The 56,255-nt window shown below is 68.2% G+C and carries 53 protein-coding genes (1 of these 53 running past the window's edge); 32 read left to right on the forward strand and 21 right to left on the reverse strand.

Translation table 11 applies throughout. The features are described 5' to 3' along the window. Nucleotides 1–51 precede the first annotated feature (51 nt). Nucleotides 52–492 carry a PACE efflux transporter gene (locus KY49_RS12260; protein ID WP_029226946.1) on the forward strand — a complete coding sequence of 147 codons (441 nt, stop codon included), beginning with the start codon at nt 52–54 and terminating at the stop codon, nt 490–492. A 138-nt stretch (nt 493–630) separates the two neighbouring features. Here the strand turns inward: KY49_RS12260 and KY49_RS12265 are convergent, their stop codons facing one another. The 5 genes from KY49_RS12265 to KY49_RS12285 all read right to left on the reverse strand — a co-directional run bounded on the left by KY49_RS12265 (nt 631) and on the right by KY49_RS12285 (nt 6,811). Then, on the reverse strand, nt 631–1,482 hold the full coding sequence (locus KY49_RS12265; protein WP_042584918.1) for an alpha/beta fold hydrolase: 852 nt from the start codon (nt 1,480–1,482) through the stop codon (nt 631–633). Between the two features lie 267 nt (nt 1,483–1,749). Next, a complete protein-coding gene (locus KY49_RS12270) occupies nt 1,750–2,079 on the reverse strand; it encodes a DUF3579 domain-containing protein (protein WP_042584919.1) in 330 nt (109 codons plus the stop codon). Nucleotides 2,080–2,126: 47 nt separating this feature from the next. Then, nucleotides 2,127–3,482, reverse strand: coding sequence for a sigma-54-dependent transcriptional regulator (locus KY49_RS12275; protein WP_042584920.1), 1,356 nt, complete (start codon nt 3,480–3,482; stop codon nt 2,127–2,129). Next, nucleotides 3,472–5,364, reverse strand: coding sequence for a sensor histidine kinase (locus KY49_RS12280; RefSeq protein WP_042584921.1), 1,893 nt, complete (start codon nt 5,362–5,364; stop codon nt 3,472–3,474). Before KY49_RS12280 ends, KY49_RS12275 begins: the two co-directional genes overlap by 11 nt. 106 nt (nt 5,365–5,470) lie before the next feature. Continuing rightward, nucleotides 5,471–6,811, reverse strand: coding sequence for a 2-hydroxycarboxylate transporter family protein (locus KY49_RS12285; protein WP_088502068.1), 1,341 nt, complete (start codon nt 6,809–6,811; stop codon nt 5,471–5,473). Nucleotides 6,812–7,230: 419 nt separating this feature from the next. Between KY49_RS12285 and KY49_RS12290 the strand changes: the two genes are divergently transcribed. The 6 genes from KY49_RS12290 to KY49_RS12315 are packed head-to-tail and all read left to right on the forward strand — an operon-like array spanning nt 7,231 to nt 13,411. Continuing rightward, a complete protein-coding gene (locus KY49_RS12290; RefSeq protein ID WP_042584923.1) occupies nt 7,231–8,058 on the forward strand; it encodes a MetQ/NlpA family ABC transporter substrate-binding protein in 828 nt (275 codons plus the stop codon). Between the two features lie 11 nt (nt 8,059–8,069). Continuing rightward, on the forward strand, nt 8,070–9,467 hold the full coding sequence (locus tag KY49_RS12295; RefSeq protein ID WP_042585005.1) for an LLM class flavin-dependent oxidoreductase: 1,398 nt from the start codon (nt 8,070–8,072) through the stop codon (nt 9,465–9,467). Between the two features lie 18 nt (nt 9,468–9,485). Continuing rightward, entirely contained in the window at nt 9,486–10,652 is a 1,167-nt protein-coding gene (locus tag KY49_RS12300; RefSeq protein ID WP_042584924.1) for a methionine ABC transporter ATP-binding protein, read from the forward strand. Next, nucleotides 10,645–11,301: a methionine ABC transporter permease gene (locus KY49_RS12305; protein WP_042584925.1), complete on the forward strand. Its 657-nt coding sequence runs from the start codon at nt 10,645–10,647 to the stop codon at nt 11,299–11,301. The genes KY49_RS12300 and KY49_RS12305 overlap by 8 nt, the downstream gene beginning before the upstream one ends. A 56-nt stretch (nt 11,302–11,357) precedes the next feature. Further along, a complete protein-coding gene (locus tag KY49_RS12310) occupies nt 11,358–12,203 on the forward strand; it encodes a hypothetical protein (RefSeq protein WP_042584926.1) in 846 nt (281 codons plus the stop codon). Beyond that, complete coding sequence (locus KY49_RS12315) at nt 12,200–13,411, forward strand: acyl-CoA dehydrogenase family protein (RefSeq protein ID WP_042584927.1); 1,212 nt, start codon at nt 12,200–12,202, stop codon at nt 13,409–13,411. Before KY49_RS12310 ends, KY49_RS12315 begins: the two co-directional genes overlap by 4 nt. 51 nt (nt 13,412–13,462) lie before the next feature. On the opposite strand, the gene KY49_RS12320 is transcribed toward KY49_RS12315, so the two are convergent. Then, nucleotides 13,463–13,927 carry an Lrp/AsnC family transcriptional regulator gene (locus tag KY49_RS12320; RefSeq protein WP_042584928.1) on the reverse strand — a complete coding sequence of 155 codons (465 nt, stop codon included), beginning with the start codon at nt 13,925–13,927 and terminating at the stop codon, nt 13,463–13,465. A gap of 132 nt (nt 13,928–14,059) precedes the next feature. Between KY49_RS12320 and KY49_RS12325 the strand changes: the two genes are divergently transcribed. The 3 genes from KY49_RS12325 (at nt 14,060) to KY49_RS12335 (ending at nt 16,484) form a co-directional block, all read left to right on the forward strand. Then, the gene (locus KY49_RS12325; RefSeq protein WP_042584929.1) at nt 14,060–14,686 is read left to right on the forward strand and encodes a LysE family translocator; all 627 of its coding nucleotides are present in this window, start codon (nt 14,060–14,062) and stop codon (nt 14,684–14,686) included. Nucleotides 14,687–14,817: 131 nt separating this feature from the next. Beyond that, entirely contained in the window at nt 14,818–15,762 is a 945-nt protein-coding gene (locus KY49_RS12330; RefSeq protein WP_042584930.1) for a DUF2167 domain-containing protein, read from the forward strand. After that, complete coding sequence (locus KY49_RS12335; protein WP_042584931.1) at nt 15,759–16,484, forward strand: site-2 protease family protein; 726 nt, start codon at nt 15,759–15,761, stop codon at nt 16,482–16,484. The genes KY49_RS12330 and KY49_RS12335 overlap by 4 nt, the downstream gene beginning before the upstream one ends. A gap of 36 nt (nt 16,485–16,520) precedes the next feature. Here KY49_RS12335 and KY49_RS12340 read toward each other — a convergent pair whose 3' ends face one another. Then, on the reverse strand, nt 16,521–17,897 hold the full coding sequence (locus KY49_RS12340) for an MFS transporter (RefSeq protein WP_042584932.1): 1,377 nt from the start codon (nt 17,895–17,897) through the stop codon (nt 16,521–16,523). Between the two features lie 228 nt (nt 17,898–18,125). Here KY49_RS12340 and KY49_RS12345 point away from each other — a divergent pair, with 228 nt between their 5' ends. Next, a complete protein-coding gene (locus KY49_RS12345) occupies nt 18,126–19,703 on the forward strand; it encodes an aldehyde dehydrogenase (NADP(+)) (protein WP_042584933.1) in 1,578 nt (525 codons plus the stop codon). Between the two features lie 74 nt (nt 19,704–19,777). Here KY49_RS12345 and KY49_RS12350 read toward each other — a convergent pair whose 3' ends face one another. The 4 genes from KY49_RS12350 to KY49_RS12365 all read right to left on the reverse strand — a co-directional run bounded on the left by KY49_RS12350 (nt 19,778) and on the right by KY49_RS12365 (nt 23,000). Next, nucleotides 19,778–20,500, reverse strand: a complete 723-nt coding sequence (locus tag KY49_RS12350) for an HAD family hydrolase (protein WP_042584934.1) — start codon at nt 20,498–20,500, stop codon at nt 19,778–19,780. After that, nucleotides 20,491–20,967: a YbaK/prolyl-tRNA synthetase associated domain-containing protein gene (locus KY49_RS12355; RefSeq protein WP_197083565.1), complete on the reverse strand. Its 477-nt coding sequence runs from the start codon at nt 20,965–20,967 to the stop codon at nt 20,491–20,493. Before KY49_RS12355 ends, KY49_RS12350 begins: the two co-directional genes overlap by 10 nt. A 65-nt stretch (nt 20,968–21,032) precedes the next feature. Continuing rightward, on the reverse strand, nt 21,033–22,004 hold the full coding sequence (locus KY49_RS12360) for a threo-3-hydroxy-L-aspartate ammonia-lyase (RefSeq protein ID WP_042584935.1): 972 nt from the start codon (nt 22,002–22,004) through the stop codon (nt 21,033–21,035). A gap of 24 nt (nt 22,005–22,028) precedes the next feature. Beyond that, on the reverse strand, nt 22,029–23,000 hold the full coding sequence (locus tag KY49_RS12365; RefSeq protein WP_042584936.1) for an ornithine cyclodeaminase family protein: 972 nt from the start codon (nt 22,998–23,000) through the stop codon (nt 22,029–22,031). A 133-nt stretch (nt 23,001–23,133) separates the two neighbouring features. On the opposite strand from KY49_RS12365, the gene KY49_RS12370 reads away from it, so the two are divergent. Beyond that, the gene (locus KY49_RS12370) at nt 23,134–23,766 is read left to right on the forward strand and encodes a helix-turn-helix transcriptional regulator (RefSeq protein ID WP_042584937.1); all 633 of its coding nucleotides are present in this window, start codon (nt 23,134–23,136) and stop codon (nt 23,764–23,766) included. A gap of 46 nt (nt 23,767–23,812) precedes the next feature. Here KY49_RS12370 and KY49_RS12375 read toward each other — a convergent pair whose 3' ends face one another. Together KY49_RS12375 and KY49_RS12380 are read right to left on the reverse strand one after the other, a co-directional pair. Continuing rightward, on the reverse strand, nt 23,813–24,943 hold the full coding sequence (locus tag KY49_RS12375) for a DSD1 family PLP-dependent enzyme (RefSeq protein WP_042584938.1): 1,131 nt from the start codon (nt 24,941–24,943) through the stop codon (nt 23,813–23,815). Between the two features lie 103 nt (nt 24,944–25,046). Further along, entirely contained in the window at nt 25,047–25,961 is a 915-nt protein-coding gene (locus tag KY49_RS12380; RefSeq protein ID WP_042584939.1) for a LysR family transcriptional regulator, read from the reverse strand. 152 nt (nt 25,962–26,113) lie between these two features. On the opposite strand from KY49_RS12380, the gene KY49_RS12385 reads away from it, so the two are divergent. Then, nucleotides 26,114–26,653 carry a hypothetical protein gene (locus KY49_RS12385; protein ID WP_042584940.1) on the forward strand — a complete coding sequence of 180 codons (540 nt, stop codon included), beginning with the start codon at nt 26,114–26,116 and terminating at the stop codon, nt 26,651–26,653. A 42-nt stretch (nt 26,654–26,695) separates the two neighbouring features. Here KY49_RS12385 and kdgD read toward each other — a convergent pair whose 3' ends face one another. After that, on the reverse strand, nt 26,696–27,610 hold the full coding sequence (gene kdgD, locus KY49_RS12390; RefSeq protein WP_042584941.1) for a 5-dehydro-4-deoxyglucarate dehydratase: 915 nt from the start codon (nt 27,608–27,610) through the stop codon (nt 26,696–26,698). Nucleotides 27,611–27,841: 231 nt separating this feature from the next. Between kdgD and garD the strand changes: the two genes are divergently transcribed. The 3 genes from garD (at nt 27,842) to KY49_RS12405 (ending at nt 30,661) form a co-directional block, all read left to right on the forward strand. Then, nucleotides 27,842–29,398, forward strand: a complete 1,557-nt coding sequence (gene garD / locus KY49_RS12395; protein ID WP_042584942.1) for a galactarate dehydratase — start codon at nt 27,842–27,844, stop codon at nt 29,396–29,398. Nucleotides 29,399–29,609: 211 nt separating this feature from the next. Further along, nucleotides 29,610–30,065: an RbsD/FucU family protein gene (locus KY49_RS12400; RefSeq protein WP_042584943.1), complete on the forward strand. Its 456-nt coding sequence runs from the start codon at nt 29,610–29,612 to the stop codon at nt 30,063–30,065. Nucleotides 30,066–30,220: 155 nt separating this feature from the next. Continuing rightward, nucleotides 30,221–30,661: a DoxX family protein gene (locus tag KY49_RS12405; protein ID WP_042585007.1), complete on the forward strand. Its 441-nt coding sequence runs from the start codon at nt 30,221–30,223 to the stop codon at nt 30,659–30,661. 16 nt (nt 30,662–30,677) lie between these two features. On the opposite strand, the gene KY49_RS12410 is transcribed toward KY49_RS12405, so the two are convergent. Beyond that, complete coding sequence (locus KY49_RS12410) at nt 30,678–31,526, reverse strand: alpha/beta fold hydrolase (protein WP_042584944.1); 849 nt, start codon at nt 31,524–31,526, stop codon at nt 30,678–30,680. 104 nt (nt 31,527–31,630) lie between these two features. Here KY49_RS12410 and KY49_RS12415 point away from each other — a divergent pair, with 104 nt between their 5' ends. The 10 genes from KY49_RS12415 to KY49_RS12460 all read left to right on the forward strand — a co-directional run bounded on the left by KY49_RS12415 (nt 31,631) and on the right by KY49_RS12460 (nt 44,117). Continuing rightward, entirely contained in the window at nt 31,631–32,173 is a 543-nt protein-coding gene (locus KY49_RS12415; RefSeq protein ID WP_042584945.1) for a MarR family winged helix-turn-helix transcriptional regulator, read from the forward strand. A gap of 102 nt (nt 32,174–32,275) precedes the next feature. Continuing rightward, a complete protein-coding gene (locus KY49_RS12420) occupies nt 32,276–33,232 on the forward strand; it encodes a LysR family transcriptional regulator (protein ID WP_042584946.1) in 957 nt (318 codons plus the stop codon). A 218-nt stretch (nt 33,233–33,450) separates the two neighbouring features. Further along, entirely contained in the window at nt 33,451–34,377 is a 927-nt protein-coding gene (locus KY49_RS12425) for a TauD/TfdA family dioxygenase (RefSeq protein WP_042584947.1), read from the forward strand. Then, nucleotides 34,374–35,849 (forward strand): AMP-binding protein, encoded by a 1,476-nt coding sequence (locus KY49_RS12430; protein ID WP_042584948.1) that lies wholly within the window; start codon nt 34,374–34,376, stop codon nt 35,847–35,849. The genes KY49_RS12425 and KY49_RS12430 overlap by 4 nt, the downstream gene beginning before the upstream one ends. Before the next feature lie 13 nt (nt 35,850–35,862). Further along, entirely contained in the window at nt 35,863–36,489 is a 627-nt protein-coding gene (locus KY49_RS12435) for a thermostable hemolysin (protein WP_042584949.1), read from the forward strand. Between the two features lie 57 nt (nt 36,490–36,546). Beyond that, nucleotides 36,547–37,737, forward strand: a complete 1,191-nt coding sequence (locus KY49_RS12440) for a multidrug effflux MFS transporter (RefSeq protein WP_042584950.1) — start codon at nt 36,547–36,549, stop codon at nt 37,735–37,737. Continuing rightward, a complete protein-coding gene (locus KY49_RS12445) occupies nt 37,734–38,168 on the forward strand; it encodes a hypothetical protein (protein ID WP_042584951.1) in 435 nt (144 codons plus the stop codon). The genes KY49_RS12440 and KY49_RS12445 overlap by 4 nt, the downstream gene beginning before the upstream one ends. Nucleotides 38,169–38,338: 170 nt before the next feature. Further along, entirely contained in the window at nt 38,339–39,436 is a 1,098-nt protein-coding gene (locus tag KY49_RS12450; protein ID WP_042584952.1) for an efflux RND transporter periplasmic adaptor subunit, read from the forward strand. Further along, on the forward strand, nt 39,433–42,543 hold the full coding sequence (locus KY49_RS12455) for an efflux RND transporter permease subunit (RefSeq protein ID WP_042584953.1): 3,111 nt from the start codon (nt 39,433–39,435) through the stop codon (nt 42,541–42,543). Before KY49_RS12450 ends, KY49_RS12455 begins: the two co-directional genes overlap by 4 nt. Nucleotides 42,544–42,590: 47 nt before the next feature. Continuing rightward, nucleotides 42,591–44,117: an efflux transporter outer membrane subunit gene (locus KY49_RS12460; protein WP_042585008.1), complete on the forward strand. Its 1,527-nt coding sequence runs from the start codon at nt 42,591–42,593 to the stop codon at nt 44,115–44,117. Nucleotides 44,118–44,218: 101 nt separating this feature from the next. On the opposite strand, the gene KY49_RS12465 is transcribed toward KY49_RS12460, so the two are convergent. The 3 genes from KY49_RS12465 to KY49_RS37115 form a co-directional block, all read right to left on the reverse strand. Next, nucleotides 44,219–45,511: an MFS transporter gene (locus KY49_RS12465; protein WP_042584954.1), complete on the reverse strand. Its 1,293-nt coding sequence runs from the start codon at nt 45,509–45,511 to the stop codon at nt 44,219–44,221. 283 nt (nt 45,512–45,794) lie between these two features. Next, on the reverse strand, nt 45,795–46,931 hold the full coding sequence (locus KY49_RS12470) for a branched-chain amino acid ABC transporter substrate-binding protein (protein WP_059674479.1): 1,137 nt from the start codon (nt 46,929–46,931) through the stop codon (nt 45,795–45,797). A gap of 2 nt (nt 46,932–46,933) precedes the next feature. Continuing rightward, a complete protein-coding gene (locus KY49_RS37115) occupies nt 46,934–47,200 on the reverse strand; it encodes a hypothetical protein (protein ID WP_059980256.1) in 267 nt (88 codons plus the stop codon). A gap of 162 nt (nt 47,201–47,362) precedes the next feature. Here KY49_RS37115 and KY49_RS12475 point away from each other — a divergent pair, with 162 nt between their 5' ends. Both KY49_RS12475 and KY49_RS12480 read left to right on the forward strand, forming a co-directional pair. Then, nucleotides 47,363–48,157 carry an AraC family transcriptional regulator gene (locus KY49_RS12475; RefSeq protein ID WP_042584955.1) on the forward strand — a complete coding sequence of 265 codons (795 nt, stop codon included), beginning with the start codon at nt 47,363–47,365 and terminating at the stop codon, nt 48,155–48,157. A 116-nt stretch (nt 48,158–48,273) separates the two neighbouring features. Next, the gene (locus tag KY49_RS12480) at nt 48,274–49,062 is read left to right on the forward strand and encodes a DUF899 domain-containing protein (RefSeq protein WP_042584956.1); all 789 of its coding nucleotides are present in this window, start codon (nt 48,274–48,276) and stop codon (nt 49,060–49,062) included. A gap of 54 nt (nt 49,063–49,116) precedes the next feature. Here KY49_RS12480 and KY49_RS12485 read toward each other — a convergent pair whose 3' ends face one another. After that, the gene (locus KY49_RS12485; RefSeq protein WP_042584957.1) at nt 49,117–49,383 is read right to left on the reverse strand and encodes a hypothetical protein; all 267 of its coding nucleotides are present in this window, start codon (nt 49,381–49,383) and stop codon (nt 49,117–49,119) included. 283 nt (nt 49,384–49,666) lie between these two features. Beyond that, entirely contained in the window at nt 49,667–51,559 is a 1,893-nt protein-coding gene (locus KY49_RS12490) for a bifunctional sugar phosphate isomerase/epimerase/4-hydroxyphenylpyruvate dioxygenase family protein (protein WP_042584958.1), read from the reverse strand. 255 nt (nt 51,560–51,814) lie between these two features. Between KY49_RS12490 and aroQ the strand changes: the two genes are divergently transcribed. The 3 genes from aroQ to KY49_RS12505 are packed head-to-tail and all read left to right on the forward strand — an operon-like array spanning nt 51,815 to nt 54,503. Continuing rightward, the gene (aroQ, locus tag KY49_RS12495) at nt 51,815–52,270 is read left to right on the forward strand and encodes a type II 3-dehydroquinate dehydratase (protein WP_042584959.1); all 456 of its coding nucleotides are present in this window, start codon (nt 51,815–51,817) and stop codon (nt 52,268–52,270) included. Next, nucleotides 52,267–53,121 (forward strand): shikimate dehydrogenase, encoded by an 855-nt coding sequence (locus KY49_RS12500; RefSeq protein ID WP_042584960.1) that lies wholly within the window; start codon nt 52,267–52,269, stop codon nt 53,119–53,121. Before aroQ ends, KY49_RS12500 begins: the two co-directional genes overlap by 4 nt. Nucleotides 53,122–53,162: 41 nt before the next feature. Then, nucleotides 53,163–54,503 (forward strand): MFS transporter, encoded by a 1,341-nt coding sequence (locus KY49_RS12505; RefSeq protein ID WP_042584961.1) that lies wholly within the window; start codon nt 53,163–53,165, stop codon nt 54,501–54,503. Nucleotides 54,504–54,564: 61 nt separating this feature from the next. Here the strand turns inward: KY49_RS12505 and KY49_RS12510 are convergent, their stop codons facing one another. Then, the gene (locus tag KY49_RS12510) at nt 54,565–55,683 is read right to left on the reverse strand and encodes a 2-aminoethylphosphonate--pyruvate transaminase (RefSeq protein WP_042584962.1); all 1,119 of its coding nucleotides are present in this window, start codon (nt 55,681–55,683) and stop codon (nt 54,565–54,567) included. 317 nt (nt 55,684–56,000) lie between these two features. Between KY49_RS12510 and phnS the strand changes: the two genes are divergently transcribed. Beyond that, nucleotides 56,001–56,255, forward strand: partial view of a 2-aminoethylphosphonate ABC transporter substrate-binding protein gene (phnS, locus tag KY49_RS12515; protein WP_042584963.1) — the beginning only. 837 nt of this gene lie beyond the right edge of the window; the window shows 255 of its 1,092 coding nt (coding positions 1–255); it begins with the start codon at nt 56,001–56,003; the stop codon falls past the right edge of the window.

A 56,255-nucleotide genomic window follows, 5' to 3' on the forward strand; every position in this document is an offset into this window, starting at 1 on the left:
GCGGGGCCGCTGCTAGTCTCGACGCCTTGTCAGATTCGAAGGTGGATGTTCATGCAAGGTTGGAAGAGACGCATAGTCTATGTCGTGCTGTTCGAAGTGCTCGGCATCCTGATCGCGTCCGCGACGCTGGGCGCGCTGAGCGGCGCGGGCGCCGCGAAAAGCGGCATGCTGGGCGTGATGATCTCGACGACGGGCGTCGTCGTCAATTTCCTGTACAACCTCGCGTTCGAGGCGTGGGAGCGTCGCCGCGCGGCGACGACCCGCTCCGTGGGGCGCCGCGTGCTGCACGCGATCGGGTTCCAGGTCGCGCTCGTGACGTTCCTGATCCCGCTGATCGCGTGGTGGCTCGATGTGTCGCTGCTGCAGGCGTTTCTGTACGACGCCGTGCTGATCGTGTTCTTCCCGATCTTCACGTTCGTCTACAACTGGTCGTTCGATGGCGTGTTCGGGCTGCCGGATGCGGTGACGCGGAAGGTCGAGCCGCAGGTCTAGGCGGCGTATCGCCGACGGGCCGCATGCCAGCCGGCCGGCCGAACTGCGCAAGCAGATCTACAGGACCGCGGCACCGGCACCGGCGCCGCATGGCGGGAGAGAGAGCAGGCGCGCCGTTCGAACGCGCCGCCCGAACGGTTACGCCGCGATGAACTCGTGAACGTAGCGATTGAACACGCCGGGCGCCGCGGCGTTCATCCCGTGCGACGCACCGGCGACGGTTTGCCGCTGCGCGTCGCCGATCCACTGCGCGAGCGTGTCGACGTTGTGGCGGAACATCTTCGGGCTGCGCTGACCGTCGATCAGCAGCGTGCGGCATGCGACATCCGCGGCCGCATCGCGCGAATACGCGGGCAGCGGGTCGCGCAATTGTTTCGGCAGCGTGCTCGCGTTGTCGATCGCCATCGTGCGGAAGCTCGCGGTGCTCTTCTTCCACGCGCCGGGGAGGCTGACCGAGTCGACGAACGTTTCGAGCCCCGCTTCGACGTCGCCGTTCTCGATCAGGCTCACGGCCTTCGTGCGCAGCGCGATCGCGGCCGGCGGCAGCGTCGCCTCGCGCACGCCTTCCTGCTGCAGCGGGCCGCCCGGGTCGGCGAGCGTCAGCGTCTCGACGAGGTGGGGATGGTGGCGCGCGACGTTGAACGCGACGCTGCCGCCGCGCGAGTGGCCGACGAGATGCACCGGGCCGAGATCGAGCGCGTCGATGAATTCGGCGAGCTCGTCGACGTGGTTCTGCCAGCTGAACTCGTTCTGGATGCCGGCTTCAACTGCCGGCCAGTAGTGGCTGAGGCTCGGCGCGATGCAGCGATAGTGCGCCGACAGCGCAGCGAGCTGCGGGTCCCAGTAGCGATAGTCGCAAAGCGACCCATGAACGAACACCATCGGCGCGCCCGTGCCCTGCTCGACATACGGCAGGCTGATGCCTGACGACAGCGTCGCAAATTGCAGGTCGGGGTTCGCGAGCACCGAAGGCTCGATTCGCATGTTCATGACTGAAAAAACTCACAGGTGCGTCATCACGTCGCAACTATGCCCGACCGCGGCGTGTAAGCAAAACGCATAATTTTCATCGCATCGATCAATTTTATTGATGGCGAGCCCGCAAAGCCCGATCAGGGCAAGCGCGCTCGATCGGGCAGGGCATTTGTCCGATGGTTGTATGCGAAACGAAAGCCGGGATGCCGCGCGCCGGCGCGGCGTGAAGGAGGGGCGGGAGAGGGGCCCGGCGGGCGTAGGGGCGAGCGTTTCCGCGCGCCGTCAGCGCACCGCGAAGCCGGGTGCCGAGCGTGCGTCGACCGGCAGGTCGTTGTCGTCGGCGAACCGCATCGCGAACTCGAATGCGTCGGGGCACACGGCCCGCAATTCGTGCGACACGAGCAGGCACTTGACGCCGCCGTCGACGACGGGCGCCGCGAGCCGCGTCAGCGCGCTCGGGAAGCCCGGCCGCTTTTCGCCGACGAACAGCGTGATCACGCCCGCGAGACGCTCGGGCCAGTCGCCCGGCCGGAACGTCTTCTGCGCGCGGGTGACGCCCCGGATCAGATAGCCGTCGGTCACGCCCTGCTCGGTGAGGTTGAAGCGATCCATGCCTGTACGATCCTCGTTCGCCTGCCGTATGCCGCCGTCCGTACGCATTAAGCGTCGCCGCCTTCAGCCGGCGCATCGCCGCGCAGGTGGCGCAGCTTGTGATAAAGCGTCTTCTTCGGCATCCCGAGCGCGTCGCTGGCGTCCGCGACGTTGCCGTGGTGCCGGCGCAGCATGTCCTCGATCAGCATGCGCTCGAAATACGCGAGCTGCTCCGCGAGCGTGCCGCCCTTCGCGGGCGCGCCGCCGGACGCCGACAGCAGGCTGTCGCCGGTCAGCCCGAGCACGAAGCGGTCGGCGACGTTCTGCAGCTCGCGCACGTTGCCGGGCCACTGGTGCGTCATCAGTTCGGACACCTGCGCGGCGCTCACGACGGGCGCGGGCTGCCCGAAGCGGCGCGCGGCCGCGAGCACGAAGTGCTCGAACAAGAGCGGCACGTCTTCGCGCCGCTCGCGCAGCGGCGGCAGCTCGATCTGCGCGACGTTCAATCGGTACAGCAGGTCCGCGCGAAAGCGCCCGTCGGCCGCGAGCTCGGCGAGGTCGGCCTTCGACGCGGCGACCACGCGGCAATCGACCGGAATCAGCTCGTTCGCGCCGAGCCGTTCGACCACGCGTTCCTGCAGCACGCGCAGCATCTTGACCTGCAGCGGAATCGGCATCGTCTCGATCTCGTCGAGGAACAGCGTGCCGCCGTGCGCCCACTCGATCTTGCCGATGCGCTTCTTGATCGCGCCCGTGAACGCGCCGGCCTCGTGGCCGAACAGCTCGCTCTCGAACACCTGTTCCGGCAGGCCGCCGCAGTTCAGCGCAACGAAATGCGCGTCGCGCCGCCCGCCGAAATCGTGCAGGCTGCGCGCGATCAGCTCCTTGCCGGTGCCGGTCTCGCCGGTGATCAGCACCGACACCGACGTATCGGCGAGCCGCAGGATCTTCTTGCGGACGTCCGCCATCGCCGGCGACTTGCCGAGCACGAGCGCCTCGATGCCCTGCCAGTTGTGCAGCGCCGCGCGCAGGCCCTGCACCTCGAGCGTGAGGCGCCGCTTCTCGACCGCGCGCGCGACGCGCCCGGCGATCACGTCGGACGAGAACGGCTTCTCGATGAAGTCGTACGCGCCGACCTGCATCGCGCCGACGGCCGTCGAGATGTCCGCGTGGCCGCTGATCAGCACGACCGGGATCTGCGCATCGATCGCCATCACGCGGTCGAGCAGCTGCAAGCCGTCGATGCCCGGCATCCGCACGTCCGACACGATCACGACCGGCGCGCCGGGCGCGACGTGCGCGAGCGCGTCGGCCGCCGACGCGAACGCGTCGACCGGAAACCCGGCGAGCGCGACCGCCTGCTCGACACCGATCCGGACGTTCTCATCGTCCTCGACGACCAGCACCCGAATCTCATCTTCCATGCTCTGTCCTTTGCAGCGTGGCCGCTGCGAAATCGATACTGAACTGCGCGCCGCCCTCGTCGCCGTCGTGACGGTTGGCGGCCGTGATCTTCGCGCCGAACCCTTCGACGATGCGCGACGTGATCGCGAGGCCGAGCCCGAGGCCCTGCCCGCGCGGCTTGGTCGTGACGAACGGCTCGAACAGGTGCGGGAGCACCTCCGGCGCGATGCCCGCGCCGCTGTCGGAGATCGTGAAGCGCACGCGGCCTTGCGGATCGGGCTCGCCGGCTTCGATGACGATCGTGCGCGCGGCGGCGTCGCGCACCGCGTCGAGCGCGTTGCCGAGCAGGTTCACGATCACCTGCTGAAGCTGGCTCGATTCCGCGTACACGGTCGTGCCGGGCGGAATCCGCACGTCGAGCGTCACGCCCTCGTCGCGAATCCGCGCATCGTAGATGAGCCGCGCATGCGCGACCGCTTCGCCGAGCGACACCGCGACGCGCTCGATGTCCGGCTTGCGCGCGAATGTCTTCAGCTCGCCGGTCAGCACCGCCATGCTGTCGACGAGGCGGCCGATGCGTTCGAGATTGGCGAGCGCCTGCGCCGGCTGGTTGCGTTCGAAGAAGGTGCGCGCGTTGTCGCACAGCGTGCGGATCGCGACGAGCGGCTGGTTCAGCTCGTGCGTGAGGCCCGCGGCCATCTGCCCGAGCACCGCGAGCTTGCCCGCATGCACGACCTCCTGCTGCGAATCGCGCAGGCGCTGCTCGGTGCGCTCGCGCTCGACGATCTCCTGCTGCATCCGTTCGTTCGCGGCCGTCAGCGCGGCCGTGCGCTGCGCGACGGTCAATTCGAGCCGGTCGTTCGCGCGACGCAGCGCGTCCTGCGCATTGAGCCGCGCGGCGATCGTGCGGCGGCGCTGGATCGCATACGCGGCATAGAGCGCGGCGATCAGGAACGCGCCCGTCACGAACGCGAACGCCATCTGCTGCTGGCGCCGCGCGCCGGCGACGTCGAGCAGCACCATCAGCGAATCGCCGGCCTGCGGCGCGGGCCGCGACATCACCAGATAGCGCGCGGTGCGTCCCGGGCGATGCAGGTCGGGAAACTCGCCGAGCCACGCGGCGGCGTTCCAGCCGCCGACTCGCCGGTACGGCAGCGCCTCGACCGTGCGGCCCGCGTATTGGCGCGACGCCTGGATGTCGCGCTGCTGCTGCGCGGTGACCGGCCGCAGCGCGGCGAACTTCCATTCGGGTTCGGTCGAGATGACGATCACGCCGTTGCCGTCGACCACCATCGCCGCGACGCCGGGCGCGCGCCACGCGAATTCGAGCGCGTCGACGCTGACCTTGACGGCTGCAGCTCCAAGCGTGCGGCCGTCGTCGCGGACCGCGCTCGCGAAATACAGCCCGGGAATGCCGGTGTTGGTGCCGATGCCGAAGAAGCGGCCGCTGCCGTGCGCGAGCGCATCCTTGAAGTAAGGCCGGTACGACACGTTGGTGCCGATGAAGCTGACCGGCTGGTTCCAGTTGCTCGCGGCGATCACCGAGCCTTGCAGGTCGATCACGTCGACCGCGCCGCTGCCCGCGTCGCGATTCACCGCTTCGAGGTAGGTGTTGACCGTGTGCAGCAGGTCGGGAGATTCATCCGGCGGCGCTTTCAGCAGCGCGCGCACGCCGTCCTGACGCGCGACGAGCGCGGGCAGCAGCTCGAAGCGGCCGAGTTCGCTCTTCAGGCTCGCCGCGTACAGGTCGAGCCGGTGCGCGCCGACCTCCTCGAGCCCGTCGATCGCGCGATCCCACGCGAACTCGACCGTGGCGGCCGTCACGCCGACATACAGCGCGACCGCCGCCGCCCAACCCCACCACGCGATTCCCTTGAAACTCGTCTGCACGTTCGCCCTCATCGATGCCCGTCGCCGGCCTGCCGGATGCGCATGCGCCGCGCGCCGGGCGAACCGGCGGCGGCGCTGCGCATCACGTGGCCGTCGCGAGCGGACGCGCGGCGACGCGTCATCCGAGATGCGCCAGCAGGATCAGCGTCACCGTGACGACGATTGCGCCGCCGATGCGCGTCGCGATCTGCGCGAACGGCATCAGCTGCATCCGGTTCGCGGCGGTCAGGATCGCGACGTCGCCGGTGCCGCCTTGCCCGCTGTGGCATGCGTTCACGATGGCCGTGTCGATAGGGTACATCTTCATCAGGCGGCCGACCACGAAGCCCGTGCCCATCAGCGTCGCGACCGTCGCGACGATCGTGATCACGTTGACCAGCGTGAACGCGGCGGTCAGCTTGTCCCACGGCGTCATCGCGACGCCGATCGCGAACAGCAGCGGATAGGTGACGGCGGTCGAGAAGAACTTGTAGACGACGAACGCGCCTTCCTGCAGCGGCGGCGACACCGCGCGCGCGAGCTTCACGAGCACCGCGAGGAACAGCATCGCGACCGGCGCGGGCAGGCCGAACAGCTTGTGCGCCATCAGGCCGACCAGGTACAGCGTGATCGCGGTGATGCCGGCGCCCGCGATGTGCGTGACGTCGACGTGGCCGCGGATCTCTTCGTTTTCCGGCGTCATGTCGCCGCTTTCGCCGACCTGCAGGCGGCCGTTGCCGGTCAGGTGCGGCAGGCGCTTGCCGAGCATGTCGAGCGCGCCGGACAGGATGATCGCGGTCAGGCTGCCGAGCATCACCGGCGGCAGCACGGCCGCGAACATCTCGCCTTGCGGCAGGTGCAGGATTTCCGAATAGCCGATCGACAGCGGGATCGCGCCTTCGCCGACGCCGCCCGCCATGATCGGCACGACGATGTACAGCAGCGTGTGCCGCGCGCCGAGGCCGAGCGCGGTGCCGACGGCCGTGCCGACGATCGCCGCGGCGATCGAGCCGACCGCGAGCGGGATGAAGATCTTCAGGAAGCCCTGGATCAGCACGCGCCGGTCCATGCTCAGGATGCTGCCGACGATGATCGACGCGATGAACAGGTACAGGAAGTTCGTCGACTTCGTGAACTCGGTCGTGAGGGTCAGCACGGGCTTCGGCAGCACGTGATAGTAGGTCAGCGCGGACGGCACGAAGGTCGCGAAGATCGCCGCGGCGCCGATGTTGCGCAGGAGCGGCAGGCGCTTGCCGAGTTCCGCGCAGGTGAAGCCGAAGAACGCGAGCACGGCGATCGCCATCGAGATCTCGCCGGGCACCTTGCCGGTGACCGAGAAGCCGACGATCAGCGCGAGCAGGATGAAGTAGATCGGCAGCGGGATGATGCCGATGCGGATTTCCATCAGCTTCCACCAGCCTTCCGGCCAGAAACGGGTGCGCGTGTCGGAACGGGGCGCGGCGCTCGGCTCCGCGTGGATCGGGGTGGACGTAGAGGTCTGCAAGACGTGTCTCCTTGGATTTGGAATGCCGGCGCTGCTTCGTTGCTGCGCGGCATCGTGTGCCGACAATTACGCAACGTCCGTGCCAGCGGCGATCCTGCGGAGGAATCTGCAACGCGTTGATTTGACGGGGGTTTCCGTTGTCTGATGTTTGGGTGGCGCGGGCGGCGTTCCGAAACTTCGGAATCCGCCCCGCGCGCAGGCCGAGATTTCGGCCAGTCGCCATATCGCTGGCGGCGATTTTCTTCCCAGAATCGCTTCGTAGACCGCCATCCTGCCGCTCACTATCATCGGCTGATCATTTCCTCACGCATGAACCCTTGTCCGGAGAGCGCCCGCGCGCTTGCCGCGGCATCGCTCATGCCTCGATACCGTCTTTGGACTGGAGAATGGCTTCCATGCAGCATCCCGTTATTTCCGCCCGCGGCGCCGCGCGCTTCGTCAGGCTGCTGGCCGCCGCGCTGCTCGGCGCGGCCCTGCTGGCCGGCGCGCAGGCCGAACCCGCGCCGCTGAAGGTCGGCGTGTCGACCACCCCGCAGATCGACGCGCTGAAGATCGCCGCGAAGGAAGCGAAGGCGCAGGGGCTCGACGTGAAGATCATCGAGTTCACCGACTGGAATACGCCGAACGCGGCGCTCGCGAACAAGGACATCGACGTCAACTACTTCCAGCACGTCCCGTTCCTCGAGAACGCGAAGCAGCAGCGCGGCTACAACTTCGTGTCGATCGCGCCGGGCACGATCATGAAGATCGGCCTCTATTCGAAGAAGGTGAAAAGCTTCAGCGAGCTGAAGGACGGCGCGACGGTCGCGATCGCGAACGATCCCGTCAACGGCGGGCGCGGCCTGCTGCTGCTGCAGCGCGCGGGGCTCGTCGCGCTGAAGCCGGGCGTCGACTACCGCGCGACCACGCACGACATCGTGTCGAACCCGAAGCACCTGAAGATCATCGCGCTCGAGGCGTCGCAGCTCGCGCGCTCGCTCGACGACGTCGATCTCGCGCAGGGCTACCCGAGCTTCATCAAGCTCGCGGGCACGACCGACCCGAACAGCGCGCTGCTGTTCGACGGCACCGAGAACAAGAACTACGCGCTGCAGTGGGTCGTGCGGCCGGAGAGCGTGAACGACGCGCGCATCCGCAAGTTCATCGCGATCTACCAGCAATCGCCGGCGGTGCGCAAGGCGCTCGACAACGCGTTCGGCTCGCTGTACGCGATCGCGTGGTGACGGAGGCGCGCATGGCGAACCAGAAGAAGATCCTGCTCAACGCGTTCAACATGAACTGCGTCGGGCACATCAACCACGGCCTGTGGACGCACCCGCGCGACCGCTCCGCGCACTACACCGATCTCGACTACTGGGCGGATCTCGCGAAGACGCTCGAGCGCGGCAAGTTCGACGGCATCTTCCTCGCGGACATCGTCGGCGTGTACGACGTGTTCGGCGGCGGCCCGGACGCCGCGCTGCGCGAATCGGTGCAGGTGCCCGTCAACGATCCGCTGCTGATCGTGCCCGCGATGGCGCAGGTCACGCGGCATCTCGGCTTCGGCGTGACCGCGAACCTCACCTACGAGCCGCCGTACCTGTTCGCGCGGCGCATGTCGACGCTCGATCACCTGACGAAGGGGCGCGTCGGCTGGAACATCGTCACCGGCTATCTGGACAGCGCCGCGCGCGGGATGGGCCTCGCGCAGCAGATCGGCCACGACGACCGCTACGAGCGCGCGGACGACTACATGGAGGTCGTCTACAAGCTGTGGGAGCAGAGCTGGGACGACGACGCGGTGATCCGCGACGCGCACGCGCGCGTGTTCGCGCAGCCGGGCAAGGTGCGGCGCGTGAAGCACGACGGGCCGTTCTATTCGATCGATGCGATCCACCTGTGCGAGCCGTCGCCGCAGCGCACGCCGGTGCTGTACCAGGCGGGCGCGTCGGCGCGCGGCGTCGAGTTCGCGGGCCGGCACGCGGAGTGCGTGTTCGTGAACGGCCAGAGCAAGGCGGCCGCGCGCGCGGCGGTGCTCGACATTCGCGCGGCGGCGGCGCGGCAAGGGCGCGATCCGGCGTCGATCAGGATCTTTGCCGGCGTGACCGTCGTCACCGCCGAGAACGAACGGCTCGCGCGCGAGAAGTTCGACGAATACCGGCGCTACGCGAGCCCCGAAGCCGGCCTCGCGCATTTCGCGAGCTCGACCGGCATCGACTTCGCGAAGTACGGGCTCGACGAGCCGATCTCGTACGTGAAGACCGATTCGATCCAGTCCGCGGTCGACGCGATCTCGAAGAAGAGCACGAGCGGCGCGTGGACCGTGCGGCGCATGCTCGACCAGATGTCGCTCGGCGGCCGCTATCACCCGATCGTCGGCTCGCCGTCGCAGGTCGCGGACGAGCTGCAGGCGTGGATCGACGAGACCGGCATCGACGGCTTCAACCTGACGCGCACGGTGATGCCCGAGTCGTTCGAGGATTTCGTCGACTGGGTCGTGCCGGAGCTGCAGAACCGCGGCGTCTACAAGGAAGACTACGATCCCGCGCCGACGCTGCGCGAGAAGCTGTTCGGCGCCGGCGCGCGCCTGCCCGCGTGGCATGCGGGCGCGCGGCACCGGCCGGCGGCCGCGCACGAGCCGGCGCATGCGTGAACGCGACGGAGCAATGCGATGACGCAATTTTTCGATACGCTGGGTTTCGTCGACACGTCGGCCGCGCCCGCCGGGCGTGACGCGCAAGCGCGCGCGGCCGATCGGGCCGACGCCGCGGTTGCGGACGGCGTTGCCGTCGCGCTGGAGCAGGTCGGCAAGGTGTTCGCGTCGCCGCGCGGGCAGGCCGCCGCGTTGCGCGACGTGACGCTGGACGTGCGGCGCGGCGAGGTGTTCGGCATCATCGGCCGCAGCGGCGCGGGCAAGTCGACGCTGCTGCGGCTCGTCAACGGGCTCGAACGGCCGACGTCGGGCCGCGTGCGCGTGCAGGGCGTCGACGTCGGCGCGCTCGACGAGGACGGCCTCGTCGCGCTGCGCCGCCGCACCGGGATGGTGTTCCAGCATTTCAACCTGCTGTCCGCGAAGACGGTCGCCGAGAACGTCGCGCTGCCGCTGAAGATCGCCGGCGTGCCGAAGGCCGAGCGCGCACGCAAGGTCGCGGCGCTGCTCGAGCTGGTTGGCCTCGCGGCGAAGCGGGATGCGTATCCGGCGAGCCTGTCCGGCGGCCAGAAGCAGCGCGTCGGCATTGCACGCGCGCTCGTGCACGATCCTGAAGTATTGCTCTGCGACGAGGCGACGTCGGCGCTCGATCCGGAGACGACGCAGTCGATCCTCGCGCTGCTCGCCGACATCAATCGCCGCCTCGGCCTGACGATCGTGCTGATCACGCACGAGATGGAAGTGATCCGCGCGGTGTGCGACACCGTCGCGGTGATCGAGCAGGGCGAGGTCGTCGAGACGGGCCCAGTGTGGCGCGTGTTCGGCGCGCCGCGGCACGGCGCGACGCGCGCGCTGCTCAGCACGCTGGTGCACGACCTCCCGGCCGAACTCGCGGCGCGCGTGCAGCCGCTGCCCGCGCACGCGGCGCTGCCCGACGGCGCGCAGGTCGTGCTCGACCTGCGCTATACGGGCGAGAGCGGCGGCGAGCCGGACGTCGGCGCGCTCGCGGCGGCGCTCGGCGGCTCGGTGCGGTTCCTGCACGGCGGCGTCGAGCGCATCCAGGGGCGCGCGCAGGGCCGCCTCGTGATCGCGTCGGCGGCCGACGCGCGCGCGCCCGGCGCGCTCGCCGCGCTGCTCGAACGCGTGCGCCGCCATGCGAACCATGCGGAGGTGCTCGGCTATGTTTGAGCTCTGGTGGCCCGAACTGCTCGACGCGATGCGCGACACGCTGTCGATGGTCGCTGCGTCGGCGGCGCTCGCGGCGCTTCTCGGCACCCCGCTCGCGGTGATCCTCGTGACGACCGCGCCGGGCGGCATCTACGCGCGGCGCGGCCTGAACGCGGCGCTCGGCGCGATCGTCAACGTGTTCCGCTCGACGCCGTTCATCATCCTGCTCGTCGCGCTGCTGCCGTTCACGCGCGTGCTGATCGGCACGACGATCGGCGTGTGGGCGGCCGTCGTGCCGCTGTCGATCGCGGCGATTCCGTTCTTTGCGCGCGTGGCCGAGGTGAGCCTGCGCGAAGTGGATCGCGGGCTGATCGAGGCCGCGCTCGCGATGGGCGCGAAGCGCCGCCACATCGTATGGCACGTGCTGCTGCCGGAGGCGCTGCCCGGCATGCTCGGCGGCTTCACGATCACCGTGGTCGCGCTGATCGGCTCGACCGCGATGGCGGGCGCGGTCGGCGCGGGCGGGCTCGGCGACCTCGCGATCCGCTACGGCTACCAGCGTTTCGACACCACCGTCATGGCGACCGTGATCGTGATCCTGATCGCGCTCGTCTCGGCCGTGCAAGTCACGGGCGACCGCCTGGCCCGACGACTGGCCAGGCGCACCTGAGCGGGCGCCACGAGCGCCTGCTTTCCCCTCTAACGATCCTGAGAGACCGATTCATCATGACATTGCCCATCGGCGCGCCGCGCGAGTGGAACGCCCAGTTCGAGGAAGCCCTGTTCCTGGAGGTGGCGCGCCGCCACCGTCCCGATTTTCCGGCCAAGCTCGCCGCGCCGCCGCGCGAGCCGCGCAACGCGGACGAGCTGGCCGCCGTCGCGGACTACTACACGAAGATGGCGTCGCACGACCTGTTCATCGTGCAGGTCGTCGCGAAGGCGATCGACACGCTGTTCCGCGACGATCCGCATTTCCAGCTGATCCTGTCGCGCCAGCTCGGCGACGACGGCGCGCATGCGGTGATCGGCCGCGAGCGCGTGCTGGAGCTGACCGGGCGCGATCCGCTGCCGGAGATCGATGCGCTCGTCGCCGCGCACTGGGCGCGGCTGGGCGATCTGCCGGTGCGCGACCTTGCGGGCTTTCTCGCGTTCGAATGGCACTACGAGCTGCACATCCTCGCGAAGCTGTGGATTCAGCGCAAGACCGGCGGCATCGCCGACGGCGCGATGCGCGAGCACGGCGAGAACCGCATCCGTCCCGACGAGGAATGGCATCGCGTGCAGATCGTGCAATGGTGGTTCGAGAAGCTGGCCGCGTTGCCGGCGGCCGAGCGCGACGCGCTGATCGAGCGCGTGATCGACGCCGACGAGGAAACGCAGCGGCGGCTCGACGGCTATCTGCACGAGGAATACGCGCATACCGCCGAGGTGTTCGGCGCGGACATCGCCGACTATCGCGCGATCTACGACGACTGGCGCCGCGAGATTCTCGCGCGGCTGACCGGGCGGCCCGCGCTCGGTTCGCTGGTGCCGCTGTCGCGCGAGCCGGTCGCGCAGGAAGCGCTCGCATGAACGATCCGCGCGGCCCCGCGACGCTTGCCCTCGAAACGGATGCGCCCGTGCTGAATCCGGACGCGCTCGCGCGCGTGATCGACGCGCTGCGCGGCAGCGCCGCCGCGCGCGATCGCGCGGGCGGCCACGCCGCGCAGGAGAAGCAATGGCTCGCGGATGCGGGCCTGCTGACGCTCGCGGTGCCGCGCGCGTTCGGCGGGCAGGAAGCCGCGTGGCCCGCGATCTACGACGCAATCCGGCAGATCGCGCGCGTCGACAGCGCGCTCGCGCATCTGGTCGGCTTCCAGTGCCTGCAGGTCGTGAGCGTCGACGTGTGGGGCAGCCCCGCGCAGCGCGAGCGCTATCTGCGCGGCACCGTCGCGCAACGCTGGTGGTGGGGCAATGCGGTCAATCCGCTCGACACGCGGCTCGTCGCGACCGCGACGCCCGACGGCGGCTACCGGCTCGACGGCGTGAAAGGCTTCTGCTCGGGCACGCGCGGCTCGCAGCGGATGACCGTGTCCGCGCACGATCCGGCGCTCGGCCGGACCGTGTTCGGCGTGGTGCCGACCGCGCGCGCGGGCATCACCGTAAACGACGACTGGGACCCGATCGGCCAGCGCCAGACCGACAGCGGCAGCGTGACGTTCGACGGCGTGGCGCTCGCGCCCGATGAAGTGCTGCACCGCTCGGAAGCGCCGCCGACGCCGCGCGCGACGCTGCGCACGCTGGTGTCGCAACTGGTGCTGACGAACCTGTTCGTCGGGCTCGCCGAAGGCGCGCTGGCCGACGCGCGCGAATACGTGCTGCGGCAAGGGCGGCCGTGGATTCATGCGGGCGTCGAGCGCGCGACCGACGATCCGTACACGCTGCAGCGCTTCGGCGACATGCGCGTGCAGGCGGTGGCCGCCGCGGCGCTCGCCGATCGCGCGGCCGATGCGTTGCAGCGCGCATGGACGCTGCGCGATGCGCTGACGGCCGACGGGCGGGCCGAGGTGGCGCTGGCGGTATCCGAAGCGAAGATCGTCGCGCAGCGCGCGGCGCTCGAGAATGGCGAAGCGCTGTTCGATGCGTGCGGCGCGCGGGCGACGGCCGCGTCGCTCGGGTTCGACCGGTTCTGGCGCAATGCGCGCACGCATACGCTGCACGATCCGCTGGACTACCGGCTGCGGGATGTCGGGCGGTTTGCGTTGACGGGGGCGTTGCCCGAGGCGTCGCTGTATACGTGACCATGACGAACGCGTGCGGCGTTCGACGCGGCCGCGCCGACGTATCCGTTTCTAGATCGGGAGGCGGGTCGTCTGCTTGATCCGCTTCAGCGGGATCTCGGTCTGGATGTTGCGTACCCCGGCGATCCGCGTGAGCGTCTCCATCTGAAAGCGCTGGAAGTCGTCCAGATCCTTTGCGATGACGCGCAGCAGGTAGTCGTAGCTGCCGGCCATCAGATGGCATTCGAGCACTTCCGGCGCTTTTTCGATTTCCCGCGCGAAGTGTTCCACCGTCGTTTTGTCCTGGCGTTCCAGCGTGACGCGCACAAAGGCCGTCAACCTCAACTCGACGGCCGCGGGATTCAGCAGCGCAACGTACGCGTCGATCACGCCTTGCTCTTCCAGCAGGTGAACGCGGCGCAGGCAAGGGGTAGCCGAAAGCCCGGCATGCTGCGCCAGCTCGGCGTTCGTCCGGTTCGAGTTCTGTTGCAACGCACGCAGAATGCGCTTGTCGATCGCATCGAGCTTGATTGGCATGATTCACTACCATGATCGTGAATATTGGAGAATAGCGCCAAATTCGTAGCCGATCATGGCCAGGATTGCATCCAATCGCTCCGGGAGGATGGCCATAATCTGACGACTGTCCACCCTTTCAGGAGTCGTCCGATGCTGCACGTCTCGTGGTTGCCGTTCCTGGCCACCTCCCTTTTGATCATCGTTACCCCGGGCCAGGACATGGTCCTCGTGATGTCGCGCACGCTCTCCGGCGGCACCCGCACGGGCGTCGTCACCGCGGCGGGCGTCAGCGTCGGGCTCATCGTGCACACGATGTTGGCGACGCTGGGCCTGGGGGCGCTGCTTCAGGCATCCGAATGGCTGTTCACGGTGCTGAAGCTGGCCGGCGCGCTGTACCTCCTGTACCTCGGCGTCACGCTGCTACGCTCGTCGGGAGAGCTGACGTTGTCGAGCGGCGGCCGCGCGCAGGAATCGGCGCTGCGCACGTTCGCGCAGGGCGCGCTGTCGAACGTGTCGAATCCGAAGGTCGCGCTGTTCTACCTGGCCTTTCTGCCGCAGTTCGTGCAGGCGGATGCGGCGCGACCGATGCTGTCGGTATTCGTGCTGGGCGCGACGTTCGCCGGCCTGACGTTTCTCGTCAAAGGCCCGGTCGCGCTGTTCGCCGGCCTGCTGTCGACATCGATCCGCCGCAACCCGCGCATCCTGACCCGCATGCATCGCATCAGCGGCGTCGTGTTGCTGGGGCTCGGCGTGAAGCTGGCGCTGGAGCGGCGGTGACGCGTACTCCGGGGGCAAGCGTCGTGCCGCGGCCGGACGCTGCGGTACCATTGCGCCGTGCAACCTGAGAGGCGGTGCCGCACCGGCAGCCGCGCACATCGACGACAAGCCATTCCCGGGGGAATTGAAGAATGAAAAAGACAGTCGCACTGATCGCCTGCACGGCGTTCCTCGCGCTCGCCGCCACGACCGGCCGCGCCCAGACCGAATCCGCGCAGGCGGAAATGAAGGCCGCGTCGGCAGCCTTGAACAAGGCCGTCGTGAAGGGGCCGGCCGATATCGACCTGAAGCACCAGGCGGTGCTGAAGCTGACGCAGGGCGAAGCATTCGTGCCGGCTGCCGAGGCGGGCCGCTACCTGCGCGCGATGGGCAACACCGTCGACGAGTCGAAGCTGGTCGGCATGGTGCTCCCCGCCGATCCGGACGCCGACTGGATATCGGTCGTGTCGTTCGAGCCGAGCGGCTACATCCGCGACGACGACGCGAAGGACTGGAAGCCGGACGAACTGCTCGCGAGCCTGAAGGAGGGCACCGAGGAGGGCAACGCGTCGCGCAAGGAGCGCGGCCTGCCCGAATTCGAGGTGGTCGGCTGGGCGCAGCCTCCGGCGTACGACGCCAACAAGCACCGGCTCGTCTGGTCGTCGATCATGCGCGACAAGGGCGCGCTCCCGAACCCGGTGACCGACGGCGCGAACTACCGGACGCTCGCGCTCGGCCGCGACGGCTACCTGTCGCTGACGTTGGTGTCGAGCCTCGACGACCTGCCGAAATACAAGCCGTCGGCCGACGATCTGCTCGCGCACATCGATTTCAAGGACGGCAAGCGCTACGCCGATTTCAACAAGTCGACCGACCACGTCGCCGAATACGGCCTCGCGGCGCTGATCGTCGGCGTCGGCGCGAAGAAGCTCGGCCTCCTCGCGGTGATCGGCGCGTTCGTGGCGAAGTTCTTCAAGGTCGGCCTCGTCGCGCTGCTGGGCGGCGGCGCGGCGCTCAAGCGCTTCTTCGGCCGCAAGCCGAAGGCCGCCGCCGCCCCCGCGATTGCCGACGCGGCCGACACGGAGCGCAAGGAATGACGAAGCTGCTGCTGCTGATCTTCGGCGGCCTGAAGCTCGGCAAGGTGCTCGTTTCGGCGGGCACGATGCTGGCTTCGATCGCGGTCTATGCGCTGTTCTACGGCTGGCGGTTCGCGGCCGGCTTCGTCGCGCTGCTGCTCGTGCACGAAGCCGGCCACTACGTGGCCGCGCAGCGGCGCGGGCTGGCCGTCGGGCTGCCGACCTTCATCCCGTTCGTCGGCGCGTGGATCCAGCTCAAGGAGATGCCGCACGACGCGGAAACCGAGGCCTACGTCGGGCTGGCCGGCCCGTTCGTCGGCACGCTCGGCGCGCTCGCCTGCTACGCGGCGGCGCGTCAGTACGACAGCAGCCTGCTGCTCGCGCTCGCCTATACGGGCTTCTTCCTGAACCTGTTCAACATGATTCCGCTGTCGCCGTTCGACGGCGGGCGGATCACCGCGGTGCTGTCGCCGCGGATCTGGTTCGCGGGCGTGCCGGTGCTGGTCGCGTTGTTCGCGTACCGGCCGAGTCCGCTGCTGATCGTGATGGCGATCCTCGCGCTGCCGCAGTTGAAGCGCGCGTGGCGCTACGATCCCGACGCGCCGGAGAACCGCGTCTATTACGCGACGTCGATCGAGACCAAGGCGACCTATGCGCTCTGCTACGTCGGCCTGCTGGCGTTTCTCGCGCTGATGACGTCCGGCGTGCACGACATGCTGGGCGCCGTGCGTTCCGCGAGCTGATGCAGACGGCGGCCGCGCATGGCGGCCGCCGAACCTTCACGCGGCGCGATGCCGCAATTCGACCCGCCTGATGTCCTTCACGATCACGAGGTAGCTCAGCACGGTGACGAGCGCGTTGAGCCCGACGAACACCAGCGCGCCGTTGAACGAGCCGCTCGCGCCGACCAGGTAGCCGATCGCGATCGGCGCGACGATCCCCGCCGTGTTGCCGAACATGTTGAAGAGGCTGCCCGACAGGCCGATCGCTTCCTTCGGCGCGGTATCCGCGACGACCGCCCAGCCGAGCGAGCCGATGCCCTTGCCGAAGAACGACAGCGCCATCAGCACGATCACGAGCGCTTCGCTGTCGACGTAGTTGCAGCCGATGATCACCATCGACAGCAGCATCCCGCCGACGATCGGGATCTTGCGCGCGCGCGTCAGCGACACGCCGCGCCGGATCAGCGCGTCCGACAGCATCCCGCCCAGCACGCCGCCGAGGAACCCGCAGATCGCGGGCAGCGACGTCATGAAGCCGGCCTTCAGCAGCGACATCCCGCGCGCCTGCACGAGATAGATCGGGAACCACGTCAGGAAGAAGTAGGTGAGCACGTTCACGCAATACTGGCCGAGATAGACGCCGATCAGCATCCGGTTCGACAGGAGCTGGCGCACGTAGTACCAGCCCGCGACCTTGTTGCTCTCGGCGGGCGCGCCGTTGCCGCGTGCGTTCGTGCGCACGAGGCCGCCGCCTTGCTCGATGTGCTCGAGTTCCGCGCGGTTCACCGCCGGATGATCGGCCGGGTCCTTCACGACGCGCAGCCACACGAGCGCGAGCGCGATGCCGGCGAGGCCGAGCCACAGGTACACGTGGCGCCAGCCGTATGCGTGCGTGAGCCACGCCATCAGCGGCGAGAACACGACCGCCGCGAAGTACTGCGCGGAGTTGAAGATCGCCGACGCGGTGCCGCGCTCGGCGGTCGGGAACCAGCTCGCGACGACCTTCGCGTTCGCGGGGAACGCGGGCGCTTCGGCGATGCCGACCGCGAAGCGCATCGCGAACAGCGCGGCGACCGCGAGCGCCGCGCTGCCGCCGAGCCCGATCGTGCTCTGCAGCAGCGTGAACGCCGACCACAGGAAGATGCTGCCCGCATACACGCGCCGCGCGCCGAAGCGGTCGAGCAGCCAGCCGCTCGGCAACTGCGCGAGCACGTACGCCCAGCTGAACGCCGAGAAGATGTAGCCCATCGTCACCGGGTCGATGCCGAACACCTTGCGGATCGGCGTGCCGGTGATCGACAGCGTCGCGCGGTCGGCGTAGTTGAGCGTCGTGACGACGAACAGCATCGCGAGGATCCAGTAGCGCACGGCGGTGCGGCGCGCGGCCCGGGCCAGGTCGATCGGGAGATCGCGGGAGGAGGTCTGATTAGGCACTTTAATGTACGTCGTCATATGACATGGCGTGCAGTTTAGTGACGAGCGGCCGCGCAGCGTAACCCGGGTTTTCCCTCTCGCTGGTGCCGCAGAATCCCACTATGTAGACGGCTCTTCGGTCACGGCATGGCTCGCGGTTCGAACACGGCACGCCAACATCTAGTCGGCAGACATCGTATCTGTTGGGCTACAATAGGCGACCCATTCCTGAACCACGGAGCACACCCCATGCAACTGACAGGTGAGATGCTGATCGGCGCCGATGCGGTCTACGGCTCGGCCGGAACCTTGCACGCGTTCGACCCGACGCGCGGCGAGGCGATCGACGCGCCGGTGTTCGGCGTCGGCGGGCTGGCCGACGTCGAGCGCGCGTGCGAACTCGCGCGCGACGCGTTCGACGCGTATCGCGCGCAGCCGCTGGCGGCGCGCGCGGCGTTCCTCGACGCGATCGCGGACGAGATCGTCGCGCTCGGCGACGCGCTGATCGCGCGCGCGCACGCCGAAACCGGCCTGCCGGTTGCGCGCCTGCAAGGCGAGCGCGGCCGCACGGTCGGCCAGCTGCGCCTGTTCGCGCGGGTCGTGCGCGACGGTCGCTTTCTCGCTGCGTCGATCGATCCGGCCCAGCCCGCGCGCACGCCGCTGCCGCGCGCCGATCTGCGGCTGCAGAAGATCCCGCTCGGGCCGGTCGCCGTGTTCGGCGCGAGCAACTTCCCGCTCGCGTTCTCGGTCGCCGGCGGCGACACCGCGTCGGCGCTCGCGGCCGGCTGCCCGGTGATCGTGAAGGCGCACGAGGCGCATCTCGGCACGTCCGAGCTGGTCGGCCGCGCGATCCGCGCGGCGGTCGCGAAGTGCGGGATGCCGGCCGGCGTGTTCTCGCTGCTGATCGGGCCGGGCCGCGTGATCGGCGCGGCGCTCGTCGCCCATCCGGCGATCCAGGCGGTCGGCTTCACCGGTTCGAGGCAGGGCGGCGTCGCGCTGACGCAGCTTGCGAACGCGCGCCCGCAGCCGATCCCGGTCTATGCGGAAATGAGCAGCATCAACCCGGTGCTGCTGTTCCCGGCCGCGCTCGCCGCGCGCGGCGACGCGATCGCGACGGGCTTCGTCGATTCGCTGACGCTCGGCGTCGGCCAGTTCTGCACGAACCCGGGGCTCGTGCTCGCGCTCGACGGTCCGGATCTCGACCGCTTCGCCGCGACCGCCGCGCAGGCGCTCGCGGCGAAGCCGGCGGGCGTGATGCTGACGCGCGGCATCGCCGAAGCGTACCGCGCCGGCCGCGGCCAGCTCGCCGAGCTGGCGGGCGTGCGCCAGCTCGGCGCCGGCGGGGCGGCGCAGGGCGCCTGCGACGTGAGCGGCGCGCTGTTCGAGGTGTCCGCGCAGGCGTTTCTCGACGAGCCGGCGTTCAGCCATGAGGTGTTCGGGCCGTCGTCGCTGATCGTGCGCTGCCGCGACGTCGACGAACTGGCGCGCGTGCTCGACGCGCTCGAGGGCCAGTTGACGGCGACGCTGCAGATGGACGCGGCCGACAAGCCGCTCGCGCGCCGCCTGCTGCCGATCCTGGAGCGCAAGGCGGGGCGTCTGCTCGTCAACGGGTTCCCGACCGGCGTCGAGGTGTGCGATGCGATGGTGCACGGCGGGCCGTTCCCGGCGACGTCGAACCCGGCGGCCACGTCGGTCGGCGCGACCGCGATCGACCGCTTCCTGCGGCCGGTGTGCTACCAGGACTTCCCGGACGACCTGCTGCCGGAAGGGCTGCAGGAAGCGAACCCGCTCGGGATTCCGCGTCTGCGCGACGGCAGCGCGGCGTGAGCGCGGGCCGGCGAAAACCTTGAAGAGGACGGCGCCCGCTCGCGGGCGCTATCGTGCGGTTTCTCGTATCACGATCAAGACAAGTCGACCGGTCCGCCGAGGGCGCGACACAGCATCGACAAGTCGTGAATGGTGAGGTGCGGGGAGCGGGTGTCGGGCGCCAGGCGTTCCATCTCGGGATGATTCCGGCGAACCAGCCACGCAGCCTGCAGCCCGGCGTTCAATGCCCCGAGAACGTCGAGATGAAAGTCGTCGCCCACGTGAAGCAATTCCGCGGGATGCACGCTCGCCGCTCTCGCGGCCGCAAGGAATATTCCGGGCTCGGGCTTCGCGGTGCCCAGCGCACCCGCACTGAACGTGCCACGAAAGAACTCGCTGCCGCCGGTCAGCCGGAGGTCCGCGTTGCCGTTCGTCACGGCGATGAGCGGAAACCTGGCGCTCAGCCACGCCAGCGCCGGCCGGACGTCGTCGTAAAACTCGACCTGCTGCCGGGCGGAAAAGAACACGCGGTATGCGTGTTCGGCCAGGTCGACGTCTTCCCTCGCCCGCTCCAGCGCGAGCCTGATCGAACCGATTCGCAGCGCACGATAGTCGTTGACGAGGTCGGGGCGCGAGCGCTCGTACTCGGTGCGCAACTGGCTCAGCGCTTGCCGCGTCGGCAGGATGCGCGCCGTATTGGGCGCGTGCTCGAGCAGCCATGCATGCAGCGTCGCTTCGGCCCGCTCGACGGCCGGCCCGAACGGCCACAGGGTGTCGTCGAGGTCGAACGAGATGGCGGATACCTTGCCTAGACGCATAGCGGCTGAAGGAGCGGATTGGCAATCCGGACGTAATCGGCCGAACTGAGCACGATGGATCGGTCGAGCCGGCCGGCGTTGAACGCGATCTCATCGAAGCTGCCGATCAGATCCGGATCGGCGATCAGCCTGATGGCCGGCGAGAACGAGAACGGCGGGATCGCCCCGATCGCGCACCCGGTTTCATGCTGCGCTTCGTCGGCTGACGCGAGCGTGGCCTTCTTGAGCCCGGCCGCTGCCGCGACCTTCTTGAAGTCCAGCTTCCTGTCGCCGGGAAGGATCGCGAGAATCAACGCGTGCCCGGCATCCTTGCCCCTGCACAGCATCGCTTTCGCGCCTTGCCCCGGTGATGTCCCGCGAATGGCGGCAACCAGGTCGGAGCGTCCCTCCGCCGGGTGTTCGATCACCCGATACCTGGCGCCTTCACGGTCGAGCAACGCAACCAGCTTTTCGTAAATGGATGACATGGTATTCAATTGTCCCGACACATTGCAGGTCGCGTCACCAGAACCGCACTGCCCGGCGCCGTCGCTTACGACGTCACGAGCGAGCAGAATCGTTCGAGGTCGATATTGCCGCCGCTGACGATGATGCCGACGCGCTTGCCCTTGAGCGATTCCTTCGCATTCAGCGCGGCGGCCAGTCCGAGGCATCCGGTCGGCTCCACGATCATCTTCATGCGCGTCGCGAAAAACTTCATCGCGTTCACCAGATCGGCATCCGACGCGGTGAGGATATCGTTCACATCGCGCTTGATGATGGCGAACGTGTAGTTTCCGATGTGCTGGGTTTGCGCGCCATCGGCGATCGTCTTGGGCGTATCGATGTGCACGATTTGTCCGCTGCGCAGCGAGCGCTGACCATCGTTCCCGGCTTCCGGTTCGACGCCGTACAACTCGCATTGCGGCGCGAGCGCCCGGGTCGACAGCGCGGTGCCGGAGAGCAGCCCGCCGCCGCCCATCGGCACGAACAGCGCATCGAGCGCGCCCACTTCGTCGAACAGCTCCTTCGCGGCAGTCCCTTGTCCGGCGAGCACGTCCGGGTGGTCGTATGGCGGAATCAGCGTGAGGCCCTGCTCGTCGGCGAGGCGGCGGCCGATTGCTTCGCGATCCTCTGCATAGCGGTCGTAGACGACGACGTCGGCGCCGTATCCTTTGGTCGCCGCGATCTTCGACGCAGGCGCATCGTGCGGCATCACGATCGTTGCCGGGATGCCCAGGATCTGCGCGGAAAGGGCGATGCCCTGCGCGTGGTTCCCGGAGGAGAACGCGACGACGCCGGCCTTGCGCTGTTCCGGCGAAAATTTCGACAGCGCGTTGAAGGCGCCCCGAAACTTGAAGGCGCCCATGCGCTGAAAATTCTCGCACTTGACGAACACCTCCGCGCCGATCAGTTGGTTCAGCGTGCGCGACGTGTGAACGGGCGTGCGATGTGCAATGCCGGCGATGCGCGTTGCCGCTGCCTCGACGTCGGCGAAGGTGGGGAGTTCGAAAGTCGTGGTCATGTGAGATTCGCTGGTCAGATGTTTTCACCAAGGCCATGGAACGGAGATGCCGGCTCCGTTCTCGATGGCCTGATCATAAAGGAAACGCGCGACCGTCAAGTCCTGCAGCGCGAGCCCGGTCATGTCGAATACCGTGATATCGCTCGACGAGCGATCGATGGACGCCGTTCCCGCCAGAAGGTCGCCGATTTCGGTGCACGGCAGCGCCGGCGCCCATTGACACTCGCCAATGCCGCGCGCCTGCTCCCGGTCGTCGACGACGATGCGCGCACGCGCCAGCACGCCGTCCGGAAGTTCGCGCTTGCCTGCCGTGTCGGCGCCCACGCACGTCAGGTGAGTGCCCGGCTGAACCGCATCGGCATCGAACAACGCGCCGCCGCCCGGCGTGGCGGTGATGACGACGTCGCTGTTCGCCACCGCGTCGTGGAGGTCCCGTGCCGCGCGGATCGCGCATTGGCCCCGGAATGCCGCTTCGAACCCCGGCTCCGGCTCGCCGCTGACGTTCACGTACTGCACCGTGCAACGCTGCGGCAGCAGCTTCAGTGCGTATGCGAGCTGGACGCGCGCCTGCACCCCCGTGCCGAACACGCAGATTCGGGTGCTCTCGGGGCGCGCGAGCAATTGCAGCCCCAGGCCGCCCGCCGCACCGGTCCGGGCGGTGGTGATCGCATTGCCGTCCATGATGCAAAGCGGCCGGCCCGTGTGCGGGTCGAACAGCGCGACGGTTGCCTGGTGAGGCTCGCCGCCCCGTCCCCGGTTGCCTGGCCAGAATCCGGCCGCCTTGAATCCGAGAAGGTCCTGGCTTGCGACGTCGCCGGACTTGATGCCGAATACGCCGCCCGTGTGCAGCTTCTCGCGGACCACCGGAAAAACCCGTCCGGCCCTTTGACTGTGCAGGACAAAAGCTTCGCGAACCGCGGCCATGACTTGCTCGGCTTGAAGGGCGGGTTCGACGGCATCCCGGTCGAGGAGAAGGAGTTGGGCGTCTGTGGGCATCGTCAGGTCAGCTTCTCTGGCGCAATGCCAGTCGAGAGTTTTGGCAGTGTGTCTAAACTTAGACGAACAGTCAAGTCGCGCGGCGCTGCGCAGAACCTATACAATGCGGCCAAATCTAGATGAAGAGTCCAGGATGGCTAAGAAACGACTGACCGGCGAACAGCAGGTCATTCTCGAGCAGGTCAAGCAAATCGCAGCGGGGCTGGGCGAGACGCTGGCGCCGTTTACGGAGGTGGTGGTTCACGACCTGCGCTCGCCGAAGCACGCGATTCTCGCCATCCACAACAACCTGTCCGGGCGCGAGGTTGGTGACCCTGCGACGGAGCTCGGCCTCGCCCGCATCGCGGACGACAGCTACCCGCAAGTGCTCGCGAACTATGCGAATCGGTTCAGCGACGGGCGCCAGGCCAAGAGCACGTCGATCGGCATCAAGGACTCGGAAGGGCATTACTTCGCCGCACTCTGCCTGAACGTCGACGTGACGCTGTTTCGCAGCATCGCGACACTGCTCGAACAGTTCTCGGTTCCCAGTGGGGAGGTGGTCAAGGAATCGCTGGACCCGTCGACCGCCGACTCGCTTCGCGAGCGGATCGACCGGTTCGCGGTCAGCCTGGCGACCACGCCGCAGGCGCTGCGTACCGACCAGCGCAGGGCGCTGATGCAGGCGCTCAAGGAAGAGGGCTATCTGGACTTGCGGCGGTCGATGGAGACGATCGCGCAACACTTGGGCGTCTCGCGCGCGACCGTGTACAACGACGCCAAGTAACCGAGCCTCTCGCGAGGCGCGGCATTCGCCCCCACCGGGGGCTCGCTCACCATCCATAGAATCGCGGCCAGGTCTGTACCGAGCCATCGTCGCCCACGGCGTGATACTCGGGATGTTGCGCGCCGGTGGCGCACGCGTGATTCGGCAGAATGCGCAGGCGGGTGCCGATCGGAAATCGCTTCGCGATGTCTGCGTCCGGCGTGCGCAAGTGCGACACGATGCCGTGCTCCTGGTTGGCCGCGCTCACGACGTACTCGCCGAGCACTTCACCGTCTTCCGCGCATACCAGTCCGTAGCCAAAATCCCGGGCCTGACGCTGCGTTCCACGATCCCGGCTCATCGCCATCCAGCCCGCGTCGATGATCGCCCAGCCTTTCTCTTCCTGATGTCCGATGACGGTGGCCAGTACCGAGAGCGCAATCTCGGACAGCGCGCAAACGCCCACGTTGTGCATGACGAGGTCGAACATCACGTAGACGCCCGCCCGAACTTCCGTGACGCCCTCGAGGGTTTCGGCCGAAAGTGCGGTTGGCGTCGACCCGATACTCACGACCGGACAAGGCAGCCGCGCGGCCCTGAGGCGTTCCGCGGCGCGCACGGTGCGGCTGCGCTCCTGCTCGGCGATCTTCACCAACGCTTCCCGGGTGTCGTATTCGTAGCTGGAGCCGGCGTGGGCCAGGACCCCGCCGAGGATCATTCCGCCATCGACGAGCACCCGCCCCACGTCGATCAGCAACGCGTCCTCCGGCTGGATGCCTGAGCGATGACCATCGACGTCGATCTCGATCCAGACTTCGAAGCGCTCGCCTTGCTCGCGCCCGAAATCGGCGATCGCCTTCGCGGCATGCAGGTTGTCGGCGACGATCTTCAGGTCGCAGCCCTGCCGGCGCAGCGCGAGCGCCTGACCGAGCCTGGCGGGAATCATGCCGACCGCATAGACGATGTCCCGGATCCCGCCCGCGAAGAACTGTTCGGCTTCCTTGAGCGTCGAGACCGTGATGCCTTGCGCGCCCGCCGCGATTTGCGCGTCGACGACGTGCCGGCATTTGGTGGTTTTGACGTGGGGCCGGAACTCGACCCCAAGCTTGTCCAGATGCGCTTGCATGCGTTCGATGTTGCGACGCATGCGACCGGCATCGATCAATGCGGCGGGGGTGTCGAGCGTCTGAATGCCCATGATGCGTTTGCCTCGATGTGTTATCGATGCGAACACTGTAGGCCCGACGACTGCCCGTGTGCTTAACGGCCGCCTAATCCATCATTAAGCGACGTTTAATCCTTCATGCGTTGTTGCGCCAGGGCGGCGGACTGAGGAACTGCTTCGCGGTTTCGAGAAAAATCCGCTGCCGGACGGACCTGCCTGTTCGCGACGGCAAGAGCGCGGTCACCGGCGCGGACGGCAACCGCCAGTCGGGCAACAACCTGACGAGCTTGCCGTCCGCCAGCAATGGCGCGACGTCCCACTCGGAGCGCTCCACGATCCCGAGCCCGGCCAGCGCCCATTCCGTGATGACGGTGCCGTCATTGGAGGAAAGCGCGCCTGCGATGCGGATGACGGTGGACCGTCGAGGGTCGCCTTCCTGCGAGAAGCGCCATCGCGGTACGTCCTCGTCGTTCTCCCGCAGGCACAGGCAGTTGTAACGTGCCAGGTCGGCCGGGTGATTCAGTGCCTTGATGCGGCGTGCGTACGCCGGGCTCGCACACAGGAATCGCTCGTTGGGCGCCAGCGGATACCCGACCCAGGACGACGACTTGAGGGTGCCGATGTGCACGACCACGTCGGCGCCGGACGCATGGGTCAATGGGCTCTCCGACAGGTGCAGCGATATTTCGAGCTTCGGATGAGCCAGTTGCACGTCGCGCACGATCCGGGACACGTACTTCCGCCCGAAGCCAAACGGAGCGACAACGCGGAGCGTGCCTTGCACTTCCCCGTGCTCCCCCGAGATATGGATCGGCAAAGCCTCCACGCGCTCGAGAATATCCAGCGCTTCCTGGTACAGCCGCTGCCCCTCGTCGGTCAAGGAAATCCCGTTCGATTTCCGCACGGCGAGCCTTGCGCCCAGCCGCTCCTCCATTCTCTGCAGGCGAATCGTGACGGCAGGGGGCGTGAGATCGAGCAGCCGCGCCGCAGAGGCCAGCGAGCGTGACGCCCCGATGGCGCGAACGAGACGAAGGTCTTCCAGATCGAGCATTTCGCGTACCTTAATGCGGGCTTTGCCGCGCATTATGCGCTGCCGGCTTTCGCGTCGCCGGATTTTCTCCTACAGTAGCGGAGCTTCGGGCCGTCAGGCCCGCGAGCGGAGCCTGAGAGATTGAGAAAAATCAGAACGAGGGAACAGACGCAATGAACATCAGCAAGCGTGGCGATCACCTGTTCGCCGCCGGATTGTGGAAGGCGATCGGCGACGTCGCGCGATCGGTCCGCAGCCAGGTCGGCGAATACAGCGAAGGGCGCGTCCTCAGCAACGAACTGTTCGCGCTGCAGCGTGAACTGGGCGGCAGCGATTTCGACGTGACGATCAACAAGGGCCGCCCCGTCACCGGGGCCGACGCGCATTCGCTCGCCTTCGGCGCGGCCGTGCGCCGATTCAGGCTGGATATGGAGGCGCTGGTATTCGCGCTGAAGTACCGGCGCAGCATCGACGACACCGATCCGGCTGCCCGCTTCGCCGCGCTGACCCAGGCCAACGAGCAGCTCGCGCGCGCGAAGCAATACGCGATGCTGACCGTGCGGCAGTTCTTCGATACGGTCGTCGACCCGAGCGTCCGGGACCAGCTCCTGGGCGACAAGCCGGGCGGCGGCGACAGCACCCGGTTCGCCGTGGCCAGCGCGAAGCTGGAGCGTGTGCGCCGCGCGATCGTCGAGAGCATTTCGAAGATGTGACGGCGGCGGCCGGCCGCTCCGTCATGCCCGAGCGCGAACCGCTTACTGCGGCCCCATCTTCTTGATCAGCGCGTCGAGCTGCGCGACTTCCTCGTCGTTCAGGTCGACGAGCGGCGCGCGCACCGGGCCCGCATCGTGGCCGACGAGCTTCGCGCCCGCCTTGACGATGCTGACCGCGTAACCCGCGCGGCGGTTGCGGATCTGCAGGTACGGCAGGAAGAATTCGTCGAGCAGGCGGCCGACCGTCGCGTGATCGTCCTTCGCGATCGCTTCGTAGAACGCCATCGCGGTCTTCGGGATGAAGTTGAACACCGCCGACGAATACACCGGCACGCCGAGCGCCTTGTACGCCGCCGCATAGACTTCGGCGGTCGGCAGGCCGCCGAGGTACGAGAAGCGCTCGCCGAGGTGGCGGCGGATCGTGACCATGCTCTCGATGTCGCCGACGCCGTCCTTGAAGCCGATCAGGTTCGGGCAGCGGTCGGCGAGGCGCTCGAGCATGTCCGCGTTCAGCTTCGAATTCGCGCGGTTGTAGACCACCACGCCGATCTTCAGCGCGCGGCACACCTGCTCGACGTGCTCGGCGATGCCTTCCTGGCTCGCTTCGGTCAGGTAGTGCGGCATCAGCAGGATGCCGCTCGCGCCGAGACGCTCGGCTTCCTGCGCATATTCGATCGCGACCCGCGTCGCGCCGCCCGCGCCGGCCAGGATCGGCACCTTGCCCTTGCAGGTCTCGGTCGCGACGCGGATCACTTCCGAGTACTCGCGCTGCGTGAGCGAGAAGAATTCACCCGTGCCGCCCGCGGCGAACAGCGCCGTCGCGCCGTACGGCGCGAGCCATTCGAGGCGCTCGGCGTAGGTCGTCGGGCGGAAGTTGCCGTTCGCGTCGAAATCCGTCAGCGGAAACGACAGCAGGCCGTGGGAAATGATCTGTTTGAGTTCTTGCGGAGAAGTCATGATGGAGTCGTCCGTCTAGCGCGAGTGCTGGGTTCGTCGGGAACGGCATGCGGGCCAAGAGTGGCGATGTCGTTGTATGTCATCGTACAACAAGCGGGAAGGGCGGTGCAAGCGGTTTGCTGTCGTCACGGTGATAGGGTCTTTCCGGATAAGGGTTTACGCACGATGCTCCGGTGGTGTTCAATGTCATATGATGACTAACGATTTGTCCGGTAGCCTCCAGGAATTCCAATGACTGCTTCTCCTCTTTATATCCGCGTGCATCCGGACGACAACGTCGCGATCGTCGTCAACGATGGCGGCCTGCCGGAGGGCGCGACGTTCGCCGACGGGCTGACGCTGCGCGAGGGCGTGCCGCAGGGGCACAAGGTCGCGCTGGCCGATCTCGCGGCCGGCGATCCGATCGTTCGCTACAACGTCGTGATCGGCTATGCGCTGACCGACCTGCGGCGGGGCAGCTGGGTCAACGAGCGCACGATGCGCATGCCCGAGCCGCCGGGCCTCGACGACCTGCCGCTCGCGACCCGCAAGGCGCCGCCGCTGCCGCCGCTCGAAGGCTATACGTTCGAGGGCTTTCGCAATCCGGACGGCTCGGTCGGCACGCGCAACATCCTCGCGATCACGACGACCGTGCAGTGCGTGTCGGGCGTCGTCGAGCACGCGGTGAAGCGGATCAAGGCCGAGTTGCTGCCGCGCTATCCGAACGTCGACGACGTGGTCGGGCTCGAGCACACGTACGGCTGCGGCGTCGCGATCGACGCGCCGGACGCCGACATCCCGATCCGCACGCTGCGCAACATCAGCCTGAACCCGAACTTCGGCGGCGAGGTGATGACGGTGAGCCTCGGCTGCGAGAAGCTGCAGCCGGACCGCCTGCTGCCGCCGGGCGCGATCCCGGTCGCGACCGATGGTGAGCCGGGTGACAACGGCGGCGTCGTGTGCCTGCAGGACGCCGCACACGTCGGCTTCAACTCGATGATCGACTCGATCATGACGATGGCCGAGGCGCATCTCGAGCGGCTGAACCGCCGCCGCCGCGAGACCTGCCCGGCGTCGGACCTCGTCGTCGGCGTGCAGTGCGGCGGCAGCGACGCGTTTTCCGGGCTGACCGCGAACCCGGCGGTCGGCTTCGCGGCGGACCTGCTGGTGCGCGCAGGCGCGACGATCATGTTCTCCGAGGTGACGGAAGTGCGCGACGGCGTCGCGCAGCTCACGTCGCGCGCGGCCAACGAGGACGTCGCGCGCGCGATCATCCGCGAGATGGACTGGTACGACCGCTACCTGCAGCGCGGCCGCGTCGACCGCAGCGCGAACACGACGCCCGGCAACAAGAAGGGCGGCCTGTCGAACATCGTCGAGAAGGCGATGGGCTCGATCGTGAAATCGGGCAGCGCGCCGATCGCCGGCGTCGTGCCGCCGGGCGAGCGCGCGCGGCAGAAAGGGCTGCTATATGCCGCGACGCCCGCGAGCGATTTCATCTGCGGCACGCTGCAGCTCGCGGCGGGGATGAACCTGCACGTGTTCACGACCGGGCGCGGCACGCCGTATGGTCTCGCGCAGGTGCCGGTGATCAAGGTCGCGACGCGCAGCGACCTCGCGCGCCGCTGGCACGACCTGATGGATCTCGATGCCGGGCAGATCGCGACCGGCGCGGCGACGATCGAGGAGGTGGGCTGGGAACTGTTCCGGCTGATGCTCGACGTCGCGAGCGGCAGGCGCCGCACGTGGGCCGAGCAATGGCAGCTCGCGAACGCGCTGGCGCTGTTCAATCCGGCGCCGGTGACCTGACGCGCGGGCGATCGGACGGCCGATCGGCATGCGGGCGCCTTCGGGGCGCCCGTATTCGTCTGGGGCGCGCGCGATGCGCGAAGCCTGCTTGCCTTGAACGTTGCCGACCGCCGGCGCGCCGTGAGCCTCGTGAACGTCGTGAGCCGAGCGCAGCGGCCGCCGGGATCGGGTAACGTATGCGGTTCGTTCACGATTCCGGAGACTTGCCGTCATGTTGAAGAACCTCGATCCGCTGCTGCACGCCGACATCCTGCACGCGCTGCGCGCGATGGGCCACGGCGACGAAGTGGTGATTTGCGATGCGAATTTTCCGGCGGAGTCCGTCGCGCGGCATACGGCGGTCGGCCGCGCGCTGCGCATCGACGGCGCCGATTCGGCGCGGGTCGTGCGCGCGGTGTTGTCCGTGCTGCCGCTCGACACGTTCGTCGATGCGCCCGCGGCGCGGATGGAAGTCGTCGGCGATCCGGCCGCCGTCCCGCCGGTGCAGCACGAAGTGCAGGCCGAGATCGATCGCGCGGAAGGGCGCGCGGTGCCGCTCGCCGGCATCGACCGGTTCGCGTTCTACGCGCGTGCGCAGCAGGCGTATGCGGTGATCGTCACCGGCGAGTTGCGCGGCTACGGCTGCTTTGTGTTCAAGAAGGGCGTGTTGTTGAGCGACGCGGGCTAAACGCATCGATTGCTTCGTTATCCGGAATCGGGTGGCCCGCTCTGTAAAGATTTGGTACAACCTTTTGCTTTGACTCGCCCGAAAGAGCCTCTATGCTGGCCCATTTGCCGGGCCGCGACCCGCTCGGCAGGCCGAACTGCTACGAGGAGAAAGGCATGACGCGTCCCGTCGATTCCGGCGTCATTTTTTTCGCGCGCCTGGCGCTGGCGGCGCTGTTTCTGTGGGGCGGCGTGATGAAGCTGCTCGGCTACGGCGACCTGGTCAGCTACCTGCGCGGCCTGAACGTGCCGTTTCCGACCTATGTCGCGCCGGTCGTCGTCGCCATCGAAGGGCTCGGCGCGCTGCTGCTGATCGTCGGCTACAAGGTGAAGCCGCTCGCATTGCTGATGGCGTTCTACACGCTGGCGACCGCAGTGGTCGGGCACAATTTCTGGGACGCGACGAACCCCGCCGTCCAGCACGAGATGGTGATCCATTTCTGGAAGAACGTCGCGATCGCCGGCGGCTTCCTGCTGCTGTTCGTGACCGGTGCGGGCGGCGTGAGCATCGACGGCGTGCGCCGGCCCGCTTCGTCGTACGGTTCGGGCCTGCGCTGAACGCGCGCCCGGCCGCTCACTGAAATGGCAGGCCCGGCGGCTCGGCGCGCGCGGCGAACGCGGGATCGTGACCGGACAGGAAGTGCAATAGCGTCCAGTTGAACGTGTCGGCGCGATCGAGGTTCGGATGGTGGCCGCTGCCCGGCAGCGAACCGAACTGCGCGCCCGGGATCATCGCCGCGAGACGCCGGCCTTCGACCGCCGGATACACGCCGTCGTCCTCGCTGTGCAGCACCAGCGTTTCGCTGCGCACGAGATTCAGGCGGCGCCGCACGTCGTAGCTCGCAATGCTGTCGCATATGCGCGCGAGATGCGCCGCGTCGGTCGCGGCCGCGCGCGCATGACCGATCTGATACGCAATTTCCCCTCGCTCCGACTGCGCGAATTCCGCGCTGACCAGCGACGGCCACATCTCCTCGAACCAGCGCACCGCGCCGTCGCCACGCTGAAATCCCGCTTTCCATTGCGCGACGCGGCGCATGTGGTCGTCGGCGACCAGGTTCGAACAGCCGTTGCACACCACCAGCTTGCCGACGCGCGACGGCGCGTCGATCGCGACCGTCAGCGCAATCGCGCCGCCGAGCGACACGCCGACGAGCGCCGCGCTGTCGAGACCGAGATGATCGAGCAGGCCCTCCAGGTCGGCGGCGAGCTCGCCCATCGCGAGCGTGCGCGACGGATACGACGACGCACCGTGACCGGGCAGGTCCGGCACGATCACGCGATATCCCGCGTGACGCAGGAACGGCACCTGGCGTGCCCAGGCGAGTCCGCAGCTGCCCAGATCGTGAATCAGCATGATCGGCAGGCCGCTGCCGATGTCCGCGTAATAGAGATCGTGGTCTTTGAATGATAGTTTTGCCATGTGTGCTCCGTTGCGCGTCCACGTGCGCTCTCGTTGTTATCTTAATATTGAGATATATTCATGACAAGCGGGGTTCGATGACCTCTTCAGATGCGAGGATATTCATGAGCGCTCAGGCATCCAGCGATCGCGTCGATCACGTCGACCGGGTCGTCGCGCAATGGCGCGACGAGCGGCCCGGGCTCGACGTGACGTCGATGGAGATCTTCGGCCGGCTGGCGCGGCTGGCGAAGCACTGTGAAAAGGCGCGCACCGAGGCGTTGTCGCCGTTCGGTTTCAAGGAAGGGGAGTTCGACGTGCTCGCGACGCTGCGGCGCGCGGGCAAGCCGTATGAATTGTCGCCGACGCAACTGTATCGCTCATTGATGATCACGTCGGGCGCAATCACCAACCGGCTGATGCGGCTCGAACAGGCGGGCTTCGTCGAGCGCGTGCCGAACCCGCACGACGGCCGGGGGCTCGCGGTGCGGCTCACGCCGGACGGGCTCGCGCTGATCGACCGGGCGGTCGCGGTGCACGTCGAGACGCAGGACCTGCTGCTCGGCGGACTGACCCGCGACGAGCGCGCGGCGCTCGCCGCGCTGCTGAAGACCGCCTTGCTCGCGCTGCCGGGCGAGGCGCTGGCGCCGGACGACGGCACCGGCTAGGCGCGCAACGCGGCCGGCGCGCATGGACCGCGCGCCTGGCCGTCCGGGCTTGAGAGGGCCCGCGCGCATCACAAACACAACGAAAAACGACCAGGACATATCGTGCTCAACAACAACGTATTGCGCCAACTCGACTTGCAGGACGTGATGGTGTTTCTGTGCCTGTACGAACACAAGAGCGCGCGCCGCACCGCCGAGGTGCTGAGCATCAGCCAGCCGACCGTCAGCTATTGCCTGAAGCGGCTGCGCAACTGCTTTCACGACGTGCTGTTCGACGTCGATCACGGCAGCCTCGTGGCGACGCCGAAAGCCGAGGCGATCGAGCCGTATCTGCGCAACGTGATCGATGCGGTGAACCATTGCGCGGACATGGACGACGACCAGGTCGCCGCGGCCGCGCACCGCGTGATCCGCGTGTGCGCGCCGGAGTATTTCGAGCTGCTGCTGCTGCCGGGCGTGCTCGAATCGTTCATGAAGCGCGGCCGCGAGACGTCGCTGATCGTCGAGCGGCTCGGCCGCGAATTGCCGGTCGAGCGGCTGCTCGCCGGCGAGATCGATTTCGCGACCGGCTTCGGCCCCGGCTATCACCGGCTGCATCCGGACCTGCAATGGGAATCGGTGCTGTCCGACACGTTCGTGTGCCTGACCGCATCGCGCAAGCTCGCGCCGACGACGCGCGTGACGCTCGACGAGTTCTGCGACATGCATCACGTGTTCCCGACGCCGTGGATCTCCGAGCGCAACATGATCGACGGCTGGCTCGAGAAGCTCGGGCGCTCGCGCAACATCGTCGCGCGGGCGAACACGTATCAGGCCTGCCTGAACATCGTCTCGCGGCTGCCGGTCGTGCTGACGCTGCCGCAACGGCTGATTCCGTACCTGTCGATCCCGCCTTCGGTGCAGATCTGCGACGTGCCGCTCGGCTTTCCGACCTTCACGCTCGACGTGATCTGGGCGACCCAGATGGAAAAGAACCACGACATCCGCAGCATGCGGATGCTGTTCAAGGATCTCGCGAGCGCGAACGCGTTCGAACCCGGCGCGGCGCACGCGCTCTGAACGGGCCGCGGCGGCGCGCAGGCGGGCGCGCCGCCGCGGCCGATTCTTTCGCGTGAAGAAGCACCCGGCAGGCTTTTTCACGAATCTCTCAACAAAATTACATCCAGCTTTTAATTTTTAAAACGGCGTGCCGCTTCGTGTCGGTAAATTGAGTGGTGTTCGACGAGGCCAGGACTCGAACACACCAAGACTAACCACACTGAGAGTGAGAGGCACACATGATGGATGTTGACGTAGTCACCGCGCAGGTCCACCACAAACCGTTGCCGCGTTTCGGCTTCGAACTGATCGAGAGCCTGGAGCCGGGCCAGAAGGCGATCGATATCGTCGATACCGATCAGTTGTACGAAAATCTTGCCCACTCGGGCGTCGTGATCTACCGCAACTTCGCGGACACGCTCGAGGATTTCAACCGCTTCGTCAGCCAGCACTCGGCGCGCGTCACGTTCGATCCGGCGCGCAAGGCGTCGACCGAGAACACCGCGGAAATCGACGCGGGCCACCTCGAGATGGGCCTGCACCAGGAAAACGGCAACCTGCCGTTCACGCCGGACCTGCAATGGTTCTTCTGCCTCGAGCCGGCGCGCGTCGGCTCCGAGACGACGATGTGCGACGGCCTGCGCGTGCTGCACGAGCTGTCGCCGGCCACCCGCCGCCTGTTCGAGCAGCGCAAGATCAAGTACGCGCGCCGCATTCCCTGGCCGAACGTGCAGCGGTTCCTGAGCATCGAGCTGCAGGTGAGCGCGCATGAGGTGAACGACTCGCATCTCGAAGTCGTCAACCAGCGCGTGCCGGGCCAGCACTACCGCCGGCTCGATCAGTTCCTCGTGTCGTCCGAACGCGTGACGAATGCGATCACCACGAGCTGCTTCTCCGGCCGCCGCGCGTTCTGCAATTCGCTGCTCGGGCCGAGCGTGAACTACGAACCGCCGCTCATCACGTGGGAAGACGGCACCGACATCGATTTCGAGGTGTGGGACGAAATCAAGGACGTGACCGCGCGCTACACGTACGACCTGTTCTGGAACAAGGGCGACATCGTCGTGATCGACAACACCCGCGTGATGCACGGCCGCCGCCGCCTCGCGGATACGGGCCGCCGGATCTTCGGCGCACAAAGCTATCGCAAAGGAGCCATTGCATGATCAGCGCACTTCTCGAACGTCATTTCGCCGAAGCGCAGGACCGGATCGTCGTGCGCGAGATGGAAGGCCGCGACTATTCGCTCGCGGAACTGCGCGCCGACGTGGAGCGCATCGCCGCGACGCTGCAGGACGTGTACGGCGATTGCAGCGGGCTCGTGTTCGGGATCGCCGCCCGCTCGAGCTATACGTGGGTCGCGACGATGCTGGCGATCTTCCGCGTGAAGGCCGTGCTGCTGCCGGTGCCGATCGAATTCTCCGACGAGCAGATCGGCAGCCTGCTGCACAAGGCCACCGCGATCTTCGCGCAGGACGCGCACACCGCGGCGCGCATCAGCGCGATCCTGCCCGGCATCGCGTGCCTCGACGCCGCGAGCGAGCGCAGCGCGTGGCCCGCGCAGGGCGCGCCGGCCGGCGAGCGGATCGAGCCCGGCATCTGCGGGATCATCCATACGTCCGGCACGACGTCGAAGCCGAAGGGCGTGAAGATTCGCGACGAGGCGGTCGGCCTGCTCGTGACGAACGTGCTGAAGCGCGTGCCGCAGGCGCCGCTCGACTACCTGTCGATCGTGCCGATGAGCCTGCTGATCGAACAGGTGCTCGGCGTGTTCCTGCCGATCCTGTCCGGCGGCTCGCTGACGCTGATGCCGGCGCGCTACGCCGAGTACGGCGCGCGCAGCGGCAATGCGCGCGACTACCTGGACCTGATCGCGCAGGTCGATCCGAACTTCCTGTACCTGCCGCCGAAGCTGCTCGAGGAAGCCGACGCGCTGCTCGAATCGACGAGCGTCACGAGCCTGTTCGGCCGCCGCAATCCGCACATCATCACCGGCGGCGCGAAGATTCCGGCCACCGTGCTCGAATCGCTCGACAAGCGCGGCGTGCAGGTCTACGAAGCGTACGGCCTGAGCGAGAACAGCTCGATCATCTCGCTGAACTATCCGGGGCATCGCCGCATCGGCTCCGCCGGCCCGCTGCTCGACGGCATCGTGCCGACGATCGTCGACGGCGAGCTGCGCGTGCTCACCCCGACGCTGTGCGCCGGCTACTACAACTCGGACGACACGTCGTGCGAGCTGACCGACGGCTACCTGCACACGGGCGACATCGCGGAGATCGTCGACGGCTACCTGTACATCACCGGCCGCAAGAAGCACGTGATCATCCTGTCGACGGCCCGCAACATCTCGCCGGAGTGGGTGGAGACGGTCTACAAGGAAAGCGCGCTGATCGACGACATCGTCGTGTTCGGCGAAGGCCGGGAAGAGCCGGCGGCGATCGTGCTGTCGCAGCACGACGAGGCGGCGATTCTCGGCGAGATGGCGCGCCTCGAGCCGCGGCTCGCGGATTTCGCGCGGGTGCGGCGCGTGCGGGTGGTGGCCGACATCGAGCGCTTCCGCAAGGACTATTACACGGTCACGGGCCGGCCGCGCCGCCAGCTGATCGAGCGCGATCTCGCGGCGTCGCTGTACTGATCGGGAGCCGAACGTGCACATCGTACGAACTTTCCATCCGGGGCAGGCCGCTTATCGCGCGATGCAGCTGGCGGTCGCCCAGAACTACTACCAGGCGCACGGCGCGCGCCCGGAGCCGCGCCCCGACCAGTTCTGGTGCCTGACCGACCGCGCGATGACGCTGCCCGGCTACGCGTGCGTCGGGTTGAGCTGGGGCGACAGCGCCCCGCTCTTCTCGGAGTACTACCTGGACGAGTCGCTGACGCACCTGTACGGGCTGTCGCGCGCGGAGCTCGTCGAACTCGGGCAGTTCTCGTCGTTCGGCTCGAAGGGCGCGGGGCGCTACCTGATCGCGAACGTGTTCCGCACGCTTGCCCAGCATCACTACCGGTACGTGCTGATGACGGCGACCGAGCGGGTGCGGCACATCGTGCAGTCGCTGCAGATCGGCTATGACGATCTCGGTCACGCAAGCGTGAGCCGCGTGCGCGACCAGCACGTCGACTGGGGCACCTACTACTACAACGCGCCGCGCGTGATCATGGTGAAGATCGGCGGCATGGCCGCGCGCGACGAGCTGCCCGCCTGGAGCCCGCTCGACGACAAGCCTCCGCCGCGCTGCGCTTCCCGGCACGTCGCGCTCGCCGCGACTGGTCATTGATCCCGGTGGGCCGTGCGCTTCGGCGCCGGCCCGCCTCGTTACATCTGGAACGTCCCCATGTCCGATTCCAAACAATACGAAAACTTTCTCGTGTTCCTGGCGCCGCTGATCAACAGCGTCGGCGGGATCGCGATCGACCTGTACGCGCCGAGCATTCCGGCGATCGGCCGCGAGCTCGGCGTCGCGCCGAGCATGATGCAGAACACGATCACCATCACGCTCGTGTTCTATGCGCTCGGCCAGCTCGCGTTCGGCATGCTAGCCGACTGGTGGGGGCGCCGGCCGTCCGTGCTGGCCGGCCTCGCGCTGTTCATCGCGGGCAGCGCACTCGCGGTGGCCGCGCCGTCGTTCGAGGCGCTGATGGTCGGTCGCGCGATCCAGGGCTTCGCGATCGGGTCGTGCCAGGTGGTCGCGCGCGCCGTGCTCGTCGATACCGTGAAGGGCGACCGTTTCCGCGTCGCGATCGTCTACCTGAGTCTCGCGTTCGGGCTCGGCCCGGTGATCGCGCCGTACGTCGGCGGGCTCGTGCAGGAGATGGCGGGCTGGCGCTGGAACTTCGTCGTCTACTGCGGCTACGGGCTCGTCGTGCTGTCGTTCGCGTTCGCGGGGCTGCGCGAGTCGCTGCGGCCCGAGATGCGGCGCACGCCGGCGCAAACGATAGCGGGCTACCGCGAGATCCTGTCCGATCCGCATTTCCTGTCCGCCGTCGGGATGCTCGGGATGAGCTTCTCGGCGTTCCTGATGTGGAACGTGATCGGGCCGTACATCGTGCAGCATCGCCTCGGGCACAGCGCGTCGTACTTCGGATCGACGGCGCTCGCCGTCGGCCTGTGCTACCTCGGCGGCACGACGCTGAACCGCAGCCTGATCAAGCGCTACAGCGGCGAGCAGCTGATGCGCGGCGGGATCGTGCTGTTCGCGCTCGGCGTCGCGTGCGTCGCGTCGAGCGGCACCGCGCTCGTGCTCGTCACCGCGCTCGGCGGGATCATGCTGATCGCGTTCGCGCAGGGCTTCATCTTCTCGAACGCGATGGCCCGCTCGATGGCGCTGTTTCCGGGGCGCGCGGGCGCCGCGGCGAGCCTGCAGGGCTGCCTGATGCTGGTGCTCGGTTCGCTCGCGTCGGGCATCGTGAGCGCGCTGCCGATCGCGACCAACGCGGCGATCGCGGTGATGTTCATGTGCCTGCTCGGCGTGAGCTCGTTCGCGTTCCGGCAACTGCATCGCCTGCACGTTCAGGTGGCGCGATGAGGGCGGCCGCCGCGCTCGCGCTGCGCGTCGTGCTCGGCGTGTTCTGGGCGTGGGCCGGGCTGTCGAAGCTCGCCGGGAGCTTCGACGCCGCGCCGTTCCTCGCGGCCGCGGCCACCCGCTCCGCCGCGGCGCCCGACGCGGTGCGGCTCGCGCTCGTCGACGCGATCGGCCGGTTCGCGCTGCCGCACGTCGCCGCGATCAACGTCGCGGTGCCGTGGCTCGAGCTCGGCGCGGGCCTGTCGATCCTGCTCGGCGTCGCGGCCGGCTGGGGGATCGCCGCGGCCGCCGCGATGTCCGCGCTGTTCCTGATGTGCGGGGCCGTGAGCACGAACCCGCTGCTGCTGCTCGGCGCGGTGCTGCTCGCGATGTGGCATCCGTATGCGCGCGCGTGGTCCCTCGACGCGCTGCGCCCGCTCACTCCCCGATCCTGACCCGGCGGTGAGCGATTTCAGGCCGCACGTCCGGTTGCCGCCGGACGTGCGGCTCTTTTTTCGTACGGACGCCGCACGAAATATTTAAACGGGCCTTCAAAAATTTGACATCTGGCGCGTGTGGGCCCGACCACACTGACACCATGACTCACTTGATCGGGAAGATTCCCATGAGACGCTCAACGTTCTATACCGTCGGCGCGCTGGCCGTCCTGTTCGGCGCGCTGTTCCTGTGGCGCATGGAGCGCGTGTCGGCCGCCGATCGGCCGGCCGCGCCCGCAGCGCCGCTGCCCGTCGAAACCGTCGTCGTCGCGCCGCGCGCCGAGCAGCCGTCGCTCGATGCGGTCGGTTCGCTCGAAGCGGTGCGGCAGGTGACGATCGCGCCGGAAGTCGCCGGGCGCGTCGTGGACATTCGCTTCGTCGCGGGCTCGCGCGTGAGCGCCGGGCAGCCGCTTGTGCAGCTCTACGATGCGCCCGAGCAGGCGAAGCTCGCCGGGCTGCAGGCGAAGGCCGACTACACGCGCCGGCAGTTCGCGCGCGCCGAGCAGCTCGTGCCGAACGGCGCTGAACCGAAGGCGACCTTCGACGCGCGCCGCTACGAGCTCGACGCCGCGCGCGCCGACATCCGCGAGACGCAGGCCGTGATCACGCAGAAGCTGATCCGCGCGCCGTTCTCCGGCGTGATCGGCCTGCGGCGTGTGAACCTCGGCCAGTACCTGAATCCGGGCGACGCGATCGCGACGCTCACCGATCTCGATGCGCTGCACGCGAACTTCACGGTGCCGCAGAAGGCGCTGAGCCGCGTCGCGCTCGGGCAAGCCGTGCGCGTGACGACGGATGCCTACCCGGGCCGCACCTTCGAAGGGCGCGTGACCGCGATCGAGCCGCAGGTCGGCGACGAGACGCGCAACATCACCGTGCAGGCGACCGTGGCCAACGCCGACCACCTGCTGCGCCCGGGCATGTACATCGATGCGCACCTGGCGCTGCCGGGCCGCGACGCGGTGATCAGCGTGCCGGATACCGCGGTGCAGACGTCGCAGGCCGGCGACAGCGTCGTCGTGGTCGAGCAGCGCGACGCGCGCGGCGTCGGCGTGGCGCGCGTGCGCCAGGTGCGCATCGGCGCGCGCGACCGGGGCCGCATCGTCGTCGAGGACGGGCTGCGCGCCGGCGACGTGGTCGTGACGACCGGGCAGCTGCGCGTCGCGCCGGGCGCGAAGGTGCAGGCGCTCGCCGATGCGTCCGCGCAACGGGAGAGCGTGCGATGAGCCAGCCCACGCAAGGACCCACACAAGGCCCCACGCAAGGCGCGCGCTTCACCGACATCTTCGTCCGGCGGCCGGTGCTGTCGCTCGTCTGCAGCCTGCTGGTCCTGCTGATCGGGCTGCGCTCGCTCGGCGCGCTGCCGGTGCGCCAGTACCCGATGCTCGAGAGCGCGACGATCAGCGTCGAGACCGCGTATCCCGGCGCGTCGCAGGCGCTGATGCAGGGCTTCGTGACGACGCCGATCGCGCAGTCGATCGCGACCGCGGACGGCATCGAATACCTGAGCTCCACGTCGACGCAGGGCAAGAGCGTTGTGAAGGCGCGGCTGCGCCTGAACGCGAACGCCGACCGCGCGATGACGGAAATCATGGCGAAGGTGCAGGAGGTCAAGTACAAGCTGCCCGAAGGCGCGTACGACTCGGTGATCACGAAGCTCACCGACGCGCCGACGGCCGTCATGTATCTCGGCTTCTCGAGCGACACGCTGTCGATTCCGGAGATCACCGACTACGTGGTGCGGGTCGCGCAGCCGCTCGTCACGACCGTGCCGGGCGTCGCGTCGGCCGAGATCGTCGGCGGGCAGAACCTCGCGATGCGGGTCTGGCTCGACGCGTCGCGGCTCGCCGCGCACGGGCTGTCGGCGGCGGACGTGGCGAGCGCGCTGAAGGCGAACAACGTGCAGGCCGCGCCGGGCCAGGTGAAGGGCGCGCTCACGGTCGCCGACATCTCCGCGAATACCGACCTGACCGACGTCGGCGCGTTCGGCAACCTCGTCGTAAAGTCCGACGCGAACGGCAGCTTCGTGCGGCTGCGCGACGTCGCGACCATCGAGCTCGGCGGGCAGCAGTACAACGCGAGCGCGCTGATGAACGGCCACCGCGCGGTGAACATCGCGATCAACGCGACGCCGTCGGGCAACCCGCTCGACATCGTGCGCGGCGTGCAGGCGCTGCTGCCGACGATGGAGCGCAACAAGCCGGCCAGCATCCGGATCGGCGACGTGTTCGACGTCGCGCGCTTCGTCAACGCGTCGATCGACGAGGTGCGCGAGACGATCGTCGAGGCGATCGCGATCGTCGTCATCGTGATCTTCCTGTTCCTCGGCTCGTTCCGCGCGGTCGTGATCCCGGTCGTGACGATCCCGCTCGCGCTCGTCGGCTCCGCCACGCTGATGCTCGCCGCCGGCTTCTCGCTGAACCTGCTCACGCTGCTCGCGATGGTGCTGGCGATCGGGCTCGTCGTCGACGACGCGATCGTCGTCGTCGAGAACATCCACCGGCACATCGAATCCGGCGAGCCGCCCGCGCGTGCGGCGCTGCTCGGCGCGCGCGAGATCGCGTCGCCCGTGATCGTGATGACGATCACGCTCGTCGCCGTGTACGCGCCGATCGGCCTGATGGGCGGGCTGACCGGATCGCTGTTCCGCGAATTCGCGTTCACGCTCGCGGGCGCGGTGTGCGTGTCGGCAGTGATCGCATTGACGCTGTCGCCGATGCTGAGCTCGCTGCTGCTCGACAGCCGGATGTCGGAAGGGCGCATCGCGCGCGCGATCGAGCACACGCTGTCGCGCGTCACGCACGGCTACCGGCGGCTGCTGCACGCGAGCCTCGCCGCGCGGCCGGCGGTGCTGGTGTTCGGCGCGGGCGTGCTGCTCGGCATCGGGCTGCTGTTCAGCGGCGTGAAGCGCGAGCTCGCGCCGCAGGAGGACCAGGGCTCGATCATGCTGCAGGTGAAGGCGCCGCAGTACGCGAACCTCGACTACCTCGAACGCTACGCGCCGCAAGTCGAGAAGGTGTTCCGCTCGCTGCCGGAAGCCGACACGAGCTTCGTGCTGAACGGCGTCGGCGGCGCCAATCTCGGCTTCGCCGGCGTGAACCTCGTCGACTGGTCGAAGCGCACGCGCGGCGCCGCCGATCTGCAGGCGCTCGTGCAGGCGCGCGCGAACGCGATCGCCGGCGACCAGGTGTTCACGTTCCTGCTGCCGTCGCTGCCCGCGTCGAGCGGCGGCCTGCCGATCCAGATGGTGCTGCGCGCGCCGGCCGACTTCAAGGACATCTTCGCGACGATGGGCAAGCTGAAGGCCGCCGCGTCGAAGAGCGGGCTGTTCGCGGTCGTCGACAGCGACCTGACGTTCGACAGCCGCGCGGTCGGCGTGACGATCGATCGCAACCAGGCGAACGCGCTCGGCGTGACGATGAAGGACATCGCCGATACGCTCGCGGTGCTCGTCGGCGAGAACTACGTGAACCGCTTCGACCACGACGGGCGCTCGTACGACGTGATTCCGCAGGTCGCGCGCGCGGAGCGCCTGTCGTCCGACATGCTGAACCGCTATTACGTGAAGACGCGCAGCGGCAAGATGGTGCCGCTCGCGACGGTCGTGCACGTGTCGAACGGCAGCCAGGCGAACGCGCTCACGCAGTTCAACCAGATGAACTCGGCGACGCTGTCGGCCGTGGCCGCGCCGGGCGTGACGATGGGGCAGGCGGTCGAGTTCCTGCAGAAGCAGGCGCTGCCGCCCGGCTACGACATCGACTGGCTCGGCGAATCGCGCCAGTACGTGCAGGAGGGCAACCGGCTGACCGTGACGTTCGTGTTCGCGCTCGTGGTGATCTTCCTCGTGCTCGCCGCGCAGTTCGAGAGCCTGCGCGATCCGCTCGTGATTCTCGTGTCGGTGCCGCTGTCGGTGTGCGGCGCGCTCGTGCCGCTGTATCTCGGCTTTGCGACGCTGAACATCTATACGCAGATCGGGCTCGTCACGCTGATCGGGCTGATCTCGAAGCACGGGATCCTGATGGTGAGCTTCGCGAACGAGCTGCAGCGCACGCAGAACCTCGACCGGCGCGCGGCGATCGAACACGCGGCCGCCGTGCGGCTGCGGCCGATCCTGATGACGACCGCGGCGATGGTCGCCGGGCTCGTGCCGCTGATCTTCGCGCGCGGCGCGGGCGCGGCCAGCCGCTTCGCGATCGGGATCACGGTCTCGACCGGCATGCTGGTCGGCACGCTGTTCACGCTGTTCGTGCTGCCGACCGTGTACACGCTGATCGCGAAGCGGCATCGCGAGGCGGCGGCGAGCGAACGCGCGCGCGTGCTGGAGACCGTATGAGCGCGCAATCGACAACGCGCGTCGCGACGGCGCGCAACGGGAGAAACATGAATCGGATACGTGTTGCGGCCGCCGCGGCGGTCGCGCTCTTCGCCACGGGCTGTACGATGGCGCCGCATTACCAGCGGCCCGATGCGCCGGTCGCGCAGGCGTTTCCGTCCGGCGGCGTGTATGCGACGCAGCCGGCCGCGGCGGCCGGCGCGCGCAGCGCGAACGGCCAGGCGGCGACCGACATCGGCTGGCGCGAGTTCTTCGTCGATCCGCGCCTGCAGCGGCTGATCGAGATCGCGCTGAACAACAACCGCGACCTGCGGGTCGCGGTGCTGAACATCGCGGCCGCGCGTGCGCAGTACCAGATCACGCGTGCGGACCTGTTCCCGAAGCTCGACGCGGTGGGCACCGGCGATCGCCAGCGGCTGCCGAACGCGCTCACGGCGGTTCCGGGGCGCAACATCACGACGACGTACAACGTCGGGCTGCAGGCGTCGTGGGAGCTCGACCTGTTCGGCCGGCTCCAGAGCCTGAAGGACCAGGCGCTCGCGAAATACCTCGCGACCGCGCAGGCCCGCAAGGCGTCGGAGATCGCGCTGGTCGCGCAGGTCGCGGACCAGTACCTGACGGTGCTGTCGACCGACGACCTGCTGAAGGTGACGGAAAACACGCTGAAGACCGCGCAGGCATCGTACGACCTGACGAAACTGAAGTTCGACAACGGCACCGGCTCGGAGCTCGACCTGCGCCAGGCGCAGACCGTGGTCGAAACGGCGCTCGCGAACCAGCAGGCGCAGGCGCGCGCCCACGCGCAGGCGGTGAACGCGCTGGTGCTGCTGATCGGCCAGCCGCTGCCGGACGACCTGCCGCCGGGCCTGCCGCTCGACGCGCAGAACTTCCTGACCGACATCCCGGCCGGGTTGCCGTCGGACCTGCTCACGCGCCGTCCGGACATCATGGAAGCGGAGCAGAACCTGCTCGCGGCGAACGCGAACATCGGCGCGGCGCGCGCGGCGTTCTTCCCGCGCATCTCGCTGACGGGCGCGTTCGGCACCGCGAGCCCGACGCTCGGCGGGCTGTTCAAGGCCGGCACGGCGGCGTGGTCGTTCGCGCCGCAGATCACGATGCCGATCTTCGAGGGCGGCGCGAACCTCGCCAATCTCGATCTCGCGAACGTGCAAAAGCGCATCGAGATCGCGAACTACGAGAAGGCGATCCAGTCGGCGTTCCGCGAGGTGGCGGACGGGCTGGCCGCACGCGGCACGTACGACCAGCAGATCGCCGCGCTGCAGCGCAACGAGCACGCGCAGCAGCGTCGCTACGACCTGTCGGACCTGCGCTACAAGAACGGCGTCGACAGCTACCTGTCGGTGCTGACCGCGCAGACCGACCTGTACGCGGCGCAGCAGACGCTGATCAACGCACGGCTGGCACGGTGGACCAACCTCGTCGACCTGTATCGCTCGCTGGGCGGCGGCTGGATCCAGCGGGCCGGCGAGACGCCGCGTCCGGCCGACCAGCCGGTCGACTACGGCAAGGCGGCCGCGCCTGCACCGGCGTCGGCCGCCGCGGCGAAGGGCTGAGCGCCACCGGTCAGACGCATGCGATGCCCCGCAAACGACAACGCCACGGACTTTCGACCGTGGCGTTGTCTTTCAGGCGTGAGGCGTCGTGCCGTCTTCGCTCAGTCCGCATCCTTCGCGAACTGCACCGCGATCGCGCCGAGCACGCAGATCGCCGCGACGTACACCACCGGCGCGAGCGGATTCGACTTCATCATCAGCGACACGATCACCGGCGTCAGGCCGCCGAAGATCGCATAGGCGACGTTGTACGAGAACGAGATTCCCGAGAACCGCACGACGGCCGGGAAGCTCTTCACCATCACGAACGGCACCGCGCCGATCGCGCCGACCGCGAAGCCCGCGATCCCGTAGTAGAGCGGCAGCGTCGACGCGTCGGCCGCGACCTGCGCGAACAGCAGGTAATAGCACGCGGCCAGCACGAGGCCGCCGAGGCCGAGCACGCGCTTCGCGCCGATCCAGCCGGCGAGCGAGCCCGCGGTGATGCAGCCGGCGGTCAGGCACAGCGTCGCGATGCTGTTCGCGAACAGCGTCGTGGCCGGCGACAGGTGGAACTGCTTCTGCAGCAGCGCGGGCGTCATCAGGATCACGACGACGATCGCCGCCGACAGCATCCACGTGAGCAGCATCGACACGATCACCGCGCGGCCGTGGTCGCGCAGCACGGCCTTCAGCGGGATCTCGGCCGCGAGCGCCTTTTTCGCCTTCATTTCGGCGAACACCGGCGTCTCGTGCAGCCAGCGGCGCAGGTAGACGGAGAACAGGCCGAACACGCCGCCGAGCAGGAACGGGATGCGCCACGCGAACGCGGTGACCTCGGCGGGTGCGTAGCGGCGGTTGATGCCGGCCGCGACAAGCGAGCCGAGCAGGATGCCGGCCGTGAGGCCCGCGGTCAGCGTGCCGCACGCGTAGCCGATGTGGCGCGACGGCACGTGCTCGGACACGAACACCCATGCGCCGGGCACCTCGCCGCCGACCGCCGCGCCCTGCAGGATGCGGAACAGCAGCAGCAGCACGGGCGCGAGGATGCCGACCGTGTCGTAGGTCGGCAGGAGGCCCATCAGCAGCGTCGGAACCGACATCATCAGCACGCTCAGCGTGAACATCCGCTTGCGGCCGACGAGGTCGCCGAAGTGCGCCATGATCACGCCGCCGAGCGGGCGCGCGAGATAGCCGGCCGCGAAGATGCCGTAGGTCTGCAGCACACGCAGCCATTCGGGGATGTCGTGCGGGAAGAACAGCTGCCCGATCGCGGGCGCGAAGAACACGAAGATGATGAAGTCGTAGAACTCGAGCGCGCCGCCGAGCGCGGCGAGGCCGAGGGTCTTGTAGTCGCTGCGCGTCAGCGCGCGCTCGGCGGCGCGCGGGACGCCGCTCAATTCGGAAGCTTGCATGGTCAGGGCGATCGGTATTCGAATTAATTGTTTGAATCGGCGCCGCGTCTCCAAGGCGCGGCCTGCCTCGTCGACGAGGTGCGCCGGGCGCGGATGGCGCACGGAACACGCATCGCGTCGCCCGGGTCGGGCAAGCGGGGACGAGTGTCAAGCGAGTGGGAGGATTCTACAGGAGCACGAACGTGCGCAAGGCGGGCATGCAACTTTCCGGCGGCAGCGAGCGGTGGCGCGCGGCGCGGGCGGGCGAACCGGGCGCCGCCGCGCCGCGCGCGCTGGGGCTGCGTCAGTTGCCGGCGATCGTGTCGACCGGCTTGAACGCGCCGCCCTCGACCCGGTAGATCGTCACCGGCGCATCCTTCAGGTCGCCTTTTGCGTCATAGGCGATGCGCTCCGCCGATACGCCCTTGACCATCACCTTGCCGAGATACGGCGTGTAGACCTTCGGGTCGGTCGAATTGGCGTCCTTCATCGCGGTGAGCAGCGCGATCGTCCCGTCGTACGAGTAGGGCGAATAGGTGATCACGTCTTCGCTGAAGCGCGCCTTGTAGCGCGCCGCGTAGCCGGCGAAGCCGGGCATCTTCTCCTTCGGCAGCCCGCCCATGTAAACGATCGCGCCTTCCGCCGCCGTGCCGCCCACCTTCAGGAACGTCGGCGAGCGCGACATCTCGCCCGTCACGAACGCGGACTTGATCCCGAGCTGGCGCATCTTGCGGATCATCGGCGACGATTGCGCGTCGCCGCCGCCGTAGAAGATCGCGTCGGGATTCATCCCTTTCAGGTTGGTCAGGATCGCGGAGAAGTCGAGCGCCTTGTCGTTCGTGAAGTCGCGCTTGATGATCGTGCCGCCCGCCGCCTGCACGGCCTTCGCGAATTCGTCGGCGATGCCCTGGCCGTACGCGGTGCGGTCGTCGATGATCGCGATGCGCTTGAAGTGCAGCGTCTTCACCGCGTAGGTGCCGACGATGCGGCCCGCCTGCGCATCGCTCGTCAGCAGCCGGTAGGTGGTCTTGTAGCCGCGCGCGGTGTATTGCGGCGACGTTGCCATCGAGATCTGCGGCAGCCCCGCGCGATCGTACAGGTCGGACGCCGGGATGCTGGTGCCCGAGTTGAAGTGGCCGATGATGCCGCGCACGTTGTCGTCGATCAGGCGCTGCGCGACGGTCGTGCCGGTGCGCGGGTCGGCCTGGTCGTCCTGCGAATCGAGCTGGAACGTGACCGGCTTGCCGCCGATCGTCGGATTGGTCGCGTTGAAATCGGCGATCGCGAGCTGCACGCCTTTCTGCATGTCGGTGCCGTAGTTCGATTGCGGGCCGGTCAGCGGCGCGGCGAAACCGATCCTGACGACGTCGGCGGCGATGGCGTGGGCGCCCGACAGTGCGCAGGCGGCGGCCAGCGCGACGTGCGATACCTTCAGCTTCACTTTCACTTCCCCTTGATGGCGTGGTTGGGCCGGCGCCGGAACGTGGGCCGGCCGCCGGTGAACCGGGCGAGACGCTGTGCTGAAATCGGCGCGTCGAGCGGCGATCGCGGCACCTCGTGCGGGTCGCACGCCGGCAGGGCCGTGTGGCGTCTCGTGACCGTGAAGCGAAGTCTAGGTAGCGAAAATGCGCGCGTCTTGCGCGTTGCGAGCGCGGCCGGCGACGATTTCGGCATATCGTCGATAACCCTGATATATGCCGAAATCGTCATTTCTCGTGCGCAATCGCGCCAAGACGCGGCGCGGCCGCGTTTTTTAGGATGGCGGCTTCGGGCGCGCACGACCGCGCGCGCGGGATCGTGCGCCCTGCGCGCCGCCAATGGGGCGCGCTCCTATAATCGACGCCATCAGCCACTCGCCTAGCGGATGCCGGGATGACGACCTTGCTTGCCGTACCGTCCATGAGCCTGTCCGACACGTTGCGCTACCAGCCCGACAACGCCGACTTCGGCGCGATGCTCGCGCACTTCCGGCTGCTCGAGCCGGTCTTCGACGCGCTGCCCGACGTCGCGTTCTTCGTGAAGGATGCGGACGGCCGCTACGCGCTCGTCAACCGCACGCTGGCGATGCGCTGCGGCTACAAGGACAAGCGCGACCTGCTCGGCAAGACCACCGACGAGGTGTTCCCGCGGCGCTTCGGCCGCAGCTACTTCGAGCAGGACATGGCGACGATCACCGCCGGCCAACAGCTGATGGACCAGCTCGAACTGCACCTGTACCCCGGCCGCCAGCCGGGCTGGTGCCTGACTTGCAAGGAGCCGCTGCGCGATGCGGCCGGCAAGGTGATCGGCCTCGCGGGCATCTCGCGCGACCTGAAGGCGCACGAAGGGTCGCATCCGGCCTACAGCAAGCTCGCGGACGTGGTCCAGTACATCCAGGATCACTACGTGCAGCCGCTGAACCTGAGGCAGCTCGCGCAGATGGCCGGGATGTCGGTCGCACAGCTCGAGCGCTATTTCCACAAGGTGTTCCACCTGACGCCGCGCCAGGTGCTGCTGAAGACGCGGCTCGACGCCGCGACCGCGCTGCTGGCCACGCACGACAAGGTGACCGACGTCGCGGCGCTATGCGGGTACACCGATCACAGCGCGTTCACGCGCCAGTTCAAGGCGACGGTCGGCGTGACGCCGACGGAATACCGAATGATGCTGCAGGATCGGGCGGGGTGACCCGGAACGCCCGGAAAACGAATCTCGCCACGATTGTCACTCCCACCATTCGCTGGCCGGCGACTAAAACTGTCTCATGACCCACAGCGAGCGATCGCTCTGACCCGGAGGCAGCAATGACCACGAACACATCATCGGACGACGGACGGAAGGAGGGGCAGCCCGCGATGAAGACGCCGCCGATCGTGTCGCCGCAAGAGTGGGCGGCCGCGCGCGAGCGGCTGCTCGTCAAGGAAAAGGAACTGACCCGCGCCCGTGACGCACTGGCCGCCGAGCGGCGGCGGATGCCCTGGGTCGCCGTGGAAAAGAAGTATGCGTTCGACGGGCCTGACGGCAAGGCGAGCCTGCTCGACCTGTTCCACGGGCGCCGCCAGCTGATCGTGTACCGCGCGTTCTTCGAGCCTGGCGTGCACGGCTGGCCGGAGCATGCGTGCATCGGCTGTTCGATGGTGGCCGACCACGTCGGCCACCTCGCCCACCTGAATGCCCGCGACACCACGCTCGTGTTCGCGTCACGCGCGCCACAGGCCGACATCACGCGCCTGAAGGCGCGGATGGGATGGAATATTCCGTGGTACACGATCACCGACAGTTTCGATGCCGACTTCGGCGTGGACGAATGGCACGGCCACAACGCCTTCATCCGCGACGGCGAGCGCGTGTTCCGCACGTATTTCATCAACAGTCGCGGCGACGAGGCGATGGGCACCACGTGGAGCTATCTCGACATGACGGCGCTCGGGCGCCAGGAGACATGGGAGGATTCGCCGGAGGGATACCCGCAGGGCCGGCCGTACAAATGGTGGAACTGGCACGACAGCTACGTGCCCGGCGCCGCGCCCGACCCGAAGTGGGTCGAGGTATCCGATGCGGGAGAGGCGGCCTTTCGGAAGCGCGGCAGCTAGTTCGGCGCGGTGGCGCGCGTCGGCAGGAACGGCGGCGGTCTGCCGCCTGCCGGTTCAGCGGTAGCCGAGACCTTTCAGCACGGCCGTGCCGTTTTCGGTCAGGCGGAAGCTCGGCTGCGCATCGGCGTCGAGCTTGACCATTTCGATGAGGCCGGCTTCCTGCAGCGCCGGCAGTTCGGGTTTGGCGTTGGCGCCGATCGGCGCGTGCAGCAGCACGAGCAGCGTCGCGATTTCGTGATGGCTGAGCAGGCGGCGCAGCATCGTCCTGGGTTTGGCGGGGGGCGCGGCCGGGCGGCCCGCGGGTGCAACTACGGCGCTCATCGCTGTCCTCCTGGTTCGACGGGTTCTTCGGATATGGTTGCGGATGGTGCCGTCGAAGACTTAAGCGATTCTTAAAACGCCCCGGTCGTGGACCGGCCGCGGCGAGCCGGTGGTTACAGCATGTAACGGCACGGCGGGCACGGCGGCGGCTTCGCGAACCGGATCGGCGCAAGCCGCTTCAGGCGGGCGTCCGACAGCACAAGCGCCAGCGTAGTGCATGCGTGGACGATTCGCCAGACAAATAGGCGATGACCTTTCGTCGCACCCGGTTTTTCCCTGCCCCTTATTTTCTTCGCTGCGCCTGCGCCGCGAGGCGAACGGCCGCGTTCGCCGCGCCGTAGCCGTCGTACCCGCCGCGCCGCTCGACGATCTCGAGCGAGAAGCGGTTGTCGACCAGTTCCGTGTACGCATGCAGGAACTCGCCGCCGCTGTCGTCGCGGTCGTACAGCAGATGATGGGTGCTCAGCGTGTCGATGAAGTCGTCCGGCAGCGCGTAGCGCGCGGCGAGGTCGTCGTAGTAGTTGCGCGGGATGCGCAGGAACGGCACGCCGTCGGCCGCGAATTCGGCCACCGTCTTCACGATGTCGTCGGTGCGGAACGCGACGTGGTTCAGCCCGGTGCCGTGATAGCGGTCCAGCGATTCGGCGACCGCGGTGTGGCGATCGACCGACGCGTTCAGCGCGATCCGCACCGAGCCGTCCGCGCTGCGCACCGCGCGGCTGCGCATCAGCCCGTACGGATCGGGCACGAGCCAGCTGCGCTCGGCCTCGAAGCCGAACGCGGCCTTGAAGAACAGGATCCACGTATCGAGCGCGTCGCCCGGCAGCGCGAGGCACACGTGGTCGATGCCGGTCAGCGGGCCGACCTCGCTCGGGCCGTCGATGTCGGTCAGCACGAAATCGGATTCATAGAGCGTCGGCGCGTTCGGCGCCTCGTCGACGAAGTATTCGAGGCTGCCGTCCGGCGCCTTCACGCTCGGCAGCACGCGCTCGTTCGGGCCGACGCGCCCGGAAAACGGCGCATAGCCGAAGCCTGCCGCGCGATCGAACGCAACCTTCGCGTCGTCGACGCGGAACGCCGACGCGCACAGCGACAGCCCGTGCTGCTGGAAGAACGCGTCGGCGAACGAATCCCGCTCCGCGTTCAGCACGATCGACGCGGCGCCGTGCTGGAACAGCGTCACGTCCTTCGAGCGGTGCCGCCCGGCGAGCCGGAAGCGCATCTTGCCGAGCCACTCGCCGACGTTGGTGGCGGCCCGTGCATCGACCGCGAATTCGATGAACTGGAACCCGACGTGCGCAGGCGGCGCGGGCGGCGCGAACAGCGTCTGGCCGGCGCCCGGCGCGCGGCCTTCCCGCGCGAGCTGTGCGCGCGTCTGCTCCTCCAGATAGAGCAGCGAGCGGTGGCCGTCGGCGGCCGTGAGCGCGGTCGGCGCCGCGCGGAAGCCGTCGTTGAAGATCTCGAGCGACAGCGGCCCCGTATAGCCGGCCTCGATCACCCGCGCGGTGAAGCGCGCGAGGTCGAAGTCGCCCTGGCCGGGGAACGAGCGGAAGTGGCGGCTCCATTCGATCACGTCCATCACGAGCTTCGGCGCGTCGGCGATCTGCACGAACGCGATCCGGTCGCCGGGGATGTCGGCGATCGCGTCCGGCGAATCGTCGAGCGACAGCGTGTGGAAGCTGTCGAGCGCGAGCCCGAGATGGGGGCTGTTCACCGCGTTCACGAGGCGCCACGCGTGGCCGTAGGTTTTCACGACCCGCCCCCACGCGAGCGCTTCGTAGGCGGCGACGACGCCCGCCTGCCGCGCGGCCTCGGCGAGCGCGCCGAGCTGGTCGACGAGCAGCCCGTCGTCCGCGATCGTATCGGGCGACGCGTTGCTGCAGACGAGGATGCGGTCGGTGCCGAGCGCGTGCATCACGTCGAACTTGCGCTTGATGCGGTCGAGGTTGCGCGCGAGCTGCGCGGGGCTCACGCCCTCGAAATCGCGAAACGGCTGGAACAGCACGATGTCGAGGCCGAGATCGGCGGCCATGTTCCGCACGTCGGCGGGCGAGCCGTCGAAGTAGACGAGGTCGTTCTCGAAGATTTCGACGCCGTCGAAACCCGCGGCCTGGATGGCGGCGAGCTTCTCGGCGAGCGTGCCTGACAGGGATACGGTGGCGATCGAGCGCTGCATGGGCGAATCCTGCGGATGAGCGGGGGGCGGCGCCGGCCGGACTGGCCCTGAATGAACCAGTCGTGGAGTCATGGGGGCGCGCCATATCCCCAATTTACTAGGGTGATTGAGCGGATTATACAAACTAACTAGTTGGTACAAATTAGCGAAAACCCGAAAAGACTTTGCGTTTGCGCAAGCGCACACTAGCGTCGAATCTTGACGTGAGGAGGCGAAGTCGCGTAGTGATGAGCCCCCCTTTTCGGAGCAACTGACATGAGCAAGCGCAAGGTCCTGGTGCTGAACGGCCCGAACCTGAATCTGCTGGGGACGCGCGAACCCCACATCTACGGCGCGGAAACGCTCGCCGACGTCGAGCAGCGCTGCCGCGCCGCGGCGGATACGCTCGGGCTGGAGATCGACTTTCGCCAGTCGAACGCCGAGCACCAGCTGATCGACTGGCTGCACGCGGCGCGCCACGACACGGACGGCGTCGTGATCAACCCGGCCGCGTACACGCACACGTCGGTCGCGCTGGCCGATGCGCTGTCGGCGATCGCGAAGCCGGTGATCGAGGTCCACATCTCGAACGTGCACCGCCGCGAGCCGTTCCGCCACCACTCGTACGTGTCGGCGGTCGCCGAAGCCGTGATCTGCGGCTGCGGCACCGAAGGCTACGTGTTCGCGCTGCAGCGCATGTCCACCATTCTTTCGCAAGGAGCCGCGCGATGAGCCGCCCGTCCTTTCTGATCGGCCTGATCGGCCAGGGCATCGGCGGTTCGCTGTCGCCCGCGATGCATGAGGAAGAAGGATTCCGCCAGGGATTCGGCTATGTGTACCGGCGCATCGACCTCGACGTGCTCGGCCTGACCGTCGACGCGCTGCCGCAACTGCTCGCGGCTGCCGAGCAGATGGGATTTACGGGCCTGAACATCACGCATCCGTGCAAGCAGCGCGTGATCGAGCACCTCGACGCGCTGTCCGACGACGCGCGCGCGCTCGGCGCGGTCAACACCGTGCTGTTCAAGGACGGCAAGCGGATCGGCCACAACACCGACTGGTCGGGCTTCGCGAAGTCGTTCCGGCGCGGGCTGCCCGGCGCATCGCTCGAACGTGTCGTCCAGCTCGGCGCGGGCGGCGCGGGAGCCGCCGTCGCGCACGCGGCGCTGCAGATGGGCGCGGCCGAGCTGGCGATCTTCGACGTCGACGCGTCGCGCGCCCGCGCGCTCGCCGACGAGCTGCAGCAGCGCTTCCCCGCCGCGAAAGTGGCGCAGGGCGACGATCTCGCGAGCGCGATGCGCGCCGCGACCGGCCTGATCCACGCGACGCCGACCGGCATGGCGAAGCATCCGGGCCTGCCGCTGCCGGCCGAGCTGCTGCACGCGGGGATGTGGGTTGCCGACATCGTGTACTTCCCGCTCGAAACCGAGCTGATCCGGGTGGCGCGCGCGGCGGGCTGCGCGACGCTGCCGGGCGGCGGAATGGCGGTCTACCAGGCCGTCGACGCATTCGAGATCTTCACCGGACGCACGCCCGACGCCGAGCGGATGTTCGACCACTTTCAGGCGCTCGTTGCGCGCTGACCCTCGATAGATTCAGATAAAGACGAGACCAGGAGACGACCATGCAGCACACCACCCACACCAACCATGCGCCGGCGCGTCCGGCGCAGGCGGCCGGCACGGTCCGGCGCACGTCGGCGCGCTACAAGATTCTCGCGCTGCTCGCGATCGGCACGATGATCAACTACCTCGACCGCACCGTGCTGGGGGTGGCTGCGCCGCAGCTCACCAAGGAGCTCGGCATCAACGCGGCGGTGATGGGCATCATGTTCTCCGCGTTTTCGTGGACCTACGTCGCGATGCAGGTGCCGGGCGGCCTCTTTCTCGACCGCTTCGGCAGCAAGATCACCTATTACTGGTCGATGACGCTGTGGTCGCTGTGCACGCTGCTGCAGGGCTTCGTGCCCGGCGTCGCGACGCTGCTCGCGTGCCGCCTCGGCCTCGGCGTCACGGAAGCGCCGTGCTTCCCGACCAACAGCCGGGTGGTCGCGACTTGGTTCCCGCAGAACGAGCGCGCGATGGCGACCGGCACCTACACGGTCGGCGAGTACATCGGCCTCGCGTTCTTCAGCCCGATGCTGTTCGCGCTGATGGGCGCGTTCGGCTGGCGTTCGCTGTTCTGGGTCGTCGGCGGCGTCGGCATCGCGTTCGGTCTCGTCTGGTGGAAGCTCTATCACGAGCCGCACAACCATCCGGGCGCGAACAAGGAGGAGATCGAGTACATCGAAGCGGGCGGCGGCCTCGCGCACGGCGCGAAAAAGAACGACCGGCCCGTGCAGGCGAAATTCAGCTGGCGCATGGCGGGCCAGCTGCTGAAGAAGCGCCAGCTCGCCGGCATCTGCCTCGGCCAGTTCGCGGGCAACTCGACGCTCGTGTTCTTCCTGACCTGGTTCCCGACCTATCTCGCGACCGAGCGCCACATGGGCTGGCTGAAGATCGGCTTCTTCGCGGTGATGCCGTTCATCGCCGCGTCGGTCGGCGTGATGTTCGGTGGGATCTTCTCCGACTGGCTGCTGCGCCGCGGCAAGTCCGCGAACCTCGCGCGCAAGCTGCCGATCATCGCGGGCCTGCTGCTTGCGTCGACGATCATTCTCGCGAACTATGTGCAGAGCAACGAAGCCGTGATCGCGATCATGTCGGTCGCGTTCTTCGCGCAGGGGATGGCCGCGCTCGGCTGGACGCTCGTGTCCGACATCGCGCCGGACGGCCTGCTCGGCGTGACGGGCGGCATCTTCAACTTCGCGGCGAACCTCGCCGGCATCATCACGCCGCTTGTCGTCGGCTTCATCGTCGCGTCGACCGGCTCGTTCGTCGGCGCGCTGATGTTCATCGGCGTGATCGCGCTGATCGGCGCGGCGTCGTACATCTTCGTCGTCGGCGACATCAAGCGGATCGTGCTGTAACGCAGTCACGCGGCGGCAGGACCTCGGGCCCGGCGGGAGCAACCCGCCGGGCCTTTTTCATTCATGACGCGCGGCGCAGCGCGATGCCGAGCGTCTCGATCGCATGCGCGATCGCGGCGACCGCGCGCCGGACGTCGTCGGCGTCGATCGCGCCGATGCAGCCGACGCGGAACGTCTCCAGCTGCGTGAGCTTGCCCGGATAGAGGATGAAGCCGGCGTCGCGCACCGTGTCGTAGAAGCGCTTGAAGTCGTATGCCGGATCGTCCGGCGCATGGAACGTCACGATCACCGGCGCCTGTACGCGCGCGTCGAGGAACGGCTCGAAGCCCAGCGCACGCATCGCGTCGACCAGCGTCCGGCAGTTCGACGCATAGCGCGCGCCGCGCGCGGGCTGGCCGCCTTCGGCGAGAAACTGGTCGAGCGCCACGCGCAGCGCGGCGGCCACGTGCGTCGGCGGCGTGAAGCGCCACTGGCCGGTCTTGCGCAGGTACGCGTACTGGTCGTGCAGGTCGAGCGCGAGCGACGGCGAGCGGCCTTCGCAGGCGTCCAGCGCGTCGCGCCGCACGATCACGAACCCCATCCCCGGCACGCCTTCCAGGCATTTGCCGCTGGCCGAGACCAGCGCGTCGACGCCGCTGCCGTCGAGCGTGATCGGCAGCGCGCCGAACGAGCTCATCGCATCGACGATCAGCCGCTTGCCATGCCGCCGGCAGCACGCGGCGATCTCGTCGAGTGGATTCAGGATGCCGGCGCTCGTCTCGAGATGCACCAGCGCGACGTGGCTGATGCGCGGGTCGCGCGCGAACGCCGCCTCGATCGCCGCGGGATCGGCCGCGGACGCCTCGCCGAACGGCAGCGCGATCGCCTCGATCCCGAGCCGGCCGAGGATCTTCAGGATGCGCGCGCAATACGCGCCGTTGTCCGGCACGAGCACGACGCCGTCGCGCGGCACCAGCGTGCCGAGCGCGGCTTCGACCGCGAACGTGCCGCTGCCCTGCATCGGCACGCACACGTATTCGGCGCCGCCGCGGGCGATGCCGACGAGGTCGGCGCACACGCTTTCGGTCAGGCGATTGAACGCGGCATCCCACGAGCCCCAGTCGCGCTGCATCGCGTCGCGCGTCGCGGCGGACGTGGTGAGCGGGCCGGGGGTGAGCAGGATCGGGGCGGTGGCGGACATCGGTTTTTCTCCAGCACGGGTCGGATGAAACGCCGGGTGGCGTTTCCGGGTGACGGCCATCTTAGTGGCAAATTATGTCATTTTGTGGAATTTTGGGCGGTCGTCACGGGCTTGTCATCGAACGCTGTGATCCTTCGCTTGCCGCACGAAACCGCATCGGTCCAGCACCGGTCGGGCGGCGACGAGGCGGGCCCGCTGGCGGTTCGCCCCCCAATTACTGCTCTGCATGGGGCCAGAGTAAGCGCTGAAGCGCCAACTCTGGCCGACAGAGCCGGTCGTGCCCCGGCCGTTTGGTGTTCCGTCTACGGAGAAGTGAGATGACACTGCAGAATTCCTCGCGCGCCGCTGCCGGCGCGTTCCGCAAGCTCGCGCTGGCTGCCTGCGCCGCCGGCCTGCTGCAAGGTGCCGCGCTGCCGGCGCACGCGGCGAACGCGGTCGTGCTGTACACGGCGGACGGCCTGGAAAACCTCTACCGCGACGTGCTGCCGGCCTTCGAGAAGAAGGAAGGCGTGAAGGTCAACATCGTCACGGCGGGCAGCGGCGAAGTCGTCAACCGCGCGAACATCGAGAAG

It is taken from the genome of Burkholderia sp. MSHR3999 (assembly GCF_000833595.1).
In the GTDB taxonomy this organism is placed as follows: Bacteria; Pseudomonadota; Gammaproteobacteria; order Burkholderiales; family Burkholderiaceae; genus Burkholderia; species Burkholderia ubonensis.

Coding starts and splice junctions, on each gene's coding strand:
- KY49_RS12460 (WP_042585008.1), top strand. CDS start 42,591: ATGAATCGGATACGTGTTGCGGCCGCCGCGGCGGTCGCGCTCTTCGCC.
- KY49_RS12490 (WP_042584958.1), bottom strand. CDS start 51,559: ATGCAGCGCTCGATCGCCACCGTATCCCTGTCAGGCACGCTCGCCGAG.
- KY49_RS12430 (WP_042584948.1), top strand. CDS start 34,374: ATGATCAGCGCACTTCTCGAACGTCATTTCGCCGAAGCGCAGGACCGG.
- KY49_RS12480 (WP_042584956.1), top strand. CDS start 48,274: ATGACCACGAACACATCATCGGACGACGGACGGAAGGAGGGGCAGCCC.
- KY49_RS12475 (WP_042584955.1), top strand. CDS start 47,363: ATGACGACCTTGCTTGCCGTACCGTCCATGAGCCTGTCCGACACGTTG.
- KY49_RS12500 (WP_042584960.1), top strand. CDS start 52,267: ATGAGCCGCCCGTCCTTTCTGATCGGCCTGATCGGCCAGGGCATCGGC.
- KY49_RS12465 (WP_042584954.1), bottom strand. CDS start 45,511: ATGCAAGCTTCCGAATTGAGCGGCGTCCCGCGCGCCGCCGAGCGCGCG.
- KY49_RS12280 (WP_042584921.1), bottom strand. CDS start 5,364: ATGAGGGCGAACGTGCAGACGAGTTTCAAGGGAATCGCGTGGTGGGGT.
- KY49_RS12275 (WP_042584920.1), bottom strand. CDS start 3,482: ATGGAAGATGAGATTCGGGTGCTGGTCGTCGAGGACGATGAGAACGTC.
- KY49_RS12310 (WP_042584926.1), top strand. CDS start 11,358: ATGACATTGCCCATCGGCGCGCCGCGCGAGTGGAACGCCCAGTTCGAG.
- KY49_RS12365 (WP_042584936.1), bottom strand. CDS start 23,000: ATGCCCACAGACGCCCAACTCCTTCTCCTCGACCGGGATGCCGTCGAA.
- KY49_RS12270 (WP_042584919.1), bottom strand. CDS start 2,079: ATGGATCGCTTCAACCTCACCGAGCAGGGCGTGACCGACGGCTATCTG.
- KY49_RS12510 (WP_042584962.1), bottom strand. CDS start 55,683: ATGTCCGCCACCGCCCCGATCCTGCTCACCCCCGGCCCGCTCACCACG.
- KY49_RS12400 (WP_042584943.1), top strand. CDS start 29,610: ATGTTGAAGAACCTCGATCCGCTGCTGCACGCCGACATCCTGCACGCG.
- KY49_RS12300 (WP_042584924.1), top strand. CDS start 9,486: ATGACGCAATTTTTCGATACGCTGGGTTTCGTCGACACGTCGGCCGCG.
- KY49_RS12380 (WP_042584939.1), bottom strand. CDS start 25,961: ATGCTCGATCTGGAAGACCTTCGTCTCGTTCGCGCCATCGGGGCGTCA.
- KY49_RS12370 (WP_042584937.1), top strand. CDS start 23,134: ATGGCTAAGAAACGACTGACCGGCGAACAGCAGGTCATTCTCGAGCAG.
- KY49_RS12415 (WP_042584945.1), top strand. CDS start 31,631: ATGAGCGCTCAGGCATCCAGCGATCGCGTCGATCACGTCGACCGGGTC.
- KY49_RS12305 (WP_042584925.1), top strand. CDS start 10,645: ATGTTTGAGCTCTGGTGGCCCGAACTGCTCGACGCGATGCGCGACACG.
- KY49_RS12315 (WP_042584927.1), top strand. CDS start 12,200: ATGAACGATCCGCGCGGCCCCGCGACGCTTGCCCTCGAAACGGATGCG.
- KY49_RS12290 (WP_042584923.1), top strand. CDS start 7,231: ATGCAGCATCCCGTTATTTCCGCCCGCGGCGCCGCGCGCTTCGTCAGG.
- aroQ (WP_042584959.1), top strand. CDS start 51,815: ATGAGCAAGCGCAAGGTCCTGGTGCTGAACGGCCCGAACCTGAATCTG.
- KY49_RS12405 (WP_042585007.1), top strand. CDS start 30,221: ATGACGCGTCCCGTCGATTCCGGCGTCATTTTTTTCGCGCGCCTGGCG.
- KY49_RS12375 (WP_042584938.1), bottom strand. CDS start 24,943: ATGGGCATTCAGACGCTCGACACCCCCGCCGCATTGATCGATGCCGGT.
- KY49_RS12445 (WP_042584951.1), top strand. CDS start 37,734: ATGAGGGCGGCCGCCGCGCTCGCGCTGCGCGTCGTGCTCGGCGTGTTC.
- KY49_RS12450 (WP_042584952.1), top strand. CDS start 38,339: ATGAGACGCTCAACGTTCTATACCGTCGGCGCGCTGGCCGTCCTGTTC.
- KY49_RS12440 (WP_042584950.1), top strand. CDS start 36,547: ATGTCCGATTCCAAACAATACGAAAACTTTCTCGTGTTCCTGGCGCCG.
- KY49_RS12425 (WP_042584947.1), top strand. CDS start 33,451: ATGATGGATGTTGACGTAGTCACCGCGCAGGTCCACCACAAACCGTTG.
- KY49_RS12410 (WP_042584944.1), bottom strand. CDS start 31,526: ATGGCAAAACTATCATTCAAAGACCACGATCTCTATTACGCGGACATC.
- KY49_RS12345 (WP_042584933.1), top strand. CDS start 18,126: ATGCAACTGACAGGTGAGATGCTGATCGGCGCCGATGCGGTCTACGGC.
- KY49_RS12385 (WP_042584940.1), top strand. CDS start 26,114: ATGAACATCAGCAAGCGTGGCGATCACCTGTTCGCCGCCGGATTGTGG.
- KY49_RS12295 (WP_042585005.1), top strand. CDS start 8,070: ATGGCGAACCAGAAGAAGATCCTGCTCAACGCGTTCAACATGAACTGC.
- garD (WP_042584942.1), top strand. CDS start 27,842: ATGACTGCTTCTCCTCTTTATATCCGCGTGCATCCGGACGACAACGTC.
- KY49_RS12455 (WP_042584953.1), top strand. CDS start 39,433: ATGAGCCAGCCCACGCAAGGACCCACACAAGGCCCCACGCAAGGCGCG.
- KY49_RS37115 (WP_059980256.1), bottom strand. CDS start 47,200: ATGACGATTTCGGCATATATCAGGGTTATCGACGATATGCCGAAATCG.
- kdgD (WP_042584941.1), bottom strand. CDS start 27,610: ATGACTTCTCCGCAAGAACTCAAACAGATCATTTCCCACGGCCTGCTG.
- KY49_RS12325 (WP_042584929.1), top strand. CDS start 14,060: ATGCTGCACGTCTCGTGGTTGCCGTTCCTGGCCACCTCCCTTTTGATC.
- KY49_RS12260 (WP_029226946.1), top strand. CDS start 52: ATGCAAGGTTGGAAGAGACGCATAGTCTATGTCGTGCTGTTCGAAGTG.
- KY49_RS12360 (WP_042584935.1), bottom strand. CDS start 22,004: ATGACCACGACTTTCGAACTCCCCACCTTCGCCGACGTCGAGGCAGCG.
- KY49_RS12485 (WP_042584957.1), bottom strand. CDS start 49,383: ATGAGCGCCGTAGTTGCACCCGCGGGCCGCCCGGCCGCGCCCCCCGCC.
- KY49_RS12335 (WP_042584931.1), top strand. CDS start 15,759: ATGACGAAGCTGCTGCTGCTGATCTTCGGCGGCCTGAAGCTCGGCAAG.
- KY49_RS12350 (WP_042584934.1), bottom strand. CDS start 20,500: ATGCGTCTAGGCAAGGTATCCGCCATCTCGTTCGACCTCGACGACACC.
- KY49_RS12330 (WP_042584930.1), top strand. CDS start 14,818: ATGAAAAAGACAGTCGCACTGATCGCCTGCACGGCGTTCCTCGCGCTC.
- KY49_RS12355 (WP_197083565.1), bottom strand. CDS start 20,967: ATGTCATCCATTTACGAAAAGCTGGTTGCGTTGCTCGACCGTGAAGGC.
- KY49_RS12320 (WP_042584928.1), bottom strand. CDS start 13,927: ATGCCAATCAAGCTCGATGCGATCGACAAGCGCATTCTGCGTGCGTTG.
- KY49_RS12265 (WP_042584918.1), bottom strand. CDS start 1,482: ATGAACATGCGAATCGAGCCTTCGGTGCTCGCGAACCCCGACCTGCAA.
- KY49_RS12505 (WP_042584961.1), top strand. CDS start 53,163: ATGCAGCACACCACCCACACCAACCATGCGCCGGCGCGTCCGGCGCAG.